This is a genomic window from Emticicia fontis (assembly GCF_054779675.1).
The window spans coordinates 422-58,092 of the sequence record NZ_BAAGXU010000046.1 but is presented as its reverse complement, the minus strand read 5'-3'; the positions used below and the strand labels follow the sequence as shown (position 1 = coordinate 58,092).

Here is a 57,671-nt window from a genome sequence, read left to right as displayed (position 1 = left end):
TCATAGGCTGTGCCTCTGATTACATTTACGCTACCTCTCAATCGATCATTGTCGGCAGCATTGGCGTAATGACAACTTACGTCAGCTGGAAAAAATACTACGAGAAAATTGGGGTGACGGTGGAAGAAGTCTATTCGGAAACCTCCCCCAAAAAGAATCACGCTCACCGACTTGCTGCCAAGGGCGATTATTCAGGATACGAAAAGGGTATTCTTTTCGACCTTGATGAGTCGTTTATGGATTTTGCTAAATCACAACGCCCGGACATTAGTCCAGATGCCCTTGAGGGTGCAGATTACACTGCCAAAAAAGCTATGGCCAATGGCCTGATAGATGCCATAGGTGACCTGAACGACGCAGTCGCGAAGGTTCAAGAACTTGCCAATTCCAAACAATCAAATAGTACAATCAACCAATCAAAAACGAGTATGAAGAAATTTTTTCAGTCGATTGCGACTGCAATTGGCTTTACAGTAGCCGAAAAGGCCGATAAAACCGAACACTCGGATGAGGAATTCGGCGCAGCTGTAGCCGGAGGAATCGCCGAGAAAATCAACGGCTTTTCTCAGGAGCTAACAACGATGAAAGCCGACTATGATGCCAAAATCGAAGCCTTTAAAAAAGACCTGGGCGAAGAAAAAGCTGCCCACGCTGAAACCAAGAAAAAGCTAGGTGACCTAGAGGCAAAAGTACCAGGTGCAACCACTACCACAACACAACAAAAAGAGACAGACAAGCCACAAGAACAGAGCAGTCAATTGACTGAAATTGTGTAACACCAGTCTTTTTTAACCTAAATCCACGCAACCTTTAAATTTTTATAAATCCACATGGCACTAACCAATGCCTTAAACGTAGCTGGCTTACTGGCTTTTGCTGGCCAGTATGCCCCTACGATAATCAAAAGTTTACTACAGGAGCTAGAAGTTAACCGTCATTTTTCGATTGACACAGCTGTAACTAATAGTAAACGTTATCCGAAAATGACCATCGGCAATTTATTAGGGCCTTACACGGGTGCTAAAGATACCAATGGTGGTGAAATCGTCTTCAGTGATCGTGAGTTAATGGTAGATGTTGGTCAGGCAACAATGGCTATTGATCCTGAAATTATGCGAAGAACATTTTTGGGTGTAAACTCAAAAATCACGGATGGCAAAGTGAAGTATGAAGAAGCCTTCATTACCTATTATCTGGAAAAAATCTTCCAGCAATTCAACTCTGAAACATTCTGGAAGGGGGACAAAGCTCTTGCGGACAATCCAGGTAATAGAAGTAAACGCATGATGGACGGTCTGGAAAAAGACCTTTTAGCTGCCATCACAGCTACTCTTATTGCACCAGTAACGACAGCCGCTTGGTCTGGCGGTTCTGGCTGGAATGCCGGCATGACAGATGGTAACGTAATTCAAGGTTTTGAAGCTGTATGGATGGCTTTACGCGCACCTTACCGCAAAAACAATTCCCGTATTTTCTGCTCTGAGGCTGTCTTCAAACTGTATTGCGATCAGTACAATCGTCGCTACAACCGTAAAGTAGAGTTCATTGACCAATCAAAAACCGAAATGGAAATGGACGGTACAAGCGGCAAGGCAATCATTACGAAGGCGTACTGGCTTGGTTCATCGTCTCGTATCCTTGCTGTGAATAACGGAGCGATTCAGGTAGGTACTGATAAGCCTGATTTTATTTCTGAACTAGATATTCAGAAAGACGGATTCAACTACTGGTATGGTAGCAAATTCGTAGCAGGGGTGCGTATTATTGATCCTGAAGCAATGTCTGTTAACTCCCTTGCATAACCTAAATCCACACAACCCGGGGAGCTAACAACTCCCCACATTTTTTAAACAATCATGACAGCAGAAGAAATTGCAGCCTTGCAGAAAGAATTAGCGGATGCCAAGGCCGAAAAAGAACAAGCTGATAAAGTAGCCGAAACTTTAGCTGAACAGCTAAAAGTTGCTACTGAAAAAGCTACCGCCGCTACACAAACTACCAAAACCCTAACCGTAGATAAAACAAAATACAAAATTGTTTACCCAGAGGTACAGGTTGAGGGCACTATTTACACAGCTGAAAAGATTTCAGAGCTTAAATCTACGGATGAAAAGCAAGCGGAATTGATTAAGCACCTGATTGATGCCCAGGTATTGATAGAGACTAAATAATTCACGCACCTTTTAACCTTTTTTATAATAAAATGGCAGATGTTAAACCGAATCCGAAGAAGCTCAAAAGAAACACCGTGAAAACAGGTGAAACGGGCTACCTGGATTTTATCTGGATTGCGCTGACTGAAGACTTATCAACTTTTCCTACAAAGACCGTATTGACCCCAACTTTAACCTATTCTGCTTATGCTACCGCCACTGGTGGTTTCGGAACAGATGCCAAGTGGACAAAAGTTGAGTGTAGGAAGAATACTGTTAAGCTTGAGTGCAAACCTACTGGTACGCTAAAAGACTCCAGCGCCGTGACTACGCGTGTAATGTTTGAATTAGACGCGTCTGATGCCTCAACAGGTTTCCGTGAGATGTACAAGCGTGCTGAGGTTCAAATTGTGCTACCAAAAGCGGATGGAAATCTGATTTGGGTAGGTCGTAAAGAATCACCAGCTGGTATGGGAGAATTTACGGATGAGGAGTCAATCGAAAAATCGTCTGATGCATTTGTATTTGAATGTAGTCCATTCTCTTACTTATATCTCCCATCGGGCACAACAATCACCCCTGTCGTAGAACCATAATAATGGCAAGAGCACTTAAACAGCTTCCTGGAGAAGCCAATGAACCAGTAGTAAAATTGATTCCTGAAGTAGCAGAGAAATACAAATTGCGCACTCAGTTAGAGTCAAACGAGATACAAATTGCAGGGGTTCCGGGTGGTGTAATTAACCTGAACACCATCTCCCTTGCAGAGATTGAAAACTTTGGAGGTCTTACCGCCATATTGGAGGAAAACACCCCCGAAGAGTTATCCTGAACAGCTTTGCTGAACGAGTACCCAAAAGCCAGATTGTAGCAATGCAACTGGCTTTTTTTGAATCACACAATTTAAAATTTAACAATCATGGCAGAAGTAAAGCCAAATCCAAAAAAATTAAAACGCGATGGTAGTAAAACCTCCGATACTGGCTGGTTAGATGCTATCTGGATTGCATTTGATGACTTCACTACTACTCCGGTTCCGTCTCCTTTGACTTCAGGTCTAAGTTATGCAGATTACGATAAGGCAACTGGTGTATTTAATCCAAATGTATTAGCTATCAATGACATTCCTAATCCGGGTGATGTGCAACTTGCACCTCTTTTTCAACCTGTGACCTGTGTAAAAAACAGCATAAAAACCAGTGCGAAGCCCCTTAATAATCTAACTGAATCGACCGCAGTAGAAACGACTCTATCGTTTACTATCGATAGTGAGGTAGAGGCATTAGGTTTCAGAGAAATGTTCAAAAGAGCTGAGGTACATATTGTTTTAGTGAAACCTGATGGTAGACACGTTTGGTTTGGCAGACAATTATCAGGCGGGCAATTAGAAGATTTTACTGATGAATCTGGAATTGAAAAGTCGGTTAATGAAATGGTGTTTAAGTTTTCAAGATATAAACCATGCTATCTTGAAACACCATTAAACCCATGGATCAATGCATTCAATTAACAACTGGATACAGCACGAGGGTAGCTATCAGGAAGGGGTACAGCTATATGAACAGCTAGGTCTGAATAAGACCTGGCTAAAAACGTTTCAGGCCCTTGGTGAAACGGAGTTTACCTATAACCAGCTACGAAAGGAGCTATCGACCTACCTTGCAGGGGTTAAGGTACCTACTCAGGTACCTGCCCAGGTAGGTAGTAAGCAGGTGGTACCCCCTTCTGACCTACCTACGGCACCCCAGCCGATACTGGATGCCGTAGCTCTCAGGAAACAACTGTATGCATTAGTAAACCGGGAGCATGAGCGTTTAGTAGCCCATGTGGAAGAGCAACCGCAATTTTACGGCAAGTTATCAGGTGAAATCAAACTTCGCGAGATGGTGAAGCTGATGGATAAACTATTTACGAATGGTGCAGCTGTACCCTTTAACCTGATTGCCATTACTGCCAATCGCCATAAAAATGAAGGGGGTGAAATACTGGATTTGAGGGAGGTATACCAGGCTAAATATCGACCTAAGTTTGAGGCCGCAGCGCATTCGAATTTTGATAGAGTACCTGTTAATACCACTGCCTCAGGCAAGTTTATCAATCCCTTAGAAAATCGGTACAGACGTATTTTTCTCCCTGAAACCTCGGAGATAAAAAACGTCGATTTAGTTCTCATTACTCACTTCAACTGGCGGAGGGTTATCTACTAATGCAACAGGAAGAAATCAAAAAAACGGCATTCAGGATAAAGGAAAACTGGGAGCAGATTGCCCATCTGTGGGAGATTACGAAGTATTACGATAATACCGGAAAGGTATTGGAAAAACAGCAGCCGGTTAAGTTAGAACTGAAAGCTGGAGAAAGCCTTTTTAAGCGTTTACAGACACTCAGGACTTATCTAACGCCTTCGTACCTTAACCGCATACCGGAACGCCGCAGGGCAATATTTGAGGCCGAAAAAAGGGCTGAATTAGTACACGTACAAAAATTGATAGATGAACAAGAGGACGAGTTTGTTCAGGTTTGATGATATAAAAGCCAAACCCGAAGAAAATAACAATGCAATTACTGAAGCTTTTGAACTCGACAGCGCTACGCCTGACGGCATAGCTGCTATTGTCAGTTTATTACACGAATCAAACCTTGTTTCCTTTATCACCGAGGGCAAATGGTCAGTTCACCAGCTCATAGTTAAAGTATTTCAGGAATACGGTAAAGGTCAATTATCATTCTGCACGTGGGGGTTATCTGAACCACCCTTAAGGGCAATTCATACACTCAAGCAAGTAGGCCTTATTACTCGTCTGGAGGCTGTGCTGGACTGGCGCATCCGGGAACGGCAGCCTAATGCCTATCAGTATTTTGAGGGCATGGCTGATGCCTATGGCTTCGCAAAATCGCACGCTAAGGGGTATATGATAGCGACTAAAACCGAAAAGTTTACCATCCTGATCACCGCGAACCTGAATCGGAATACTAAAAACGAATTCGGGTGCATCATGCGTAGTGAAAACACCTACAACCTATACCACACATGGATACAAAAACACTTACAGCAGAAGAACGAAACGAAGTAGCTGGCTTTGCAGCTGCATTTATGACCAAGGAAGAAATCTTATTAATTACAGGCCTGGACGATTGTCAGGAGATTGACGACGTGATGGTAGTAGAGCAGCTGAAGCAAATAGCCAGGATAAGAAATATTATTTTCGGTTTGGCCGAAAACAAAAGCGCTGATGCCCTTAAACAGGCGCTCAAAATCATTGATTCAGCAAACATGGCAAAAGTATGAAAGGACTAACAGCAGACGAACAGAGCAAATTCAGGGGGCTTGTGGTGAAGGTACTGGAGGGAGAAAAATTCGAAATGACACCGCAACAGACCAGGCACATAGCTATTATTAATTTCATCAAAGACCTGAAGGATAGAAGAAAGACCAGAAAGGATGTAATTGATGCATTGATAGCGGATTTTAAAAAGTTTGGCATAGCTAGCCATACAGTAGCTTATATCTATTATCATGAATTCATTAACCTGTATGACCAAACGAGCCTTTTTGAGCAAAAAGAAATGCTTATGTCCATACAGGCCGAAAACATTCTGGAAGATAGAGCCAGGGAGCTGACTAAGAAAGATCCGGACGGGAAGATCTTAGCGCAACATAACCGGAATATGAATGCCCTATTGCTACTCTATCCTAAAACACCGCCTATTGATTACAGTAAGGTTGTTTTGCCTGACCTGTTTTTCTCATTTGACCCGGCATCATTGAATACTCCAGTGGAATTGGATGAGAAAAAGCTTCAGAAGAAATTGAAGAAGTATCATGAGCATGGTAAAAAACACCTATCCACCAAACTAAATGCAATTGCCACAGATGCAGAATTTGAAGAAATTACATAATAACAAGCCACAGCAGCGGGCAAACGTTATTATAGCAAAAATTATGTTGTGCCTATTTGGCCGTAGAACAGGTAAAACATCGGGTGTTGGTGTAACAAAGCAGGTTACCTTTATGAAAGAAATGCCTAAGAGCCGTATGTTTTGGGGCAATCCTTCTTATACCAACTTATACCGAAATACGCTTCCTGAAATCCTGAATAACTTACAGAACCGTTTTAAGCTCACAGAGGGGGTACACTTCGTTTTTAGAGAGAAGCCACCGCAAGGCTTTGAACGTGCTTACAGACCATCCACAGATTATAAAAACACCCTATTCCTAGCCAATGGTAGTGAGTGCAACTTCTTTTCGTTAAACTTCAATGTGATTAACAACGGTGATGCCGTTGATGCCGGGATATTAGACGAAACCCGATTTATGAGCCAGGAAATAGTAAATAACCTTTTGCTTTGTCTATCGGGCACACACCATTCTTTTTCTAAAAATCCCTATCACAAATCTTTGTTGATGATGACCGATATGCCAACCCACGAGGACGGCGACTGGCTTTTCGATTATGAGGAGAATATGGATGAGGAAATTATTCAGGATATTATTGAATGTCACCACTTTTGGCAACAATATAGAGTTAAGTTGAAAGAAGATCTTTCTCCCTCGTATCGATACGAGATAGAGAAGAAAGTAGCCTTTTATCAGGAACATTTGTGTAAATTATCTAACCTTACCACCGCTGTGATTAAGGCATCTACCTTAGATAATATACACGTGCTGGGGTTCGATACGATTGATAACTATATGAAGTTATTCGATACAGCTGAGTTCTCCCGCTCAGTACTCAATGAGCGCCAGGGCAAGACTAAGGAGAACTTCTACTTTGATTTGAGTGAGCAGGTGCATGGCTATACAGCCCCTAAGACCAGCTTTATATCTAACCTAGCCGTACTCGATGGGGAGCAGGATTGTAGATGGGATGCTGATATAGACCCTAAGCTTAACCTTAAATTAGGCTTCGACTGGAATAGTGCTATTACTTCATTGAACATAAGTCAGCTGGATATGAAGAAGATGGAGTTTAATTTCAAGAAAAGTCTGTATGTTGAGAAGCCTTTGAAACGTAAGCACCTGATACAGAAGTTTGCTAGATATTTTGGCCCATTGAAAGGTAAGATAGAGATTGATTTCTACTATGATGCTACAGCTACCTTTACAGATGCTGATAAAACGGTTGATGAAAGTTATGCATATAAGACATTAGAAGAATTACAGGCCTTTGGGTTTAAGGTTAATATGTTTTTCATCGAAAAACAGGTATCGCATAAGTGGATATTTGAGCGTTGGGGTGAGTTATTGAGGGGTGAATTAGGTATAAGGTTTGGCTACAATCTAGACAATTGTAGTGAGTGGGCATACGCTTGTAGCCGTACCAAGACTAAGACCCGTATATTAGAGAACGGTAGACGTAAGTTAGAAAAGGATAAGGGAAGTGAGCATATTAATTCAAAGATCAAACCTATCCATGCCACACACATTACTGAAGCAGGGGACACATTGCTCAAAGGGGTGCTTCTCATAGACCTGCAATTTAGTGAGGATAACATAGAAACCGAATATATGCAGGCAATCGTTTCCTAGTAGCTGTTTGCCGCCTTATATGCCAAAAATAGACACCCATCCGTGTCTATTTTTTTTGTGCCCCTCACATATCAGCAGGTTTTTCTATGCAATTGCATACAGAGGTTAGGGCGTGCCACGTCATCAACTCTAACCCATCACAACGCACATTTGTAAAAAAAATGTGCTAATGTGCTGATTTAGAGATAATTAATTTTCAAAAAAAGTGTAAATATTTCTGATTAATATTTGGTAGTATGGAGGATTTTTCGTAATTTAATGGTGTGATAATCAAGCAGTTATCACACAAAAATAACAATATCTATAAAATTCAAATTCTTACAAAATGAATCGAAATCAGCAGATTTTCGAGGAAGTAACCGCGCGTTTTACTGCCTCGTTGGAAAAAAACATTGTACCTTGGCGTCAAAATTGGGGCTTTGTTGAACTTCCTAAAAACTACTTTAGCGGCCACACTTACAGCGGCATTAATTCTCTAATCATGTTAGGCACGGAATATGAAACCCCGTACTTTGCCACCTTTGAACAAATAGAAAAAGCAGGGGGTAGGGTAAAGAGCGGTTCTAAAGCTGATAAGGTATATTTTTCTAAAGTACTGTATTATTTGAACGGCCAGCCAATTGAATTTTCTAACATTAAAAACTTAAGCGTAATCGATCAAAATGACGTTAAAAGGGTTTTTTATTGGAAATACTTTTGTGTTTTCAATATGCAATACGTAAAAGGTATTGATATAAAACAACCTGCAAAGATTTGGGAGAAAAACGAAAGCATTCAGGAATGCGAGTTTTTTCTAAATTCTTTGAATAATAAGCCTAATTTGAAAGTAAAATTATCTGATACCGCTTCTTATAATAAGGCAAAAGATTTAATAACTATGCCTAAAATTCAGCAATTTTTATCATCAGAAGATTACTATGCAACCCTTTTTCATGAATTAGTGCATGGTACTGGGCACACATCGAGATTGAAACGCCCTACTTTGATGGAGGTTGAAAAGTTTGGAGATAAAAATTACTCTAAAGAGGAATTAGTAGCTGAAATAGGCAGTTCGTTTTTATGCAATTTCTTTGGTATTAATACGCCAGTACTGGACGAAAACCAAGAGGCATACGTAAAAGGATGGTTAAAAGCCTTGAAAGAAGATGTTAAACTGATATTTGAAGCGGCCACCGAAGCACAAAAAGCATTTAATTTTTTAATCGGGCAAGAGCCAATCTACTCAAAAAATATCCAAAAAAGTGACGAGTAAATTTTGTAAATCCAGTTAATTTTTGTATTTTTAATAGCTGATAATCAGCAACTTATCTATTTTTTAATATCTATAAAATTCAAAAAAATCATGAAAAATCAATTAAACGGCACAGGCAGAAACGGCCAATCTACAAAAGTTGTACCTCTAAATGGTGAAACAAAACCAACCCCCGAAGCATTGCAGACCCCCGAACCACAGGGGGCAACATTCGGCCCAGAGGCTTTAGAAGCCCTACGTAATGAGGAACTTTTAAAAAGTAAACTCAAAAAAATTGAAGAATTGCACAAATTGCAAAAAGGATACCAAGGTTTAGAAGGCACTTTAATGAACTTGGAAAATTTTAAATTTGGAGCAGAAAACACCAGTTACACTACTTATTCAATTGTGATTACTGACAGCGAGAGGAATAAATTTGAAACCTCTAACAAGTTTTTATGTGAAGAGTTGAGCAATCATTTATTAATTCTGATTAAGAATAAGATGAAAGAAGAAAGTAAGAAAATTGCAGATTTTGCAATTGGTAGCTTTTAAATAAGGCTGTTTTAGGTTTTACCCCTGCATTAGGTTGTAGGGGTATTTTTATGCCCGGACTACTTTCTTTTCCCCAAAAGAAAGTAGCAAAGAAAAACCCACCCCCCCACTATGGCCTTTTCAAAGGATAGTTTCTTGTTAATGAACTTTACAGATTCGGCATAAAAAAAAACGATAGAAAAGCTTTCCCATCGTTTTCCGATATTAATATCTATAAAATTCAAAACCTTACGGCCTTGAATCATTATCACAAATATACAATTAAACTAACTTAAATCAAATCTATATTGCTTCTTTTTTGTCCTTCTGTTATTATAATTACTACGATAATTTCGCTCACTGACAATTTCAAAATCCACACGTCGTGAGTAAAAAAAATGAGATATTAATAAGCGAACACGCTGAATTCGCTTACTCGTTAAATTCAGGAATGATCTTCGCCCTGAGTGATTCGGCAGCTAAGCATTTAAATAAAGCTTTCAACGTAAAGGAAGCCGATAAGGTAAAGCCGACTGGTGTCCAGGAAAAACCTTTGATGGCTACCCAGTTCGCGAAATGGGGTGATAATAACCTTTGGCCGCAGGACACAAAAGAGCTAATCAAGCAATCCTTTGTACTTAAAACAGGTTTTAAAAAACGATTCAACCAGGTGTACGCGGGTGGACTTGTTACGAAAGTATGGGAAATTGACGGCGATGGGAAAGAAGTACTGGTTAAAAAACGCGTACCTGAATTTCAGGAATTCCTGAAACGAAATAGCTACGGGCATACCTACACTATGCAGGTAATACGCGATTTATTGAGGTTCTACATCGCATTCCCTGAATTTGTAACATCGGTTGATAAGTCTCAGATCCTGATGCTTAAGGCTCAAAAAGCTACACAGTGCCGCCTTTCTCTCCAGAACACTGAGGGTATTGTAGAGAATTGTTTTGTAAATCCGGATTGGGCAAAAATCAGAAATGTGGACAGCCCGGAAGTCAAAAAAATTCCGGTTGTAGAAGATGATTATTTTGCATTTGAGCGAATGAAACAAGCTAAAGGCTTCAATTTCATCTATCCGCTTGTTCATGCAGCTGACGAAGGTTACTATCCGGATCCTGACTGGTTAAGTACTGATTTGTATGATCACATCGATATTTCAACAAGCTGGGCAAAGTTTGTGAAACACCTGATGCAAAATGCTGCCATCATTAATTATGTGGTAAATATCAAAGACTGGTATTGGGAACACCGTTTCGGCTCAGAAAACTGGAATAAGTTAAAACCAGATGAAAAGGCAGCAAAGCGTAAAGCAGAAATAGAAGGCATCAACAAAAACATTACTGGCATAGAAAAAGTCGGAAAAATGCTATTGGTTGATGTAAAGACGAAATTGGCCGGAGCGATGCGTAACGTATCAGTTGGTAATATCGAAGATAGTTCGGCTGCCTTTGAAGTAAAGGTTCTGGAGCAGCCTAAAACCGATCAGACTTTTCTCGAGGCCTACAATTCAGCTAACCGTTCCATACAGCACGCCATAGGCCTTGATTCTTCCGCATATGGCCCTTTATCAGGAGAAGGCGATAAAGGAGGCTCAGATAAACAACAGGGCTATAATATCTCTCTGATTTCTGATCAGTACATACGTGAATTAGTACTCAAAGCACCCCGGTTTATCCGCGATTACAACGGATGGAGTCAGGAGGTAGAGATAGAGTTTGATCTACCAGTGATGCAGACTTCTGCCGCCATTAGCCCAGCAAAACGTAATATCCAACCTTCAGATAAATAAAACAATGACAGATCAAAATTTAGGTTTAAAGGCTCTATTTGATTTATCAAAATCTATTGATGAATTCGCTATTGCATGCCAACATAATCCATTTATTCACCAGTTATTACATACTGTAACAAAAGAGTTAGGTGAAATACCACAAGAGTTGGGAGCAGTGCCAAGAGAGACGGGTTTCATACCCTTGATTATTGCCGATGACAAGCCATTCCCTTTAAAAAAGGAAAACACAAAAAAACTTTTGGAATCATATCCAGAAGAATTACCAACTGAGATACGACTCAAAAGGCCTGTAAGCTTCGATTGGAAACAAAAAATGAATGCAATTCAAAGAAAAGCGATAAAACATGGCTGAATTAACCTACACAGAGGAAGAACTAAAAAAGTTTTCACGCTCAAATAATAGCTTGACGATTGAAGAGCTGGAGGGATTTTTTGAAAGCGCTACCGAGCAATTTATCATACCTTTTTTATCTGAAGAGTTTACAGAAACTATCCTGGATGGTTCTGAGGATGATGCGAAGGTAGTTAAACTTTTCAAGCAGGCCGTTATCAATTTTGGCTTATATCTCTATTCTCAGGATGCCGCTATTACTATCGGCAGCAAAGGGATTTATGAGTTTTCAAATACTGATAGTGGACAGGGAAAAGCTTCCCTGGCTAACATTGCCCGGTATGAGCAAAACAAACTGAAAACCGGACACGCGAAGCTAGAGCTTCTATTATCCTATCTGGAGAAATCAGAAAGTTTTGAAGTTTGGAATGAAAATGCCGGAGACAGTTATAAAGAATTCCTGATTAAGTCGGTGCAGGAGTTTCAGAAGCACGTGAATATCCGGGAGCGTAGAACTGTGTTCCTGGCATTGCGTCCGGGCATGAGATTAGCTACTCATACAAACATTATTCCGGCCATTACTGAGGCCTTATATGAGGCTATAATAGCCAATCCGGACGAGGAAAAGTATAAGATCCTGATCAATCGTTTCCTTAATCCGGCACTAGCCAATTTCGCCCTTTCTTATACCATTTTCGAAATTGCCGTAATGATTGGCCTAGAGGATACAGTAGCCGTTTTTGATAACAGTAGTAGCACTTTTCTTACGCAAAAACACAAAACTGCCCCTGAAAGTCTGATATCAGGAATAGCTGTGCAAAAGGCTACAATCGGGCAAACATTTCTGGATCAATGCCTACAATTTATCCTGGATAATCCGGACGATTATCCTGAGTATCCACACCCCGCAGAGGCGAATAGCGAAGTCTATCAGAATGACGAAGATTCGAGGGTTTTCTATACCGGAGGATTTATTTAGTGTCCTTCTGCACTCCTAAAAAATGTAGGAATTTAGCTACCGCTTAATTATTAACGTTTGAATTTTTAACCTGAAACACAAACCACTAAATTCTTAAAACTATGTAACCGCTATGGACGAATTTAATGAGTGGATTATTGAAGACAAGTATCTAATCCGCTTCCCGGCTAACATCAATTCTTTAAGCCCTAAGCAATTCCGGAAAGTTCTTCAGCTGTACTATCAGGATCATTCTGCATTCGTATTCCGGATGTACGTCTTTTTCTCCATAGCTCAGGTGAATCTGAAAACCCGGGCCTGGTTTGTCTGGCATCTGAGTATCAAACGATTTCTGTCTTATATACTTCCCGTAAGGTATAAGGTTTTCAGAGACGGCGACATGGAGAACGTAATTATGCTTTTCACCGATTTTCTAATCGAAAAGAAAGGCGAAGAAGCGGAACTCCTGGCTAAGCAGCTGATTCCTGTAATCAAGCTTCCGGTATTCAGGTTTTTAGGCAAATACAGCCCGAAATTCACAATCAAAGGTCATTCAGATTATTACGAATCTATGACATTTGAAAACTATCGGGATTCAGAAAAAGCCTTCACTGCCTGTAATTTGAAAGAACCCGGTGCATTCGATGAGCTGATCAGGGCCCTGTACAAAAGCCGCAGGAAAATTGAGGATTGGCAATTAGCCTTTGTGCCTGAGTCTATCAAACGAGGTGTGTATTTTGAATACAACGATATCCGCGAATACTGGAAGCGCTCATACGAGGCAGTATTCGATAAGGAAGATTCAAAAGAAGCTTCACTTGATGAAATTACAAGCGATGATATTGTAGAAAATATGCAAGTCTGGATGCATTACATAGCCGATGAAAAACCGACGAACTATGAGGCAGTCAACAAGCAACCTGTTTACAATATCCTTTTCGCCTGGAACGAAATCCGCAAAAAACAGAAACTTGAAAAGGAATACTACGACAATCTGAAACGAAATTCATGAGCAAGGAAGAGGTAATAAACTATCTGGAGTTAATAGCTACCAAGCATAAAAGTATCAGGCATAACCCTGATACGGCACAGAAATTCGGCTATTTCGAAGATTTAGATACTGAAGCCATGAAAAAGCTTAAGATCCGTCAATTCTGTATGCTTCCTTATCAACAAGTAATGCAGGTTCGGATTTCTGATAACGGAAAAGAGCAATACTTTGCTAACCTGGTAGTGCATTTCGAAGTTTCAAAAGCTATCCCTAATGCTGAAGACTACAAATCCATCAAACAAGCTCAGATCGATGCCTACAAAATTTGTGAAAGCATCTGGCGCAAAATGCTACACGACGAGCGCGATATGTTACATATCTTCCAGCGCAAGCAAGTACGTTTCGACAGCGCCTGGAGCTTTAATGATGTAGAGGGAGGTTATGAGAATATGGCAGGCTGTGACATGAAATTCACGCTCAAATGGCAGGTAGCAGGTATTGACGATGAATATGATATATCTAACGATTTTGACAATTAACAACCATGCAACTATTGCTGAAAAGAGAAGTCCACCCATCCCGCACAATCGGCAAATTATATGAAGTGGTGAACGGGAAAAACATTTTCCTGATGTATACCCTAGAGCGGCCAGTAGGTTCAAATCGCACAAAGCTCGACGCTATTCCGTATGGGATTTACGAAATACAAATGACACTTTCAGCCAGTTTTTCAGGAATGAAAGCTTATAAGGCATTAGGGGGCTTAGTACCGCTTTTAATGAACGTGGTAGATCGTTCCGGTATTCGTATCCACATTGCCAATCTGGTGCAGGAATTACAGGGCTGTATTGCGGTTGGTATGAAACGAACGGCATACGGAGCAATCCTGAATAGTAAGGATGCCTACACACTTCTACACGCCAAACTTCTTAAAGCCTGGGAAGCTAAAGAACCAATTAAAATCACAATCGAATGAAACATTTGCTCAATTGCCTTGGCAGATTCATTGCCGGCATTCTATTGCTGATTTTCTTCTTTTACTCCCTTACCTCATGTAAAACAATTCAGGTAATACGGGAGATCAGAACCGATATCCGAGCCGTAAAGACTCAAATCAGCCGTTTAGACAGTACTTATCGCTACAACCAGACAATCATTATTCAATATGAAAAAGACAAAGCACAGGCTAAATTTGGCACTATGCCTACTGATAGCTTGCTTCAATACATTCGCTCAAACCCCTGACGAAATCATTGTCAAGCGCACTGATCTGGAGCGTTGTGCCTTGTACAAACGCACTAACGAGTTATTGGAGCGAGAAATCAAATTTAATGCAGTAGCTATCCAGACGGAAAAAGATTCGGCCACAGCCAGAGAAACCCGGCTGAATGAAAAAATCACCTTTCTGGAAACTAAAAAACAGGCCTTACAATCTGATTTTGACGATCTGAAGGAGGTGAAACATAACTGGCAGGTAGTAGCCTTGAGCGCAATTATTGCTTTATTACTGTTAATCGGCTTCATGATTTTCAAATCCAGATTAGCAAGGTTTCTGCCTTTCCTGATAGCGTTTGCCAGCATTGCTCAGGCACAAGGCCCGGACTATAAGCCGCCCGTTAGTATCAATAAGCAAAAGGGTGTGATACAAACGATTGTGCTGGATTCTACTGCCAACAAATTTGGTATTGAATCGGCAAACGATAAGCACACAATTAAAATCAAGCCTTATTCCTGGTCTAATATTATCAGCATACCCACTAATATTCTCTATGGTTCGGGTACTAATTATTATTTATCAAAATTTTCAGGCCCCTATTCCCAGATTCAAAGCCAGGTATATGATAATGGTACGAGTGTCGGGATAGGTACAGCTGTCCCCAGTTCTGTAAACAAACTTGAAATTGCTGGCACAACTCATTCAACCAGTATTAGGGGTGGTTCGTTGAGTTCCTATGTTCAGCTTCAGAATTATTTCGGAACTTCGCCCAGGATCAATACCAGCGGCACATCATTAGATATTGCCTTTGGTTCTAACCTGTACTTTTATAGTACTGGCGACCTTCAGCGGATGAGGCTGGATGCCACAGGCCTAAAAATTGGCACTGGTTCAGCAAGTTCTACATTAGATATAGCCGGAACAGGAAATATTTCAGGCGATTTTACTTTCGGAAGTAATGCTAATATTGCTACCGCCCCTACTTCCGGCAATCATGCTACGAATAAGACCTATGTAGACACGAAGCAATCAGGCGATGGTGATTTAACAGCTTTAGCTGCTCTTTCAGGTACAGGAGTTGCTAAACGAACAGGTACCAATACCTGGACCGTAGGTGCAATAGGTTTTAGTGATGTAACTAACTTACAAAGTACATTCGATACAAAGGCAGATACCTCGGGCATACGAGGTTTGACCAGTTATGTGCCTGTTTTCATCGGAACCCGACAAATAAGGGCTGGAAGTATATATGATAACGGTACTCGTATAGGGTTAGGAACAAATAGTCCTGGTTATAGACTTGATGTCGCTGGCGATGTAAGAGTTAATGGAGGCTCTGCAATGCGGTTTTGGCGTTCTGACAATGCTACTCAAGGTTTATTTATTGTTGCTAATTCAGCTAATAATTTTATAACGGCTAGCAATGGGGGAATAATTATCAACACTTCAACCGGAACGGGAAATAGCATAAATTTTGATTCGGGAGAACATATAGGTTTTAGAGATGCAATAGGGAATTATTTCATAAGAGTTTTATCTACGGGTAATGTTGGTATTGGGGTTTCATCTCCTACCTCTAAACTTGATGTGAATGGCACCGGGCACTTTGTGCAAAATGTTACATTCGATGCTAATGCCATAATCGCTACTGCACCAAGCGCTGGCACTCATGCCGCAAATAAAACCTACGTAGATACCAAACAGCCCCTTGACGCTGATTTAACAGCAATTTCTGCCCTTTCAGGAACAGGTGTTGCAAAACGTACCGGAACGGATACGTGGTCAGTAGGAGCTTTAATTATAAGCGATGTAACGAGCCTACAATCTTCATTAGATGCTAAACAGGCAATTGACGCTGATTTAACAGCAATTTCTGCCCTTTCAGGAACAGGTGTTCCTAGGCGCACAGGAACAGATACCTGGTCTGTAAGTCCCTTGATTATTAGCGATGTAACGAGCCTACAATCTTCTTTAGATGCTAAACAAAATGCTGATGGTGATTTAACGGCCATTTCTGGCCTTTCAGGAACAGGCGTTCCTAAACGTACTGGTGTTGATACCTGGGCATTAGGCACGGTTAATATTTCTGATGTTGCTAGCCTTCAGGCGGCTTTAGATGCAAAACTTGATACTTCGGCCACACGTGGTACTACTAATTATTTATCCAAATTTTCGGCTACCAGACAAATCCGCAATAGCCAGATTTTCGACAATGGTACCAGTGTTGGTATTAATACGAATATACCTGATTCCGGTTATAAGCTCGACGTGAATGGCACAGTAAAGTCGACCGGATTCAATATCGGTGGAGCATCTTCGTATGGATTAGATATTGCTATGTATCCGATTGCGCAAAACATGGCTCAAATTTCTACATCCGCCAATACACTTCAGACATTCGCGTTTCAAAATTTTTTATGGAATTATGTGAGTGGAATGTCTGTAGTTCAGCGGATGAAGCTTGATGCCACAGGCCTTAAAATCGGCACTGGTTCGGCCGCCTATGCGCTAGATGTGACAGGTACAGGAAACTTCTCAACCAGTGCCGCTACTCCTAAAATTTTAGGCTCAGGCAGTGCGCCTACGATCAGCGCCGGAACAGGCGCCGGAACAAGCCCAACGGTTTCGATTTCAGGTACAGATGTAGCCGGAGCAATTACGATTACGGCAGGAACTAGCCCTGTAAGCGCGGGCGATGTAGTAACAGTTACTTTTAATTCAGCCTATGCAAATGCCCCTTATATTACCTTTGTAGAGGCTTCAGACGCTAGTTATGATGTTACCAATATGGTTTCAACAACGACACCAGCTAATAGTTTTTATCTAACTGCAATAGGCACAGGTTCTTTCAAATTAAAAATGAAAACAAACCGGGCATTAATTGCAGGTCAGGCTTATGTAATTCATTATCACGTTTTAGGTCGAATTTAATTTTTTATACCACACACAATCCACACAAAATGAAAATCATTTTTTTGTTCAAAAAACTAGGGTTTGTTTTCCTGGAAGCTTTTACCAATCCAAACAACTACATTTTTTCAGGAGTCTTAGTGATCTTACAGGTATGTCTGAAATGCCTGGCACAATTCGTCCTGTCTTTTGTTGAAGCATACATTTTTTCTGACTGGAGTTATGCTGTTTCTCTGTCGGTGGCCGTCTTTCTTGACACCTTTCTGGCCATATATCTTTCGCTAACGAATAAGCCCCGGACATTTGATTTTAAGGTTCTATATAAAGGCTTATTAGATAAGATAGTGATCTATCCTATCATTATTGCAGGTCTGCATCTCATTACCAAGGCAAAGTTTGACCAGGTCCATTTTACCTTTCTTGATTTTGTATACATCGTAGGATCCGGTGTTTTGCTGAGTTACGAGGTAGGTTCTATTCTTACCAAGGCCCGGACAAAATTCCCTTTTGTAGCCGTCATTATTGAAAAATTCAACTTTGGCCGAAAGAAATTTCTGGAAGACGCTCAGGAAACCCCGATAAAATAAGCACCTACGGGTGCTTTTTTTGTCCTTCGCCCTATGTAATTCATCCTATTAATTCGTAGAATGAAAACACCTGAACAGATGCGCCGTGATCTGATAGATTACGTGCAGGAATCCGCAGACAGAGTTCCGCCCATCGTTGGAAAAAAGATTGGTAGATACGTAAAGAAATTCACAGATAATACCCGGCAGAACGTATCTGTTCAGGTTTCCGAAACGGGTGACATTATCAAAATGGATTTCAGTTACCGCGATTCGCTCCGATTTAAAGACATGGGCGCAGGTAGAGGCTTTAAAAAAGGCCGTTCGATCTCGGCTACTGCCACCATCGGCCGCAGACCTGTGAAGATGACAAACAGACCAATACACGCACAAATTAACCGCTTATTAGAAACAGTCGATGGTGCAATCGCTGATTTTGCTGTAAGCGAAACCATACCCACACAACTACAAAATTTAGATTGAGATGGCTAATAGAAGCGATAGAGCCGATGAAATTCAGCATACGGTCAATATCAATGCCAGGCAGGGACTTAATGAGTTATCTAAGCTTCAGATTGAATATGAGGAGCTGACGAAACATATAGATAAGTTAGCGGTCAAACTTCAGAAGCAAGAAATATTGTTGACGAAAGCCGCTCCCGGAAGCGCACGTGAGACAAAGGCAAAAAAGGCAATTGAAGAACTCAATAAGCAGTTAGATGCCAATATTATCAAGCAAAACGCGGTAAACAAATCTATTGCTGAACTCACTACTCAGACAGATCTTACAAGCCTTTCAAAAACACAGCTACGTCGACAGCTGAAGTATCTGGAAGATCAGTATTCAAGACTGATACCCAGCCAGGAAGGCTATATTGAATCTCAGGAAAGGCTACGCCAGAAAGCCGCTGAGGTGAATGAAGAACTGCAAAAACGAGGGCAATTAGTTGAAAAAGATAAAGCTAGTTGGCTTGAAAGCCTGAAAGATAGTATGCCATCGGCGTTTATCGGCGGTATAGCAGGCGCAGCCGTTGAACAGGTAGGCGAAGTTTTAGCGGGAGTTTTAAGCGGTATCGGTCAAAAAATAGGGCAAATGGCTGAAAAGTCTGATAAATTAGCTGATTTGCAGCTCGCTTTTCAGACAACGGCAGAAAATGCCAAGGCGATTGATAAGGAACTGGCTAGCATTGATACCCGTACCACTCCCCAGAAACTCCGTGAAATAGCTACTGCCGGAGGGCTTTTAAATGTTCCGCAGGAAGAAATCAGAGATTTTACCGATGAAGTAAACAAAGCGGTAGTAGTAATGTCTGACGATTTCCCCGGAGGTGTCGAAGAAGTTACTACTAAATTGGGTAAGCTTAAAAATGTTTATGCCGAAACTAAAGAAATGAAGTGGGGTGAAGCGGTCAGACGTGACGCTTCAGCGATCAAAGCCCTGGCCGATGATGGAACGGCTACTGCTTCATTTCTTACTACGTTTGCACAAACCATGTCACAACTTCCGGCCGTGCTACGCCCTAGCAAAACGGAAGTTCTGGGCTTAGGTGCCGCAATGGAAGAGGCGGGTATGGATGCCGGAACAGCTGCTACAAACTTAACCAAGGTACTAAGTGTTTCAGCGAATAATGTAGATAAAGTAGCCGCCTTTTTCGGGAAAACGAAGAAAGAAATCAAGGAATTGATTAATACAAAACCTAATGAATTCCTTCTGGAAATGGCAACCAGGCTAAACAAATTGAATGCAACTGATTTGGCTGCCACCCTGAACAAATTGAAACTATCTGATACGCAGACGATGGAGGTGTTGGGCGTATTAGGAGAACAGATAGATAATGTTCGAAGTAAACAGGAAGCGGCTAGCAAAAGCTTTTGGGAAGGTAGCAGAATATTAGATTCTTATAATGTCAAAAACGAAACGTTTGGCGCTAATCTGGAGAAGCTTTCGAATAATTTCAATCGGTGGTGGGGCAATAGTGCAATGTCTAAAGGTTTTAGTAAGATAGCAATGGATATTGTGAACGGCCTTGGCATTCTCTTTAAAGCTGAAGAAGATCTTAATACAAAGTTTAATCAGCAAACTGAAAATGTCAAAAATCTTGACAAAAATCTCTCTCCCTTACTGGCTAAATATGATGAATTGTCGAAAAACAAATCTGCTGAGAATCAGGCGGAATTGAGAAAGGTTATGTCTCAGATCGTTTCAATCATGCCTGATGCAAGTTATCAGGTTGACCAATACGGCCGGGTTTTATCTATCAATACAACAAAGACCAGGGAATTTATCGAACAGCAAAGGGCAATGCTTCAGGTAATCAATAAAGATCTATTAGATAAAACATTTAAGGAAAACGTAGCCCTACAAAAGAAACGGGAGGAATTAATTACTGAATTCAGACGCGTCAATGCTTTGCCGCGAAATGGCCAAGGCAAACCTTATGAGCAAATAGCCACTGGCGTAAGTTATGATGGTGTTACTACTTTTAAAACTGTAATATACGACGTAAAAACCCTACAAAAGGAAATTGATGTTACAAACGCCAAGGTGAGATCTACCGGATTGGCCTGGTATGGTTTAAGAGGTGAATTAAAATCGGGATCTGGTACAACTCAGACAACAACTACAAACGACGGAAAAGGTGACACAGGTGCAGGTGTAGATGATGAGGAAAGTAAGAAACAGAAGCAACTGGCCGAGGAACGAATTGAGAACGCCCGGAAGGTTTCGGAAGAGATTTATCGGATGAATATCGAGTCGATTACAGACGAATCCGACAAGAAAAAAGCGCAGCTGGAGGCGGATCTGGCTTTTGAGTCTGATAGGCGGGCGGGACTGGTACAACAGAATAAAATGAACCAGTCAGATTATGATCTATGGCTGAAAGCTGCCAGCCAAAAGCTTGACGATGATATTGCCAAAATTGATTCTGATGCCCTGGCTAAGAAAGAAAAAGCCGAAATGGATTCGGCCCGCGAAGTAGCCGTAATTGTGCTACAAACCAGGCTGGAGCTGGCAGAAGCTTCAGGAGATGAAGAGGCGGTTTTGGCTGCCAAAATTGCTTTGCGCAAAGGTGAATTTGAAATTGAGATTGAAAAGGCTACAGCTGACAAAAAACAGGCTATTTATGAAAAATACCTGGCTGATGTAGGGAAACTTACGGCCGATCATGCGAAGAAAAAGAATGATGCTCAGGCAAAATCTGATTTGGCATATTTTGAGGAATACACCAAAATGTCGGCCGAAAATTACGAGAAAGCTAAGAAGCAGAAACTCGATGCTGAAAAAGAGCAACGGAAGGCCCTGGGCGAATTTGCCAAGGCATCTGAAGACGCTATTTTCTCTATTCTCAGCTCGCGCCTGGAGGATGAAAATACGGCCATCAATAACCAGTATGCCCGTGAATTTGATGCCCTGGAAAAGCAGAAGGAACAAAAGCTTATTTCAGACGAAGATTATGCCGCCCGGAAAGAAGTGCTGGAGAAAGAGCAAAATAAAAAGCTGGCCGAAGTAAAACGCAAACAGGCTATCTACGACAAGGCTCAGGCATTAATTCAGGTTGCCATCAATACCGCCCTGGCTGTTTCTAAGGTATTAGCCCAAACGGGTATATTAGCCCCGGCTACCATTCCGCTGATCATAGGCGCGGGCGCAGTAGAAGCTATTGCGATCGCATCAAAACCGCTTCCTGAAGTACCTAGTTTTGACCAGGGTGGAGCAACCGACGGAAAGAAAAAATATGTTAGTGCTCCTATGTTTGATGTGATGCGAGCTGCCGGAGGTGGTGAAGGCCTGAATTTCCCTTATGCTATTGAGCCTGATCGCGGTGGAGAAACGAATGTATTCGACCGCAGACTACCCGCAAACGATGGCAAAGACGGCTTTGTATCCATCTTGCATAAAGATGAATACGTCGTTAATTCTAAGGTCAGAAATACTAAATACTGGGCTAATATTGAGCCGATCGTAGAAGGTATGCGTACCGGAAAAATCCGGAGTTTTGAAGAAGGCGGCAGCCGTACACCTACACCAACTTTCAGCGCACCAACTACCACCGCACCCGCAAGCCCGGAAAGTGCTGCGCCTGTGCAATACGTAGTGCAGTTTCCGGAAGAAATGCTGAACTGGTTTGTATCTGCACAAAGCAGCCTGGAAAGCGGCCTTAATCTGACCTTTATGCAACAGGCCGAATTCCTAGAGCAATTGCAGAAAATTCAGCAAAAACACGCTAATTCTTTAATCACCAAAAAGCCAAATCCTTAACCATGCAACCCGTATTTTTTGGAGGAAATAATATTTTTCATACCGATCAGGGCGTGCCGCCCGGGCGACATAAGGCCGATGTAGTTGTAGAAGATTACCAGGGCAATTATGATTTCAATAATCTTACATTCCCCACACTTGATGCCTCTTTTTTGAAAGGGGTTGGATATCGGTTTAACCTTTCTAATTTATTTAAAAATTATGCCGGGTATAATGTACCCTTGCCGCGGCACGATCAGCTAGTGCCGGAGGTGGCTAAGGGTAATATTGTAAAGGCAAAAGTACGTGTGCGTTCGGTAGGTCTCGCTAATCAGTATGAAAGCATTTCGGGCATATATCCTATTCTGAACGGAGGCATGAGCGAAGCTGACTTTGCTAAACTGGGTAATGAATTCTTTAACACTTGGGCGCAAGTGAAAGGGCCGTTTCTGACATGGCAGCCGAAGGTTAAAAAATTGACAAGGGATATGCCAGATCATTTGTATTGGTTGCAAAACGTCGATGCCGGAACAATTACCATAACGGTTCGCTATGTGATAAGCTATATTAATGCTTCAACCCTGGTTGAAGAAACAAAAAATATGGATAAAACCATAAGCCTAAAGGCCTACGAAATGGCGTGCATTCCGCTTAGGGTTAATGCATTAAACCCCGTAAATGGTGGGTACAGCACAGATTATATCTTAAAATTCACGGTTCAGGTATTATATGCTGCCGGAGGATATGCCTCTGAAATACGAACTTATAACCAGTTCAATAGTTCGGTTTCACAGTCTTATCAAACACCTGATGCTGCGCCTACTGATACACCTATTTATATTAAATTCCTGAATAGTTTCGGCGTATGGGATACGCTCAGACTGTACGGAAAAATCAAGCAATCGACAGAAACTGAACATATTACCGCCAGTTTTGATCGTAGATTAGGCTTAGTAGATATTGAAGGTTTCGACAAACTGGAGGTAAATACTGGAGCGCTCGACCAAAACTGGCTCAGGTATATGGAACAGCTGCTGTATTCGCGCAAGATTTACCAGATCACGCCCAAGGGGAACCGGGAGCTGATTCTACAATCGAACAACCTGGATACTTTTACCACCCTTGCGCCAAACGAAAGCGCCAATTTTGAATTCAGATACGCCGAACAGGACACCCATTTTTCAATGCTATGATTAGAGTTTTTGCGGATGACAAACAGCTAGACCTGGCTGAAAATCCTTATATACAAGCACAGCTAAATAGCCCTTATATAGGTACACAACAGCAAGGTAGTGTGGTGTATCCGTTTTCGTGCCCTTTTACGGGCAATAACGATCTAATTTTAGGATACGCCCGGCTTCCTGAATCCGCCGTAGATCGGAACAAAACCTACGTGGGTAAGATAATGGATGATAATATCCTGATACTGGAAGGTATCCTGAAAGTGAACGGCACCGATGGGAGTTATAGCATTGAAATAGAAGGACCGCCCGCAGGCGTACCGCTGACTTTCTGGAATAAGAAGCTCAACAAGATAGATTTCGGTACACATGAGTTTCAGATGGAAGCGAAGGATACTCCACTTTTTGCTATCAAAATTACACCGGAAATCAAACCTTATTTCGGTCTGGCTAACAGTACTCTGAAAATTTTTCATGGTTCAAACGTTTTTCTTACTTATACATTCCCTTCAGATACTGGAAATTATAATTACTTGTATAATACTGGCTCAAACCGGACTTTAGGCGAATTACTTTCTCCGGTAGCGTATGCGTTCAATGAAGAAGAAAATCTGAAGGCTGAAGGCTATGAACTTGTTATTTCTAAATCAGGCATTAATCTTTTTGTGCCAATTTCAGCAACAGGAGAGGCTTACAAAATTGAAATTACTGCCCTAGTTTTAGGTGAGTTCGGCCCTTTCAACCTTGTAAAAACTTTTGATTTTACTAGAATAAGGTATCTGTCACCTATTCTAAAAGGCTTGCAGAACAATGTACCTAATCGTGATCCGTTTGTATTACCTTCTGTCTATAATCCTGGATTTTATAGTGAAGAAAATAAATTCTGGTCGAGATTTGTGAACTGGTTTGATGGAACCGATTACGCAAAAAATGGTATCAGGAATCCTACAGCTTTCACAATTGTTCCGATGGTTTCGCTTAAATACTTGATTGACCATCTGCTTATTTATATGAATTATACGCCAAGTGGAAGTGCCTATAATAACGCGGATATTCAAGCCTTGATTATTGAGAATACGAGATCAATTGATTTACAGGCCGAAAATTGTGATTTTCCTTTTAATATCTATCAACCATCATTTGATTTCAAAAACCATCTTCCTGATATTACTGTGCAGGAGTTTTTCGATGAACTGAAAGAATTTTTAGGACTTGCTATTTCCTACGATTTTTTAAGTCGTAGCTGTAATATTGAATTTATCGACCCAATTTTAAAGAGTGTAGTAAATGAAAATTTTTCAAATAAAGTAGGTGAAAGAATTTCTTTTGAGAGTTCTGAAATCAAAAAAATACAGTTGAGTTATGATAACATTCCAGATGAGGATAAGACTCATGAGGTCTATTTACCTTATCCTGCTGATTCAATTGTAGAAAGTAGTCCGGTCGAATATAGTCAAATTAAAAGTAAAATTTCTTCATTACCAACTAAGGTTTATTCACCTACCAACCCGGACGGGTTTATTTTTCGGCCGAATATCGACGGGGGTAGTCATTATCAGGGTATTCCAGGTGGAACTATCATTTTAGATGAAATCCGTTTATATTCTTATTGCAATCAGCCCGGAGTTTCGCCATTTTTTGGGCAAGACAAGAATACTTTTCATTTCAGATTGTTGCTTTATATAGGCAAGGCAAAAGATTTTGTAGGCATTGATATTGTAAGAGCAGATTATAAAAATCAAAACCTTGATTTATCTCTCAATACAGCAAGCGAAAATTCACGCTATAATAGGTTTTTGAAAGGAAAAATCGAATTCTTGGAGTCTGCCGCAGAGGCTGAAACGGAGGTAGTGCTTACTGATGCTGAGGTGGCGGCGTTCGACTGGCGGAAGAAGAAGTATATCAGGGGAGTGAATTATATAGTACATCAACTATTGCCAACACTCCCCGTAAAAAAGGGCTTTAAAATGAAGATGAAACGGGCGGTTTAATGTAATTTATGGGTTATATTCTCCAATAAGCAAATCTATACCCCATGATCCAACAATTATCATTATCCGTCCGCAATAGTGACATTCATATTTGCCCGTATTTGCTGAGTTTATCATTTCGAGAGCAAACGCCTTAATTTCTTCGCCAGTGGGAGAATAAGGTTCGCGATTATCATTACTCCATTTCCATCCACAATTTTTAAACATTTCAGCCATTTTGTTAAAATCTCTCTTTTTCAAAAAGTTATTAATTTGTCTTTCTGTCTTAATTTTAAAGGGCTTTTTTCCATATTCAACTCTAGTTTTAATCTTTTCCATTTTAGTCGTTTAGTTAAAATCAGTGAAATTAAATACAAGGCCAATGCAGAAAAGTTCTTCACCTTGGTAGATGTTGAATTTTTCGAAGGGAATATTATCTACCGCAATTACTTGCCATTTGACTTTTTGGCTTGTGTCGCTATCAAACCAATTATAAAGAATCTGGATAGTGTTATACTTAAAATTGCGGTTGTGATGCGTTAAAATTGATAGTTCTTCATCGCCCAACCAGTCACCATTTTTCGTAAAATCCATTGTCATTTCGTCATCTTCTTCATCGGCGTAGCAAGGGAAGTCAGTTCTTATAGCCCCTTCAAACATAATAATACTTTCCTGGTGATCTTCTACATCTAATGCGATGTAAACTATTACAAACCCGGCTTTTTGGGCTTCCTGATGCATATCATCAGTGCTTTCCCATTCTTCTGATTGTTTGCCATCAATTTTTTTGGCAAATGTTTTTAAGTCCATATATTATACAATTGATGGTAAATGAGTTATAAAATCTGAAAATCTTGAATAATAAATCTGATGTTTAAACCTATGCTCAAAAATTTCGTTTGAATTAAACCCTGTTAAATCTAATTCCGGAATTTCTACTTTTGGCCAGAATACATCGGCCATCGTACAAACCAAAATCCTTAGATTATCAAAGGTTTCTTCAGGGGCTTCGTCTAATAATTTGAGTGTATCTTCTCGCACATAGAGTTTTTTGCCCCAAAGCATAGCCGTGTTTTCGGCTAGATATGCATTACTTACCTTAAAAATTGGGAATTCAAACGCATGACCCTCTTTGCAAAGTATCTCCCTGAATAGCTTTCCTGATTCAAAGCCAAAAAAGCCTGGTTTATTTTTTTCCATTAGTTATTAGAATAATCGTCAGGTGTAATGTTAGAATCTCCATGTTTTGCGCCTGTCTTTTTATCTACCATTTCTGATATATCAAATAGTTGTAAAGAGACTTGCCCCATAGTTTCGGCCATCATATTTAGCATATTGACCGTATAAACCATTTTTTCTTTCTCAACTGCTTTGCCTTTAATCCTGATCTTATCCCCTTCGAATTTTGCACAGGATAGTGAAGGGTCAATTTTCATAAAAAACTCTGTGAAGTTTAATCCGTGCTGTTTTGTGTGTAAGACTATGGCACCTGCCAGATCCTCTTTTTCAAGGATTTCTTTGATCTGGGCCATCACACGTTTCAATTTTGGTGAATAATTCATGTCATTTGTTTTGATTAATATCTATTCCACTGGGTACTTTTCTCTATCCATGTTTCGGCGGCTTCTGATGCAGTTTTGCCGCCTTCCATGTACCAGGCCATTGCGCCCCGGTCGGGCTTTTCGTGATAGTCCATGCTTGCTAAAGCCTTGTTTACTTCATTTAAGTAGTTTTCTAATTCTACTGATTTTTCTGTCTTATCCATTCTCTAGGTTCGTTTGGTGGTATAATTGTTATGGTTTCATCGTTATCCTGAATGAAGTATTCAGGAAACGCATTTCTGAGCCTTGCTTTGTTATCGCCGTCACTCAGATAATAAGTCATGAAAAGCGATTGCTCGAATTTTGTGAAATAGGTTATTCGGTCGTCAATCCATTTATCGTAGGTCGTCATTTTTTACATTTCAAAGAATTTTACCTGTAATAATGCTTCATCTGAAACATGCATAAAAAATAGTAGCCTAGTTTGATTATTGAGTTTATCCACTATTTCGATCAATGCTCGACAAATTGATAAATCCATATGGTCAAAGTGTACCACGTAATACTGTTCAGTATCTTCAGACCTTTCTACACTTTTATTAATAACTGGGTTGTTATTAATCATTTCCTGTATACTAGATGAGGTTTCTGCTTTCATTTTGATAATTTGTTTTTTGATAATTGAATAAGAATTTTGTTAACAGATTTTGAAATCAGGAATTTATTCCGGAGTTGATCGATTGAGTTTTTGTTAACATTTCAGGAGCTGAAACCAGGTGCAGCAGATCCCCTTGGTAATTGATTTGTTAACAAAAAGATTTTCGTTAACCTGAATCCGGAATTTTACTTAATTCGTTAAGAATATTCTGAAACTGAGTGTAATGAAACAAAGCCTTCAGTAGTTGCTCTTTCTGAGAAGTCAGGATTTTGATTTTAGTATTTAGCTCATCTTCCTTTAATTCCTTTTGTGTTTTTAGCACAATATTCTCAGCCGATACTTTATCGTAATCTCTGACGAGTGCCTTAAGTGCAGCTTCGCCAGTTAGTATTCCTTTTTTCTGCATGAAATTATTCAGGATACGAACTACATCCTGATTTTCAGAAGTGCCCAGGTTTCTTAGGGCCAGCGAATTGAAATCTTTCATTTTGTTAACAGTTTTGGTAGTAATATTTGATTGGCCACAACTGAGCAAGCGCCCATCATGGCTTTTGCGAAATTTTTTGTTAACAAATTTTCTTGCTCGAGCGAGCTGAGCTTTTGCCGGCATTGAAATTTTGTTAACAAAGTTGGTTACAGTTTATCTTTTTCGAATTCAGTTATAGCCGCATCTATTTCATCCTTAGAATATTGCTTTTCTACTTCCTTCCTTATACTAAATTCATCGGCAAGCAACATAGCCTGAGCCGAAGCAAGCTCCCATTTCAATTTTTTTATTTTTTCTTCAGCTAATGCTAACATACTTACCTGATCCCGAAAGATCCTTCTGCCTTCAGGTAGATATTGTGTCCAGTGTTTCATAATGCTTTCAGATGGTTTGTGCTGAAATGTTTATTAATTAAAAATTGGTGTAACTCGCTAAATAACCTTTGTTCAGGATAGCTTATGCCAGGTCTTTTGTTCAGATAGGCATATAAAGCCAGTAGATCATTCATGAAAAAATCGTATTTATACTTTTCCCAGTCTTGTTTTTTCTTCCACCTGACTATCGTATTAGCATCAATCCGAAAGGCTAAAGTGCTAAGTGCCCAGCTGTAATCTGGTACCATATTTGGGGTAAAAGCGTCTTCAATTTTCTTTTTTTCGCTATGAGCGATAAATACTATAGCCAAAAAAATTTCTCTGTCAATCTTCAAGGTTACTTTCATTATTTAAATCGTGTTTCGTAAGCCTGAAATTCTTCTAAAGCTTGATCTAGATCAGCGTAGGTAAGCTGAATAAACCTTCTCTGATACGACCATATGGTAAAATCCCAATGGTGTTTGAAAAGGACAATAAGAATGCGTTCGTCGTTAATTTGATAGCTTGCCTTAAGGTCTGATTCCATCGTGTTTAGCGTAGTACAGGCACGATGTAGCTTATCAATTTTTTTCAGCATTGTGCTGTCAAGTTCGAATGCTGCCATATCAGTGAATAATGACCTTTACATTCAAATCTAAATTGCCCACAATTGTAAAGATTAGACCATAGCGTCTAGTAATTCGAAGGATTTCTCGGCAATCTACATTACCAAATGAATCATAAATAAAGAATAAATCCCCGTCTGAGTCCTCTCCATGAGATTTATAGTTTTTTAAAAAAACGTTGCTATCTACTGCTTTTTTAATTGCTTCAGTGTGTTTTTTCATGTTGATTTCGAATTGAGGCATTGATTAAAAGTCTGTTTTCTGATTTTGAAAATTGCTCCAGATGCTCCAGTAATGAAGCGAAGCCCGTTTTTTCCTTTACTGAGGTTATATTAGGCCCGTAAATCAGCCCTTGTTTCCTCATAAAGCCTTTCTCGCATTCTATCTTGAACAGCGGGGGGTTTTTTACTCCTTCTATGCTTTGCCCTCTGTTTTTATTCCGGTATAGAACTGCTACCTTCATTGGGTTACCTTCGTTCAGATATTCGAGAGACATTCTTTTAGATAATAGTGAAAAGCACCTGTTAATTTCCGTTACGTTGCCGTCGTAGGTCTTGTCATTTGCATAGCGTAAGAAATACGTCATCGTATTAACAAGCCTTTCACCAGCTGGCCATTTGTATTCGTAGGCTATCCAGAGCGCGAATACAGAGTTAATCGGGTCGTAATCTTCTCTGATGAAATCTTGCATTTTTACAATTTTTGAAAATGGTTAAACATAGTTTCCCTTACCCGTGAAGCGCCGCCGCCGCCCCCCTCTTTTAGTTCATTTTTTTTATTGAACTTTTTTCCTCTTTCCCCTCGTTTTCTGACATTTTGACAGCCGAATTTGGCTGCCGGAGGTTTGGAGTACTCCCTTAAAAGACATTTCTAGAGTTCAATTGAGAGTTCAATGAACTAACTGAACTTTATAGAAAAATTTTGGCTCTTTGGCTACCTAAAAAAAGCGGCAATCGATTCCGCAAGCCCAACGGTTTCGCTTTTCCGGTCGAAAATTGAGGTTTGGCCGATGGTGTCTACCGTTTCTTTAATAGCGGCCATGAAGTTCAGGTTTGATTTTTTAGCAATGGGTAGGCGTGGTTCTTCTGCACTTAAGGCAGCTGTGTGTGAAGATTCTTTATACTGGATCACGTTCGGACTGAAGGTCAGGACGATGCAATTGGTGTTGCGATCCGGGAGCGAAAGCGTTCCCCGGTATTTATCCTGGAAAACCGAACCGAGCGCAATGGCTATCTTGTTCAGGTGGTTTTTGATGGTGTTGATGCACACCCGGTTTTTGTCTTTCCGGTGCTGGGAGTTATAGAGTTGCTGGAAGTATGAATAAGTAAAACGCAGCTGGTTATTGATCTTTACTTTGCCTTTGGCGAATTCGGCCATAAACAGGCTGATTAGTTTCTCCAGCGTAGTTTCAATTCCTCCTGAAAGTTTTGGAAGAACTCCTTCGCTCTCCAGCCAGCGCTCGTAATCCCGGCGTTTCATTTCGGAGCGTTTTTCGGCGAGGTCATACCCGGCTTTTACTAACGCTTCAATCTGTTTTTGCCTCATTTCGTTGTTTTTAAGTACGAATTCAAGGCATCCGAAAAAAGTCTTTTTGAAGTCAATAATTGGCCTTTTTGCTACAAATCGGCCAATAGGCATCTCGTTTTTTTCCATGTTTGATGAAAAAATTTAAAGTTTAAACAATATGGTTCCAGCCCTACCACTGTCGGTAGGTTTAGTTAATGCAATCCCGATCACGCTTTGCGGCGTGTCACATAGTATTCCCGGACTGCCGTAGGGTAGGTTTAGGCATAGTTTTACTGTTACACTTTTAGGGAGTGTTTAAGCAATACAAAGCCACCCAACTTTTCAGCAGGTAAAGGCAATACAAAACCAGTCCGCATTTTTTGCGAACTGACTAACCCTGAAGAATCTTAGTCTGACTAAAACAGACCCTGAACAAAGCAACCCCACCCGAAAGGGGTTTCGCGAAGCGCCCGGAATCGAACCGGGATACAGATGCTAGCCTAGGCACACCTGCGTTCTATCCCTTAAACTACGCTTCAACCATTTGGACTAAACAACGAACGCTAAGATTAAGGATTCAGTAGTCAGAAAGGCTACAATTATATATCAAGCTCGCTCACATGGACTATGTAACCCATAATCCCAATTTTGCCATATAATACTTCATCATCTGAAGGAATATTAATGAAGTGGCTTCCTGCCGATCGGACTGCGTAACCCATTGCCGCAGGATTACCATTCGAATTCTTCCAACTTCTACCGCTCACTCTATCCCACCAATCTTCAATTAGAATTTCTCCACCTGAAAGATTTGATTCAGGTTTAATTTTTACTTTTTTGTCCGCCAAAGGCGACTCTGATTTGTGTATCATAAAATAAATATTAAGGTTAAAAATGTTTGCCTGGCTCAACTGGCCGCCAGTAGCGGCCTTTGAGGTGCTAGTCTAACCCTAAACCTCTAGTCTATGAAGACTGGATGAGCCAGGCACTAAATTCTTTACAGCTGTAAGGCAAAGCCCCTGCTAAACAGCAGGGGAATGAACCAGAACTAGATTGCTGTGTCATTGCGTGACGTAGCGGGAGACGGATTCGAACCGCCAATTTTTTGGGTAATGAAGCCCATCGACTTAACCTTTAGTCTACCCCGCTTATGGCCTGACTCAGGCACTAGAAAACCGTCTAGTGTTGAGTGGCTGATTATCCTAACAACTACGGGGTTTCCCCCTTCGTTATCTGAGTCAGGCCCTAATATCTTTTAAATAAGCCCCAGTCAAAGTGCCGAGGCTTATCCCTCACCTTATAACTAAAATAAAATACTCACCTTAGACTCACAGTCCTGGCAAATGCAGGATGTGAGCGAAAAAAAACAACTTTTGGACCCCACATAATAAATATGTGAGTCTAAGGCTTTCTGGCTTTATCTCTCAGGCGATAAATAACCAGATAAATTGGGGAGCATACAGTTCCGACTATGAGGCCAAAAACTATCCCTAACAATATTTTCGATAGTATATCCATCATTTTTTGCGTTTAACAGCCCAAATCAGGAAGTTACACAGGCAGATTAACAAGCCCATGAACGGCAGAAAAAAGGGCCAGATTAATAAAATTTTTATCATATTACCTTAAGGTTTTTGGGTGTACAGCTTTTACCTTCACACTTACCTGAACCCTGATACCCACGCCAGCCATAAACGCCCTTTTGAAAAATCTTTGAGCATATATTACATTTACTTGCCTTTGACAAGTCGTTAAGCGCTTCGGCTTCTTTAGTGGATTCGGTTTGTAAATAAGGTTTTACGTCTTCAGGGATTTTTATAGAAGATGGTCGCAAATGTTGAGTTAAAGCTTCATCCAGAAGCTCAAGGGCTTTATAGTTATGGCGGTGTGCATTGTCTAGCACAGTAGCTATTCTATAATGATTCTGGCGCCCGGGGGGTTGGCTAAAAATCATAAGCAGTTCACAGAGGAATTTCTGTCTCAGCGGGTCTAAAATTGTCATTGTTAGATAAGTTAGGATAAGTTAATTTTTCTCTATACACAGCCAAAAAATCAAGGTCATTTTTCAACCTCTTTTGAATCACACTGTCACTATATATTTGCGATTCAATCATAAGCAACAGCGTGGAAATCATTCGGTTCAGGTCATTCAGGAACATGCCCGGGTCGCCCATCGGTAGGCGACCCATTTCGATCTTTCGCACTTCACTTATCTTTCTAGGCATGGGTTAAGGTTTGGTTTGCAGGTGTGAAATATTCTACTCGCTTTATCATATTAGGTATATCAAGCAGTTTTAGCACGTCCACTACTAAGTATCTTCATACCCTGAGAAAAATCCTCAGAGTTGAACTTCATAAACCAAGCATCAACCTGAACAGGACTGAACCGCAGCACCTCACTCAGCTTCGAATGTGGAAACTGATAGTCTGCCATCCACTTCCTGATAGTACCAGACTTTACCTTAAACCTTTCGGCTACCTCATCAATAGTTAGCCACACTTCAGCATTTTTTCTGCCGGAGTTTTCTTTCAGGCCCTTAGCCACAAACTCAAGCAACTCCAGTTGCTCAGGCGGCAGGCTAATAGCGATTAATTGCGGAGTAGCACCCATCATTCTATCAGTTCATGAGTTAAGACCAAACGGTCAATTAGCTTTTTATAAGGAGGTTTAATGATTTGTCGACCTTTTCGTAGGTTATAAAGTACCTGGTCAGATACCCCATTTTGTCTGAAGAATTCACGGAAATCCTCAAATTTTTTAGGGTACTTCAAAAACAGGGCTTCCAGCCTGTTAGGGGTTTCTACTTTATCCTCGAGTAAAATCCCCTTATTAGCAACAATAGGTTTTGTTACTTCCATTTTTTTACATATTTTGCTTGCAAATCTGCAAGCGATTTGGCTTGATTGAACAAAGTAAGGAAATGTCATTATTAAAAACAAGTAAAAACTTGTTTTTAATTAAATTTATTTTTCAGGTATGCATATTGGCAAGATTATCAAGCAGAAACTTGATGAAAAAAGATATTCTCAGAAAGACTTAGCGGAATATCTAAAAATCACACCACAAGCTGTGCAGTCACTATTAAATACCGAAAACCCAAGGATGGATACAGTTATAAAAGTGTCTGAATTTTTTGGGATAAGTTTAAATGAGTTGATAGGTTCTGAATCAAATCAGGTAAATGAGCAGACCCATCAATATGACCTTTTGCTGGAGAATCAAAAGCTTCAGCAAAAAATAATAGAGTTACAAGAGAAATTAATTAACACACAAGCTGCTGACCTTGAAAGATTAAAAAATGATAAGAAGTCTGTGGCTGATATCTAATTGACTATGGAATACGAAAACTGCCCATGCTGTGGTAAAAAGATTCAAACTAAAGGCTTATTTGGTCTGAATGCTCTTTATTATGATGACCTTGAATTTATAAACATATTCAATGGAAATAATTTTCCAGCCTATTGTGAAGCATGCAAATCTGTTAACTTCAATAATGCTAGCAAGAAGTTTTTAACGGAATTAAAAGAAAATCAACAAATACAAAATGAAAATATTGGTGAAGTCCCATGTATCAATATACCTTCGCCAATCACCTGGAATTATGATGTATTAGAAATCGTAACAGGACAATCTACAATGGGTACCGGATTTGTAAGTGAACTTTCATCAGGATGGAATGACTTGTTCGGTCTCGAGTCCAGAACTATGAATTCAAAAATATCAGCAGGAGAAGATAATTGCATGAAAATGCTTAGAGCAAAAGCTATTGGCTTAGGTGGCAATGCAGTTATTGGTATTGATATAGATTATGCAGAAGTAGGTTCATTAAGAGGTATGATAATGGTTTGTGCAACCGGAACTGCCGTAAGAGTTAAAAATCTGGAGGTATTTTCAGAAGCAAAAATCGAGAGCTTAAAAAAGCTTCAAACTAGTTTTGAACGTATGAAAATATTAAATAAATATAAGAATGTGGCTAATTATCTAGCATAGTTTCTGATTTTTTATCATTAACGATAATCACTTATGTTCAATTTTTTCAAAAGCAATAAAGAAAAATCTTCAGGTGTTTTCATTCCCAAGGGAGCATCATTCATTGAGGTAGAACGGGAATTTAAAATCAAATCATTTAATGAGATAGCAAAAGATTTAGGCTATCATCCTGATATGCTGAATTCATATTCTGGCGGTTATTTTGAAGACAAAGAAATCTACACAGTAGCATTCAAGCAGTTTACAAAAGACATAGCCTTTGTCTCAACTAATGAAACAGTTATTTCATTAGACAGAAAAAGGGTTGAAAGATTTTTAAAAAAAATAGACTTCGATTTTGAATATGATGCTCCTAATGTAGAAGATATATTAGAGAGAGCCATAGAGAATAAATCGCTGAGTGTAGATTATTTGCAAGAGGTTTTAGGATTAAATGACAACTCACCTGATGGTATCTTATATAGTGAAAGGTTAGGCTATTATTTACATTTTAACGATGGTTATTTATCCGATTATCAGCCAGCAGATGGTTTAAATGAATGGGCTAAAGATTGGAAGCAAATCAACCCTGGATTTATTTTTTCCTATGAAAAGGAAGCCCAATATTATTGGGGAGAAAATAATACTCAAAAAATCTTGCAGGAAATAAATACTCAAGCAGAAGCTTACGCTGACACCCCTGCATCCTTTCAAAATCCAAACATAGAACTGCATAGAAGCAAATTTGGCAATATCAATTTCTGGAACTTATTAGTGGTTCATCATGGCAAAAAAGTGAGTCTGAAAGAGTTTCTGGAAATAAATCATGGTAGATATAAATTTCTTGGTAAAAGCGATGATTTGGACAACTATCAAGTGGGTAACAACATTTTTACATTCGATGAAGATGGAAATATTATAGTTGCCTACAACTTTTAAATTCTGAAATTTTACAGGGAAACATATATGCTAGATATTTAACTAATTTATAGTCAATCCATTAGAGTGATTTCGTAAAATCCCCGGCGAGGTCACTATCACATCTTGCTTTTAGTCTTTTGTGAATTTTGCAAAAGCATTATTCCTCCTCCACCGCAAAAGCCTCCTGCAAGAGCGCCTTTAATAATTGCTCCGTAGCCGCCTGATTAGCCAGCACATGCGCCTTTAATTGTTTGGTCTTTTCTAACTGATTTTCTATTTCAGCTACTATGCGTTTTTGCTCGGATAGGGGTGGGAGAGCAATAGGGATTATATTTAAGTTCCCCTGACTTAATTTAGGTTGAAATCCACCTGTTACAAACGGTTTTAAATCTATTGAGTTAATAAAATAGCTTAAATAATCTAATGTGGTTCTATCAGTAGTTTGGAGTACATGTGCATGATTATTAACCCAAAATTTCCCTTTTGCAATAAATGCAATAGGTGTAGAACGACTGATTAAATTAGCACCATCTTCTCCAATAAGCAGTAATTCCCCTTCATGTGTGAACCCATCAATTTTGTCAATTACCCCTGAAGCTCCATAATAATCAAAGATTTTCTTTCTCTTTTCTCGGTCTGCTTGAGAAATAGGTTTTCTATCTCCATCTAAATTAATACTCATCTCCCCCAACCTACACCAAACCCAACTCTCAGGAATTTCAAAAGGGATTTCTTCCGGTTTAATGGGTGGTAAGGGTTTTTCTTTTTTGCCTGATTTCGCCTTTTCTTCTTTTATCCGTTTCAACAACTCGCTGGCAGGTTCATCTGTCGGGTCTTGTGGCACTAATTTCCCTTGAACCGCCTCCTGCAAAATAGCTTGATTCAGGTTTTCTATGAGGGTGAGTTGTTCTGATATTAAAGCAGAACTTTCTAGTGTTAATATTTGAGATTTATGAAGCTTAATTATTTTATTTTCAATCTCACTGTTAAAATAAAATCCATTGGGTTTTAAATTATTATTTTCTAAATCAGTAAGAAATTCAATTATTCTATCTTGTTCAGTCAAAGGTGCAAGAGGTATTAGAGCCATTTCTCCTTCTTTAGTGCCAAGACGCGGCATTTTCATGCCTTTTGTGACACTATTAACATACTTTAAAAAATCTAATCTTTTTAACGCAAGTCTAAAATAGAAAGGATTTATTCCACCATAACATTCTAAAGGCAATATCTCTGTCGTACAAACACCATCCTCATCTGCTACAATTACCTTATCTAAATATGGACGAAGTTTAGAATAAAGAACCTGTCCACTTTTAAAAATACTTTTTGTGCTTAATGAATTTCTTTCTTCAAATCTAATTTTGTGAATTAAATTTGATGTCCCCTTCTCAATATCTTCTAAATCTAAGACCCAAGTATTATTCGTCAAATCTGATGGTTCGGCTTTTGGACTACTACCATAATTGGTAATTTCTCCTAACCTACACCAAACCCAATTTTTAGGAATTATGTATGGTATTTCGTTCGGTTTAATTGGTTGTACCGGAATTAATTTTAATTTGGTTCTTTCCTTTTTAATATTTTGAAGTAATTCAAAAGCGTTTTCTTCTCTGAAAGAATTTAATTTCCCCAATTCTATAATAATAGTTTGAAAGTAAGCACCCGCATTCTTTTGAAAAATTTCCTGCCAATCCTGAGTAACATTTCCTGAATTAGCTTTTCTTCCTCTGCTCATATTTAGTTTTTGTCTAATTCAGCTAATATTTCCAATGATTTGTTAAAAGAATGTTGAAGCTTTTCAATAATCCCCTTCCTATCATAAACAACCTCATCCACGACCTTATTCGGGTTCTTAATATCCAGGTCATAGCCACGCTCAACAATCGTATCCATAGATACTTTCCAGGCTACTTCGCTTTCAGTCCGGTTGTTCCACCATTGTTTGATGGGGTCAAATTCTTCTACCCTTATGCTCTTGGTTTTGCTGTACGCTTTTTGTCCTTCGGGTAGTGTATGCTCATAATACCAGATTTCTTTGGTCGGCGAGCCTTTATCGAAGAAAAGTAGATTGGTGTTTACGGTGGCATACGGTGCGAAAACTGATTGGGGCAAACGGATAATGGTGTGCAGGTTACATTCTTTCAGCAAGCGTTCGCGTACCCGTTGTTTCACGCCTTCACCTGTCAGGCTGCCATCGGGTAGCACAATGCCCGCCCGTCCGTTATGTTTCAGCAGGTGTATCATCAGAATCAGAAACAAATCGGCACTCTCTTTGGTACGGAAATTCGCCGGAAAGTTCGTTTCATTATTATTGGCTACAATGCCCCCGAATGGCGGGTTAGCCAGAATCACGTTTACGCGGTCGCGTTCCGTAAAATTGCTCAAAGGCTGGTCAAGGGCATCGCCAAAGCGGATGTTCGGTACTTCAATATCGTGCAATATCAGGTTGGTGGTAGCCAGCAGAAAGGGGAGGGGTTTATACTCCCAGCCTGCTATGTTTTCGGCAATGCTCTTGTGCTGGTCTACGTTTCTGGCCTGTTTTTTCAGATGCTCAATGGCGCAGGTCAGGTAGCCGCCCGTGCCACAGGCAGGGTCAAGGATTCGTTCGCCCAGTTGCGGGTTTATGATGTCGGTAATAAACTGCGTAATAGCCCTTGGCGTATAAAATTCACCGCTTTTGCCTGCACTTTGCAGCTCTTTCAGCATCGTCTCATACAAGTCTCCGAACGCATGGCGGTCTCTGGCTATATTAAAGTCAATCTCATTGAGTTTATTCAGCACCTTGCGGATATTCGTGCCGCTTTTCATGTAGTTGTTGTTGCCCTCAAATACCTCACGCACAATCAAAGCCCGTCGGTTGCCCGCAGAAACATCAATATTGCGCAGAGCCGGAAAAAGCTCCCGGTCTACAAACTCCAATAATCTATCACCCGTAATGCCCTCATCGTCAGCCGCCCACTTGTCCCAATGGAAATGCGCGGGTATCGGGCTTGTATAAGTATCGTCTATGAGTTCGAGTTCTTTGTCTTTATCCGAGAAAATTTTAAAGAAAAGCATCCAGCCTAACTGCTCTATCCGTTGGGCATCACCGTTGAGGCCGGTATCCTGCCACATAATATCACGTATGCTTTTAAGTGTTCCTGAAATGTTGGTCATTGGGCGTTATTCTGATATTTGATTAGTGGTAATATTTGATTAAGTTTGGCAATAATGGTTTCGTTGTCTGTATCAAATGGGGATTTTTGTGATTCCCAGACGATATATCCTCTATCATTTCCTTTCGGCTGCACTCGGATTGGCTGATTATTCTTAAAATACTCAAGGCTATGCAATAAATCCCATCTATTTACATTTTTACTTCTTCTGATCCATATTTCAATATAAACATTTTTTAGTTCAAAAAAGCAGTCAACAGAAACCATAGTATTATAGTCGTCTTTTAATGATATATCATGTACCAGATCCATTTTTTCCCAAATCCATTGGGTTGTATTTTCAGGTATATTGATTGCGCCTTTAATACTGAGAATTTTTTGATATATTTCTTTTTTTACTTCTTCATATACTTTATTAATTGTCCTGATGTTATCTTCATTATCAATTACAAAGTTAATTACATTTTTATCCATAGTTTTTACGACGTTTAGGTTTTCCATAGATGCTATAAAATCAATAAAGTATGTAAGGTATTTAGTATCAGCTTTCATCGCAAATTCGCCCAGATTCGCTTTTATGCACTGAAATAATTCTGTATAGGAAACCGACCTAAAGCCGTGCTGTGGATTATCCTTAATACATTTTTTATCCCCTGCCAAAGTATCCGGCAAAGCTTCTGCATTGATTTTTTCGGGTGAAAGTAAGACATATAAAATTGTTTTATTTTTATATGAATGATTGGCGTAATTAATATAGGCCTGTAATTGATTTGTAAGATGATGATAAATTTTGTTTTCAATAATAATAACCGCTTCATCAAGGTTTATTAATAAATCTATGCGTTTGGTATCAAAAGTACCAACTTCTCTTTTTACTTCTTTCGTTTCCGTTAATCTTTCTGAAAGCGTTTGTTCTCCTATCAGAGATAATAACGATTTTATGATGAGATTCCCGAGGCCATGAGGTTGGGTGGTATCCATATAAAAACGTAAAATATTGCTACATACGTTTTCATAATGAGGATATTCTGTAATTTCCAGAAAAGTAGGATTTTGTATTTTTACAGGCGGTAGCTTCTCAAATTGCTCAATCAGGGTTTTTAATATTTCTTTTTCAGTCATACAATCATGCAGTTTTATAAATTTCAGTCTCTAATTCTTTTATCGCTTGCAGGTACTTAGGTCTGCCACTAAAGGCGGTAACTATTTCGTAGGTTGAGCCAAAATAGCTGAGCGGCTGTCTCCTTGTTTTCAATGTTTTTCTATCCTCTTTCAAAAAGGTAGTCACCGTAGCGTCTACCTTTTTGTATGCCTTTTCCTTTTCGGGCAATTGTGTTATACAAATGCCAAGACATACAGGTCAACCAATCGGGCGTTCCCAACAGGATGTCTCTGAATTTCCGATTTAGGCTGGTATTTTCAAAGTATTTCGGCAGGTTTCTGGTAAAATCATACTATTGCCTACAATTTTGCCCGATTCACGCTCACGCAGTCTTATAAATCTCAGCCTCCAGTTCTTTAATGGCCTGCATGTATTTAGGTTTGCCACCAAAGGCCGTAACGATTTCGGTGGTTGAACCAAAATAATTGAGCGGCTGTACTTTCAATACTTCCATGTTTTCAAGGTTATCTACCCCTTCTTCTCCATATTTTTCCAGCAATGCCTCCAGTATTTTTCGTGCCTGTTCGCCATATTTCGTAAAATAATTACGCTTTTTTACATTATTTACTCTATCCTTGCGGCTGAGCATAGGCTGGTCAAAAGCGATATGGCAGATGAGGTCAAATAAATCATAGTCAGTTTCTACCACTTCTTTCAGTAAGTCAGCAGAAATCCCCTGTTCTGCCAGTTCTGCAAGAATAGCCTCTTTTCTGTCAAGTGCATTCCATTTATTCAGAAAATCGTCCAGCGAGTTGTACTGTGCCTGAATAATATCTCTGGTATACTCTTTCAGGGTTTTGGTAATGGGTTTGCCGTTAGTATCAAAAAACAATTCCCTTTCGTTCAGTAAGGTTACATCAACCCCATTCACAAAAACCTTGGTGCGTTTCTGGCTTGGGCTAAAAAAATCTTTGGTTTTATAGCTCTCTTTGGTCTCATTCACCAGATTGGTTAAAACCGCTGCCTCTTCGGGCGTATATATATCCGAAACGGGTGCATCCGGGTCATTTTCTTCGGCCACTATTGCCTCAAAGTCTGTTGCATCGGTAATTACTTTTTTTCTGATGGGCTCGTCGTCAAAGTCTTTATCAGCAAACAATTCAGTCGCATTTCTGAAATCCAGAATCGTAAAATACCGTTTGCCGTATTCTTCCTTGATGCGCGTACCTCGCCCGATAATCTGTTTAAACTTGGTCATCGAGGCAATGTTGGCATCCAGCACAATCAGCTTGCAGGTCTGGGCATCCACTCCGGTAGTCATCAGTTCAGAGGTGGTGGCTATCACCGGATAAGTCTCCTGTGGATTCGTGAAATTTTCCAGTTCACGTTTACCTTCCTCATTATCGCCCGTAATGCGCATCACATATTTTTCATTGGCCCGGCAAAGGTCAGCATTCTGCCTCACCATCTCCGACCGCATTCTTTCGGCATGCTCAATGTCTTCGCAGAAGATAATCGTTTTCGAGAAGCGGTCAGTAGCTTTCAGGAATTCAGTTACCCGTTTAGCCACTTTTCGGGTGCGCTCTTCAATCACCAGATTCCGGTCAAAGTCTTTCAGGTTATAGATTCTGTCTTCAACAGCCATGCCTTGTTTATCTACCTTATCTTTTTCAGGCCGCCATTGCTCAGCGCCCGAATTCATGCCAAACTGTATTTTATAGACTTTGTAGGGCGCCAGAAAACCATCTTCTATGCCTTGTTTAAGCGAGTAGGTATATACGGGCTCTTTAAAGTATTCAATATTGCTCGTTTCTTTGGTTTCTTTAGGTGTAGCCGTTAAACCAATTTGTGTGGCGTTGTGAAAGTAAGCCAGAATCTCACGCCAGGCGCTATCTTCTTTGGCGCTTCCCCTGTGGCACTCATCAACGATAATGAGGTCGAAGAAATCGGGCGAGAAATCTTTATAAGCATCTTCTATGCCTGTTTCATTGGTAGTGAGACCCTGATAAAGTCCTAAAAAAACCTCATACGCTTTATCAGAAGAGTCGATGCCTTTTTTCTTTGAAGAAACCAACTGGTCTTTGCCATCACCGTTCGTCACCACTTTTTTTCGGATGATGGTCATTTTATCTTTAAAATGCTTGAAATCACCTTTGCGGGTCTGGTCAATCAGGGCCGTGCGGTCGGCCAGAAACAGGATTCGTTTTTTCACACCTGCTTTCCACAGTATATAGGCTATCTGAAAGGCCGTGTAAGTTTTGCCCGTACCCGTAGCCATAATCAGCAGAATCCGGTTTTCGCCTTTGGCTATGGCCTGCACCGTGCGGTTTATAGCCATTTGCTGGTAGTAGTGTGGGCGCCTGTCACTACCATCTGAATAATATTTCTGGAGGGCTACTTTTTCGGTAATGGGCGTATCAATACCTCTAAATGTTTTGTATTTGAGCCAGAGTTCTTCTGGTCTCGGAAATTCGTCCAGACCGATTTCTGTCTCTATGTTTTCATCATTGGCTGTTTTGTCATGAAACAGAAACGCATCGCCGTTACTGGCAAAAACACACGGAATATCGAGCATACGGGCATATTCCATTGCCTGTTGCATACCGGCCCCTACCGCATGATTGTTGTCTTTGGCCTCAATTACCGCAACCGGAATGTCGTTATAATAAAGAATATAATCTGCTCTTTTGTTGGCAGCTCTTGTAGCAAGCGGCCCTTTTACAATTATTTTACCAGCAGTAACTTCTTCCAGATAATGTATATGCTTGTCCCATCCGGCTTTTTCAATAGCGGGTGTAATATACTTGGTACAGATGTCTCTTTCAGAAAGTTTTTTCTTATCAAGCATTTCTTGCAAAGGTTTAGAAGAGTAGCAAAATCGTTTTAAGATTTACTTTTTTAGTCAACGCAGAGGCAGCAAATTTTTGAAACAGAATCAGCCATTTTTTAATCAACCTAACTAAGCAGTAAAACCGGATTTAAACTTAATCAAATTTTATGATTTTTTACAATGTTTGCCTTTATTAGGTTGGGATATAATGTATTTGACCTGAGCAGCGTAGTATTTATTAAGAAAAAAGGCTCTCTCATTTTATTTTTTGAGAGAGCCTTGCGAAACTAACTATTCCACTCCGAAGGATATTTGCCGAATGTTTCGAAGAACATTTTTGAGAAGTAGGATAAGTTCTCAAACCCAACCTCATACCCCACATCTGACACGCTGACTGATTTGTTTCGCAAAAGTACAGCCGCTTTTTGTAAGCGATAGTTACGTATAAACTCTATGATATTCTGGTCGGTGATGGCTTTCAGCTTTCGGCGCAATTGTCCGGCGGTCATGTTCACTGCCTCAGCCAGCAGATTGGTATTGAAATCAGTATTTTGCAGATTTCTGTCAATAATAGCATAGAGTTTTTGCAAAAACTGTTCATCCAGATTGATGGGCTTTGCTTCTTTTGCAGGCAATGGTTCAACAATAGGCTGCGCATATTTTTGTTGCAGTGTCTGCCGGATATGAATCAGATTTCGTACTCTGGTTTGTAACTCTTCTGTATTAAACGGTTTAGCCAGATAATCATCGGCTCCCAGTTCAAGCCCTTCCAGGCGGTCTTCAAGTGTGGCACGGGCTGTGAGCAAAATTACCGGAATATGATTGGTGCGGATATCAGACTTCACCAGTTTGCAGAATTCAAAACCATCCAGACGCGGCATCATCAGGTCACAAATCACTAAATCAGGGATAAACGCTACTGCTTTTTCGAACCCATCCTGCCCGTCAACAGCCTCTACAATCTGATAAGTCAGTTCAAAATGACTTCTGATATAAGCCCGTAAATCTTCGTTATCTTCAATAATCAATAAAATCGGTTGCTCTGCATCAATCGGGTTTTCAATAGATTTTGGGTGAGTGTGTGTATGAATGATGATGGTTTCAGATTCTGGTGTTTCATTCGCATTAGTCGATAGAATAAGTGGCTCCTGGCTGATGAACTCCCGCCATGTGTTTCTGTCAGTCGGGATGGTTACCGTAAACATTGTGCCCACGCCTGCTGTGCTTTCTACCTGAATTCTGCCTTTCAGCACATCTACCAGTTCTTTTACCAATGCCAGGCCAATACCCGTGCCCTCGTAATTTCGGGTATAGCTTTTGAGTGAGGTACTATCTTCTACCTGATAGAAGCGGTCGAAGATAAACGGGAGCCGTTCGGCCGCTATACCAATGCCTGAATCTTGTATGGTAAGGGTAAAATCTTTGTCTGAATAGCTGGTTTTAATGGTAATTTTGCCTTTTTCGGGGGTAAACTTAAAGGCATTTGATAATAAGTTGCTGACAATTTTTTCGAGCTTATCGGCATCAAAACAGGCTATATAGGTGTTAATAGACTTATCGTATTCAAAGCTGATGTGTTTGCTTTGCGCAAGCGATTCGAAAGAGGCTTGCAGATGCCTGATAAAGGCTGCCAGGTCTCCTTCCTGTATCTGAGGCTTCATTTTTCCGGCTTCCAGTTTCGATAAATCCAGAATCTGGTTAATCAGGTTCTGTAGCCTCACCAGATTGCGTTGCATCACACCAAACATGGGTTCGTTTGGATATTTTTTACTGAAATCAGATAAAGGCGCCGACAATAGTGTGAGAGGCGTGCGGAACTCATGCGAGATATTGGCAAAGAAGCGCGTTTTGAGCGTATCCAGTTCGCTCAGCCGCTCAGCTTCTTTCAATTCAAACGAGAGTTGCTGCGCCAGTTTGTTTCTTTTGAGCCGCTGGTAATTATAAATAAAGTAAGCACCCACAATTACCACAATAAGCAGAAGCGTAACAAATAGTATCCAGAATCGGGAGTTCCGTGCCTGTGTATTAGCCAGCTCGGCCTGAAGTTTAAATTTCTCAGATTCAAATCTGGCAGAAGCCTCATTGGTTACCACCTTTAATTCCTGCTTGTTTAACTCTGATATAACCTTGTTGTATAACCTTTCATGCAGGAATGCACTTTTATAATCTCCCAGAAGCGTATCCGCAATCATGCGGTTTTTGTAAATTACTTTCAGTGCATGATTAACCAGATAAGGGGTTTTCCCGTTTTCATAAAACTTCAGCTCATTTATGGCTTTGTTGTAATAGAGCTGTACCTTTTCACGATTGTATTTCAGACCTTCAATCAGGCAAAGGTTGCCGTATACTTTAGCAATATCATCAGCCCCATCGGGTGCATAATGTGACCTGATCTGCAATTCTTTCAGAAAATAAGGCTCTGCCTGCAACGGATTCGGCAAATGATTCAGAAATATCTCCCCGATATTGCCGCTCAATGAACCTATTCTGACACTATCTTTTTTTAGCTTTACCTGTGCTATTCCGAGTTTATTGTATTTAATGGCTTCGGCATACTGTTTTTTTTCTACAAGGCATTTGGCCAGAGTCCGGTAAAAAAGTATCCGCTGAATATCTATCGGGTCTTTATGTATATATTTTTCACCCTCTTTCAGATACCGGAGTGATAAATCATAGTCGTTGACCCTGTCGTAATAATATTGCCCCAGGTTAGATAATTTATTTGCCGCAAACAGCACATTTTCATACCCCAGTTTTCGGTTAATCAAATCAGCGGAAAGAAAATGGTTAATGGTTCTGCCGGAGTCATCCCGTTCGTAATAAGCGGCTACACCCATCATATTCTCAAGACTGGCACTGAACATTTCGGTAAGTGGGGTAGGAGGCAATTTTCTGAATTCTGACCGAACGTTTACAAAGTAGTCGTAGAGGTTTTTTCTTTTCTTCTGCTTGCCACTCAGATAATAGGCACCTTTCAGATAATTGGCAAAAATACCCAGTAGAGGGTCTTTGGTTTTCAGTGCATAATTCTTTATCTGTTTTATATCTGCAAATACTGTAATACTATCAGCTATGTCGCGAATCAGGGCTTGTCTTACTTCCAGGCTGTCAAAGCGCGCTTGTCCGCTCAAACCCAGATAATTACTAACATCTTTTTGTCCTGATGAGGGTATCGGAAGTATTAGTAACAGAGTCAGAGAAAAAAGCAGATGAGCTAAAATAACAGCAAGACGCATGAGTATAAAAAAATTACGTTTGGGTTAAATTCAGACTTTAGATTAGTACTCTTACAAAGATAATCAGAATGCAAAGTGTCTGTGCCTATACGTAACTGAATAAGTTTTATTCATCAATTCAATTATTCTTTCTGATAGTGATTCCTTCCTTTCTCTACTTCTGATAAACTATTTGGCTGCCGTAAATTCTGCTAAACTACACAAGCCCTCGAAAAAAGAAAATGCTGATCAGTATAGGTTTATCCACTTTTCAATATCAAAGTTAAGCATAGAAAAAATGAATTGAAAAAAATAAGGGCATGAGTTATTGAGTGGTAAAAACAAACAAAAATAGCTATAAAACTCCCCGGAAATGGCGGAATGTAAAAAAAGAGCTAGAGAATGACAATTTTGAGTTAGCCGCTGCAGAAGGTTTCAGACTAGTTTTGAAAGCCCAAAATAAACCCATAATACCCTCAAAATATGGAGACTCAAGAATCTCTTATTCGCCTTGGCTGGCATACCAAAATTGACCCGAATACCATCTTGTTTATGAAAGCCGACAGCAATTACACAGAAGTTCATCTCAACGACGGAAACAAGATTCTTTCAGCTACCAATCTGGGAAGTTTAGCCAAACGTCTGCCCGAGGGGCAATTTATCAGAGCCAATCGGTCGGTATTGATTAATCTTGATTTCCTGACCGACTATCAGAGAAGAGGAAAGGCCATCACGCTCAATAATAATGAAGTGATACTGGTATCAAGAAGAAGAACCAAACAGGTAACCAGAAGCATCAATACATATTAATATTAAATAAATGAAGCTGAAAAACAAACAGCTAAAAAGACCTTTCGTGGTAGAAAGAATGGATTCGGAGGGAGTTCCTGACGAGGAATTTCTCTCCGGTCTTTACATCTCCTGCCATACATTAACCCAAAAACTTTCTGCCATTATGAAAAAAAACTTTTACCATTTTATCCTGTTTTTTACAGTTATTTCTTTCGGGTTCGTAGGAAGTATCAAGACCTATGCACAAAGCTGGAAAGCTCCGACAGAAATTGCCAATTCTAACTATATTGTACCCTATATAAATGATGGTTATTTCACGAGTACTAACGAAGGGTGGATGGCCGCTAATCGTGGAAATATACTGCACACTACTGACGGAGGTGCCACCTGGAGAAATCAAACCACAGATATCACTAGAGATTTATTCGGAATACACTTTGTAAGCAGTACACAGGGCTGGGCTGTAGGAGCATCGGGTACAATTCTGACAACTAACAACGGTGGCACCACCTGGACAGCCCAAACCTCAGGCTCAACACGTGATTTGTATGGGGTTTACTTCACTTCAAGCACACAAGGTTGGGCAGTAGGGGGCTTCGGTACTATACTTACTACATCAAATGGCGGTGCTACCTGGACAGCTCAGACCTCTGGCATTACAAATGGCTTACGTAAAATAACATTTGTTTCTGGCACAAAAGGTTGGGCTGTGGGTAACAATGGTAAAATTGTTACGACCAGCGATGGCGGAAGTACCTGGAGTGCTCAGACTTCAGGTATTACCCAGCAATTAAATGGTGTTTCGTTTACTTCTGCTACCAATGGTTGTGTAGTAGGCAATGAGGGTAAGATACTTACCACTACCAATGGAGGCTCGACCTGGACGAGCCAGAACTCTGGTTCTGGTGTTAATTTATCTGGGGTTCATCTAAGCTCAACTACAGATGGCTGGACAATGGGAGACTATAATACGATACTTAAAACTACCAATGGTGGTGTAACATGGACCGAACAGCTAACTGAATACAATTTCCATAGTTTTGTAAAAGCCTTTTTTATGAGCCCTACCAAGGGTTGGGCTTTCTCTACCAATGGAAGAGTGTTAACTACTAATGACGGAAATTCCTGGACACAACTCGTCAGTGGGTCTGCCTCTTACTTATGGGAAATTTTCTTTATAAATGACTCAGTTGGTTGGGCAACAGACTCAGAGGGAGCTATTTATAAAAGTACAGACGGCGGTATTAACTGGACTGAAAAAACTTCGGGTACCACAGAGTCGCTCTTTTCGGTGCATTTTATCAATGAAACGCGTGGCTGGGCGGTTGGAGATAATGGAACAATTATTACCACCAGTGACGGTGGAGATACCTGGACTGCTCAGACCTCAGGCACAACCATTAATTTAAAAAGTGTATATTTTACAGATGCTCTCAAAGGCTGGGCAGTAGGTTACTCGGGTAATATCTTCAGAACTATTAACGGAGGGGCTACCTGGACAAGCCAGAGTGCCGGGGGTAATGTTAGTACAATTTATAAAATTGGCTTTGTTGATGCTTTAAACGGTTGGGCAGCGGCTAATTCAGGTAACATGATTATCACTAATGATGGCGGTAATACGTGGTTAATACATAATGTAGGCCTGAACGTACATTTATTTGGAAGTCATTTTGTGAGTGCAACGCATGGCTGGGCCGGAGGTGATTATTTTAGTAACGGGGTTGTATTCAAAACCACAGATGGCGGAAATACCTGGAGTAGCGGATACACGGGTTATACCCAAGGAGTTTCTAAAGTTCATTTTGCTAATACTGACGTCGGCTGGGCTTTATGTGGCCAGGGCGTGCTGCTTAATACCACTAACGGGGGCTCAAACTGGACTAGTCAGCCGATCAATGTTTTTAGTGCGAGTAATATTTTTTTCAGAAGCGCCACTAAAGGGTGGGTAATCGGGCAAGATGGGTTCCTGAATTTATATACAAATGATACGGCCACCGCAAGCGAGATAAATGTGAAAGGTAATAATACCTCTATTACAAGCGGAGATACTTCGCCTGTTACCAATGACGACACTGATTTTGGTTCGCAATCGGTGGCTTCGGGTACAATTGTCAAAACTTTTACTATCGAAAACACAGGTACAGCGGTATTAAATCTGACAGGCACACCTAAAGTAAGTATTTCAGGTACAAATGCAAGCGATTTTACAGTTAGCGTTCAACCGGCTTCATCGGTAGCGTCTAATAGTACCACAACTTTTGAGATAACATTCGACCCTTCAGCCGCCGGAGCGAGAACAGCCACAGTGAGCATCGCCAATGATGATGCCGATGAAAATCCTTATAGTTTTGCTATTCAGGGCACGGGTATTACTACCGCCAGTACCACTACAGCCCTTACCTCCAACAACAACCCGGCAAGTGTAGGGGGTAATATACAGTTTACGGCAACAGTAACACCAAATACTGCCACAGGTACTGTTACCTTTAAAGAGGGTACCACTCCATTAGGCACAGCAACCCTGAGCGTTGGAGAGGCTACATTTAATACTGATTTACTGACGGTTGGTACACATAGTATTACAGCCGAATATAGTGGTGATGCTTCCAATGCTGCCAGCACTTCAGGTGCTGTTTCGCAGGTGGTCAATGCACTGACAGCTCCTAATCTGAGTTTTATCAGACAAATAGCAGGTAAAGATAATAACTCTTCAAGTATTTCTTATGCCAATGCGACTGATGCCTCAGGGAATGTGTATATAACTGGCTATTTTACAGGTACAGTTACTTTAGGCAGTACTGTATTGACCAGTACAGGTGCACGAGATATATTTATAGCTAAATACAATGCCTCCGGTGATTTGCAATGGGCTAAAAGAGCAGGCGGAAGTGGGGATGATTCTGGTTGGGATATAGAAATATCAGGCTCAGATATGTATTTGATAGGCAGATTTACTAACACGGCCAATTTTAATACCCCCTCATCTTCAGGTAGTAATGAAATTACCAGCGCAGGGAATTCTGATATTTTTCTGGCCAAATATACTACTTCGGGAGAAATTCAGTGGATAAGAAGAGCCGGAGGAGTTGGTCTTGATGAGGCAAGAGGAATTGGCATCCTGGGCACAGATATTTACATAACAGGTATTTTTGAAGGTACAGCCAATTTTAATACTCCCTCCACAACAGGAAGCAATGAAATAACCAGTGCTGGTAGTAGCGATATTTTTCTGGCTAAATATAATAGTTCAGGAAATATCCAATGGATTAAAAGAGCCGGAGGTTCAGGAGATGATAATGGTCAGGGTCTGGCAGTTTCTTCCACAGATATCTATTTAACAGGTTATTTTTCCGGAACAGCCAATTTTAATACTCCCTCCACAACAGGAAGCAATGAAATAACCAGTGCTGGTAGTAGCGATATTTTTCTGGCTAAATATAATCCATCAGGTGATGTACAATGGCTGAAAAGAGCAGGCGGAACTGACTATGACGGAGGGATTGGTATTACCACTGCTGGTACTGATATTTATGTGACAGGTTCTTTTCATGAAACAGCCAATTTTAACACGCCCTCAGCCTCAGGGAGTAATGAAATTACAAGTATAGGAAGTTCAGATGCATTTATAGCTAAGTACAATAGTTCCGGAAACGTACAATGGCTCAAAAGAGCAGGCGGCTCTCAACCTGAAATAGGAAAAGATATCAATGTTTCAGGGACTGATATATATGTGGTAGGTCGTTTTACAGGAACAATGAATTTTAATACTCCGTCGGCTTCTGGTACTAATCAACTTACTGCCACAAATACATTTGATATTTTTCTGGCCAGATACAATCTATCAGGAGATTATATTGCAAGTAAAAGAATGAAAGGTATTTTAAGCGATTTACCTATTTCGTTTAGTTTGTTTAACAACAACGTATATATTTCCAGCGCTTTTACAACTATTGGTAACTTTAATACGCCATCGGCCTCAGGTAGCAACGAGTTGAAAGCAGTGGGTACAGTGGGTGGTGCAAACGCTTTTCTGGCCAATTACACTTTTGAGCCGCTTATAAGCCCAACCACCACCACCCTCACCTCCAACAACAACCCGGCCAGTGTAGGGGGGAATATACAGTTTACGGCAACAGTAACACCAAGCACGGCTACAGGTACGGTTATTTTCAGAGATGGTGGTAGCAATATAGGTACTGCTGAGTTGAGCAATGGTGTAGCTAAATTCAGTACCGATTTACTGACGGCTGAAACACATAGTATGACAGCCGATTATCTGGGTGATGTCTCCAACTTGCCCAGCACTTCAAGCCCGCTTTCGCAGGTTGTCAATCCACTTACTGAGCTGAATCTGGGTTTTCTCAGACAACTGACAGTTAATGCCCCTTCTTCCATAAGCAATCCTCTGGCTACAGCTACTGATGCATCAGGCAACGTGTATGTAACCGGGTATTTTAATAACAGTGTTACCATGAGAGCCACTACTCTGACCAGTAGCGGAGCTGATGACATCTTTTTAGCCAAATACGATGTTGCAGGAAATTTGCTTTGGGCCAGAAAAGCCGGAGGTACCACTAGCGATAGAGCTTATGGGATAGCAGTATCGGGTTCGGGTGTATATGTTACGGGTATATTCTCCGGAACTGCCAGTTTTAATACGCCTGCATCTGTAAGTACTTATGAAGTAACCAGCGCCGGCGGAGGTGATATCTTTGTGGCCAAGTATACTGATGCGGGAGAGATTCAGTGGGTCAGAAGAGCCGGAGGTGCAAATGATGATATTGGAAACGGAATAACTACTTTAGGAACAGATGTTTATGTTTCAGGATATTTTGAATCAACAGCCAATTTTAATACGCCTTCCAATGCAGGTAGTAATAGTATCACGAGTGATGGTGACAGAGATCTTTTTATTGCTAAATTCTCTGATTCTGGTGCCTACCAATGGGCTAAAAGAGCCGGTGGAACCAATAGTGATATAGGAAACAAAATAGTAGCCACAGCTACCGATGTCTACTTAACAGGAAGTTTTTCAGGCACAGCCAATTTTAATACGCCTTCATCAACCGGGTCTAATGTGCTGACCAGTGCCGGGTCTAACGATATATTCGTAGCAAAATACAATCCTTCAGGTACAGTTGAATGGATAAAAAGAGCAGGTGGTTTAGGTTCTGATACTGGTTATGGAATAACCACAACAGAAACTGATGTGTATGTAACAGGTTATTTTTCGGGTACTGCCAACTTTAACACGCCTTCGGCTTCAGGCGCTAATGAGCTTGTCAGTGCAGGCGATTATGACGCATTTATGGCCAGATATAATCTTTCGGGAGATGTACAATGGCTCAGAAGAATGGGGGGGACAGGGACAGATACAGGCGTGGGTATAGGGGTTTCGGCTTCAAATGTTTATCTGGCAGGTATTTTTTCAGGTAGTGCTAACTTTAATACTCCTTCGGCCGCAGGTACAAATGAAGTAGTCGGCCAAGGAACTCTAAGCCATTTTCTGGCAAAGTATACTATTACGGGTGATTATGTACTTGGTAAGATTGCAGCTGGGCCTGGTGCAGTTGCTACTAATGCTTTTTCCCTATCAGGCAATAATATGCACGTGGCTGGCACTTTTGGTGGAACAATGAATTTTAGTACGCCTTTGTCAAGCGGAAGTAATCAGCTGGTATCTATCGGCACAGCAGAGGGTTTTCTGGCCAGGTATAACTTTATCTCAACCACTACTACCCTCACTTCTAATAACAACCCATCAAGTACAGGAGCTAATGTGCTATTAACGGCTTCAGTATTGCCGTTTTCAGCCACAGGTACTATTACTTTTAAAGAAGGCTCTACCGTCTTGGGTACAGCGCCTCTGAGTTCCGGTGCAGCAAGATTGAATACTGATTTACTGACACTGGGTACACATACGATTACTGCAGAATACAGTGGTGATAATTTGCATGATGCCAGCATTTCAAATACTGTTTCGCAGGTGGTCAATGCACTTACTGAGCCTCAGCTCAGCTTTATCCGACAGTCTGCTTCTGCTGGAACACAATTTAACAAAACTGTTATGGATGCTTCCGGTAATATTTATGTTGCAGGACTATTCAGCGGAACTACTACCCTTAGCGGCACTACTCTTCAAAGTGCAGGAAGTTACGATATTCTGGTTGCCAAATTTAACTCTTCAGGTGTTTTACAATGGGCAAAAAGAGCCGGAGGAACAGGGGATGACCGGGCCTATAGCTTGGCGGTATCGGGGACTGAGGTATACGTGACAGGAAGTTTTGCAGGTACAGCTAATTTCAATACGCCATCAGCAAGTGGGAGTAACGAATTGGTAAATTCAGGAAGCGATGGTTTTATTGTGAAATATAACGTTTCGGGTGATGTTCAATGGATTAAGAGAACGGGTGGGTCTGGCAGAGGAATTACCCTATCGGGAACAGACATATACGTGACCGGAGATTTTGCAGGTACTGCCAATTTTAATAACCCATCAGCTTCTGGTAGTAATGAACTCGTAAGTGCCGGGCTAAGCGACGTGTATCTTGCCAAATATAATACATCAGGCGATATACAATGGGTTAGACGAGGCGGTGGCACCGGAACTGAAATAAGCTATGGCGCAATTGTGGCATCGGGAAGTGATATTTACATAGCAGGAGCTTTTGAAAGTACATCCAACTTTAATACACCTTCCAATGGTGCCACTAATGCGGTCACGAGTGCAGGGGTTTCGGATATTTTCTTAGCTAAATTTAACTCATCCGGCGTTTGCCAATGGGCCAGAAGAGGAGGCGGAACAAATAACGATTATGCGTATGGAGTGGCTGTCATGGGAACTGATGTATATGTTGGTGGCGTATTTTTAGGTACAGCCAACTTTAATACCCCATCAGCAAGCGGCACTTTCGAAATTGTAGATGTATTAAATGGAGATGCTTTTTTAGCAAAATATAACGCTAGTGGTGCTATTCAATGGGTTAAGAGAGCAGGAGGGTTATACCTTGAAGGCGCTACAGATATAAAAACATCTGATACAAATATATTTATGGTAGGTGCTTTTGGTGACACCGCCAATTTTAATACCCCGTCTGCCGGTGGCAGTAACGAAATTGTATCTGCCGGACAATTAGATGGCTTTCTGGCAGTATACGATGCATCCGGTAATGTAAACAGGCTCAAAAGAATGGGAGGTATAGGGATTGATAAAGCGAGTAGCGTTGCAGTATCGGGTAACAATGTTGTAGTTGTGGGCAGTTTTAGTAGTAATATTAATTTTAATAACCCTTCATCAATCGGTACCAACGAGTTGGTAGGGATAAATTCAAGTGAAGCCTATTTAGCAAAATATACGCTAACCTCCATTGGTAGCACTACTACACTCACCTCCAACAATAACCCATCGAATGTAGGCGATAACGTACAATTCACAGCTACCCTTACACCGGGCATCGCCACAGGCACAGTAACATTTAAAGAAGGTGCAACGGTTCTGGGTACTACCACCATAAGCGGTGGAACAGCTACTTTAACTATTAATACCCTCACAGCCGGAACTCATGCTATCACGGCCGAGTATAGTGGTGATGGCGTTTATGATAGTAATGTATCAAATACACTTTCGCAGGTAATCAATTGCACTGCCCCGACAGGCACTGCTAATGCAACTATTTGTAGTGGTTCAACAGCCTCATTAAGTGCGACATGTGCCGCAGGAACAGTAAGCTGGTATAATTCAAGCAGTAGTACCATACTTTCTACTGTTTCACCATTTGTTACTCCACCCTTAACCACTGCTACAACCTATAACGTTCGTTGTGAAACTGTTGGATGCAACAGCCCCTTCGTCAGCGTGAATGTAACAGTAAATGCTGCTCCTAATACAACTATTGGTTATCAGTCCCCTGCCATTTGTAAAAATGCAAGTACTACCGATATTGTGCGTTCGGGTACAACAGGAGGCACATTCAGCTCGAGTCCAAGTGGTTTATCACTCAATAACAGTACGGGCCGTATTACGCCGGGTACCAGTACAGCAGGCGCCTATACCGTTACGCTCACTATAGCTGCATCCGGAAGTTGCCCTGTATATACGGCAACAACCGCGATAACCGTTACTGCCGTACCAAGTGCAACAATCGGATATGCAAGCAATGGTTTTTGTACCACGCAGGGTGTTCAGAATGTAACCCGGACAGGGACGGCCGGAGGTACTTATTCTGCTCAGCCGTCAGGTTTGACAATTGATGCCAGCACAGGACAGATTACACCTTCTACAAGTACACCTAATAATTATGTAGTTTATTATAGTATCCCTGCAACAGGTGGCTGTGCTGCCTACCAGACAAGTACTAATGTTTCAATCGGGACACCAGCCAGCGCCACAATTGCTTATACAGGTTCACCCTTCTGTACTACCTCTTCGGTTAAAACCGTTAGTCGCACAGGTACAGCCGGGGGAACATTCAGCTCAAGCCCCTCTGGTTTAACTATCAGTTCAGGTAATGGGCAGATTACGCCTGGTACAAGTACACCTAATACCTATACAGTCACCTATACGATAGCAGCCAGTGGAGGGTGCCCGGCTTTTACTACTACCACAAGCGTAGCAGTTTCAGCAGCGCCCAGCGCCACAATCAGCTATGCGGCCAACAGTTTTTGTACGAACGAAAGCCCAAAAAGTGTTTCAAGAACCGGTACATCTGGCGGAACTTACTCCGTTCTTCCATCAGGGTTGACAATTAATGCCAGCACAGGTGAGATTACACCAGGTACCAGTACACCCAATGATTATACTGTTTACTATACTATTTCGGCTGCCAGTGGATGTGCTGAATTCCAGACTTCTTACAATGTATCAATCAGGCAGGCACCTAATGCCACGATTAGTTATAGCGGTACACCGTTCTGTAGTACTTCTGCACCGGTGACTGTAAACCTGACAGGTACAGGCGGAGGCACTTTTACGTCAAGCCCTTCGGGACTGAGTATTAATGCAGGTACAGGCCAGATTACTCCGGCAAGTAGCTCACAGGGCAATTATACCATTACTTATACTATCGCTGCCAACGGTGGCTGTGCTGCCTTTACCAGCACAGCAAATGTGGCTATTTCTACTGTACCCAATGCAACAATTGTGTATACGGGTACACCATTCTGTGGTGCTACCAGCCCTATTGAGGTCAGTCGGACAGGCACAACCGGAGGTACTTTTACCTCAAGTCCGGTGGGTTTAACAATTAATCCTGCTACCGGACAAATTACACCCGGAACCAGTACGATGGGTACTTATACTGTTACGTATTCGATTTCCGGAGCCTGTCCGCTATATACTGCTACTACGAATGTAAGCCTTAATGCATTACCAGGTGTGCCAAATAGTGTTGCTACCAATACCAATTTAATATGTGGTAGTGGAAGTGTATCCCTTTCTGCTACTTGTAGTAGTGGTACTTTAACCTGGTATAATCAGTCTACCGGAGGAACTTCTTTAGGAACAGGCTCACCTTTCAGCCAGACACCGACTGCTACCACTACTTATTACGCAGCCTGTAACAATGGTGCTTGCGAAAGTAGCCGGGTTGCAACTGCTCCAGTAGTGGTTGAGCGGGCAAACATAGGTTATGATACCCCATTTAGTGAGACCGGAGATAATTTTCCGGGATACTTAGTGCAAAATTACTTATTTGGGTACAAGGTCAGTATTACGAAGCCTATCAGGGTCGATTCTGTTTCGGCAATCTTATCGCAGAATATCAACGGTGGTGCAAGAATCCGTTTTGCTATTTACTCTGATGTCAATAATGTCCCTGCGAATCTCTTAGGCAGTTCTTCAGGCAATTCTCTGGAAACCACTCCAACTCTGAATGCCGGACTAAACAGTTTTCCTCTGGATAATCCGGTTACACTGAATTGCGGTGATTATTGGATTGCTTATATAGTGAAAGCAGGTGTAAGTAATGGTGAATCTTTTTTGCTGAATCAGCAACTGCCTAATCCGACTTTCTATATTCCATTAAATTTTGCGAATGCATTTCCTGCCACCATTAATGCGCAAAGCGTGAGTAGTAATGCCAATAATGTGCATAATATCTATCTCTCAGGAGTACCAGATTGCGGCCCTGATGCCCCAACCAATATTTCGGTTTCTACTACCTCAGCCTGTTCAGGCGCAAGTATAATTTTGTCTGCCACTTGTAGCTCAGGTGTAGTACAATGGTATAATACCCAGACCGGAACTACAGCTATCGGCACTGGCAGTGGACTTTCGGTAGTATTAACCAACAATACCACTTATTATGCCTCTTGTAAAGCTAGTGGATTGGAGGGATGTAGATTGCCTACTTCTCTGGTAAGTGTAACACCTGCTCCCGCACTAACGGCTGGAGCTGTGACTTCACCATCATTTTGTGGTGGAACAAACGGAAAAATAGCTTTTACAACAGCCTTGGCTAATGGTTCTTATACGATTACTTTTACAGGTGCAGGAAGCCCGAAAACAATTAATGTGCTGAATGGCGCATTTGAGTTAACCGGGTTATCAGCAGGCACATACAGCGATTTTGCAATCACGGCCTCAGGTTGTACAAGTAGAGATGCAACGAGTAAATCCATTGCAGACCCAAGTGCCCCAGCCGCGCCAGTTATTACTGCGCCAAGTCCAAGGGTTGTGTGTGCGCCAAATACCTTAACCTTAACCGCCAGCGGTTGTGGTGGCACAGTAAACTGGTCAACAGGAGCAACAGGTACAAGTCTGATCCTTTCAAGTGTGGGAACTTATAGCATTACAGCCACTTGTACAGTTAATAATTGTGTTTCTAATGCCAGCAGTCTAGTAACTGGTTTAGAAATTCTTGCTCTGCCAAGTGCACCAACTATTGTTGCACCCAATCCAAAAGTAGTA

Annotated in this window: 54 protein-coding genes (1 of these 54 cut by a window edge); 32 read left to right on the top strand and 22 right to left on the bottom strand. The window is 40.8% G+C overall.

The annotated features are described in order from the left end of the window. The 27 genes from ACYVFA_RS19915 to ACYVFA_RS19785 all read left to right on the top strand — a co-directional run. Positions 1–776: the 3' portion of a Clp protease/crotonase-like domain-containing protein gene (locus ACYVFA_RS19915; RefSeq protein WP_460473610.1), read on the top strand. Its footprint begins 523 nt before the window's first position; the window shows 776 of its 1,299 coding nt (coding positions 524–1,299); its start codon lies beyond the left edge, outside the window; the stop codon is at positions 774–776. A gap of 54 nt (positions 777–830) precedes the next feature. Then, positions 831–1,802: a hypothetical protein gene (locus ACYVFA_RS19910; RefSeq protein ID WP_460473609.1), complete on the top strand. Its 972-nt coding sequence runs from the start codon at positions 831–833 to the stop codon at positions 1,800–1,802. 54 nt (positions 1,803–1,856) lie between these two features. Then, a complete protein-coding gene (locus tag ACYVFA_RS19905; RefSeq protein WP_460473608.1) occupies positions 1,857–2,171 on the top strand; it encodes a hypothetical protein in 315 nt (104 codons plus the stop codon). A gap of 32 nt (positions 2,172–2,203) precedes the next feature. Next, positions 2,204–2,749, top strand: coding sequence for a hypothetical protein (locus ACYVFA_RS19900; protein ID WP_460473607.1), 546 nt, complete (start codon positions 2,204–2,206; stop codon positions 2,747–2,749). A gap of 2 nt (positions 2,750–2,751) precedes the next feature. Next, complete coding sequence (locus tag ACYVFA_RS19895) at positions 2,752–2,985, top strand: hypothetical protein (RefSeq protein WP_460473606.1); 234 nt, start codon at positions 2,752–2,754, stop codon at positions 2,983–2,985. 87 nt (positions 2,986–3,072) lie between these two features. Beyond that, a complete protein-coding gene (locus tag ACYVFA_RS19890; RefSeq protein ID WP_460473605.1) occupies positions 3,073–3,663 on the top strand; it encodes a hypothetical protein in 591 nt (196 codons plus the stop codon). Then, positions 3,650–4,360 (top strand): hypothetical protein, encoded by a 711-nt coding sequence (locus ACYVFA_RS19885; protein WP_460473604.1) that lies wholly within the window; start codon positions 3,650–3,652, stop codon positions 4,358–4,360. Before ACYVFA_RS19890 ends, ACYVFA_RS19885 begins: the two co-directional genes overlap by 14 nt. Then, positions 4,360–4,677, top strand: coding sequence for a hypothetical protein (locus ACYVFA_RS19880; RefSeq protein WP_460473603.1), 318 nt, complete (start codon positions 4,360–4,362; stop codon positions 4,675–4,677). The genes ACYVFA_RS19885 and ACYVFA_RS19880 overlap by 1 nt, the downstream gene beginning before the upstream one ends. Next, positions 4,646–5,227, top strand: a complete 582-nt coding sequence (locus ACYVFA_RS19875; protein ID WP_460473602.1) for a hypothetical protein — start codon at positions 4,646–4,648, stop codon at positions 5,225–5,227. The genes ACYVFA_RS19880 and ACYVFA_RS19875 overlap by 32 nt, the downstream gene beginning before the upstream one ends. Then, a complete protein-coding gene (locus tag ACYVFA_RS19870; RefSeq protein ID WP_460473601.1) occupies positions 5,185–5,442 on the top strand; it encodes a hypothetical protein in 258 nt (85 codons plus the stop codon). Before ACYVFA_RS19875 ends, ACYVFA_RS19870 begins: the two co-directional genes overlap by 43 nt. Further along, a complete protein-coding gene (locus tag ACYVFA_RS19865) occupies positions 5,439–6,053 on the top strand; it encodes a hypothetical protein (protein ID WP_460473600.1) in 615 nt (204 codons plus the stop codon). The genes ACYVFA_RS19870 and ACYVFA_RS19865 overlap by 4 nt, the downstream gene beginning before the upstream one ends. 43 nt (positions 6,054–6,096) lie before the next feature. Further along, on the top strand, positions 6,097–7,683 hold the full coding sequence (locus ACYVFA_RS19860; protein WP_460473599.1) for a hypothetical protein: 1,587 nt from the start codon (positions 6,097–6,099) through the stop codon (positions 7,681–7,683). Positions 7,684–8,008: 325 nt separating this feature from the next. After that, positions 8,009–8,935, top strand: coding sequence for an ArdC family protein (locus ACYVFA_RS19855; protein WP_460473598.1), 927 nt, complete (start codon positions 8,009–8,011; stop codon positions 8,933–8,935). 90 nt (positions 8,936–9,025) lie between these two features. Next, a complete protein-coding gene (locus ACYVFA_RS19850) occupies positions 9,026–9,469 on the top strand; it encodes a hypothetical protein (RefSeq protein ID WP_460473597.1) in 444 nt (147 codons plus the stop codon). Positions 9,470–9,833: 364 nt separating this feature from the next. After that, entirely contained in the window at positions 9,834–11,243 is a 1,410-nt protein-coding gene (locus ACYVFA_RS19845) for a hypothetical protein (protein ID WP_460473596.1), read from the top strand. A gap of 4 nt (positions 11,244–11,247) precedes the next feature. Continuing rightward, positions 11,248–11,598, top strand: coding sequence for a hypothetical protein (locus ACYVFA_RS19840; protein WP_460473595.1), 351 nt, complete (start codon positions 11,248–11,250; stop codon positions 11,596–11,598). Further along, complete coding sequence (locus ACYVFA_RS19835) at positions 11,591–12,556, top strand: DUF6712 family protein (RefSeq protein ID WP_460473594.1); 966 nt, start codon at positions 11,591–11,593, stop codon at positions 12,554–12,556. Before ACYVFA_RS19840 ends, ACYVFA_RS19835 begins: the two co-directional genes overlap by 8 nt. Positions 12,557–12,668: 112 nt before the next feature. Continuing rightward, complete coding sequence (locus ACYVFA_RS19830; RefSeq protein ID WP_460473593.1) at positions 12,669–13,547, top strand: hypothetical protein; 879 nt, start codon at positions 12,669–12,671, stop codon at positions 13,545–13,547. Beyond that, a complete protein-coding gene (locus ACYVFA_RS19825) occupies positions 13,544–14,065 on the top strand; it encodes a hypothetical protein (protein WP_460473592.1) in 522 nt (173 codons plus the stop codon). Before ACYVFA_RS19830 ends, ACYVFA_RS19825 begins: the two co-directional genes overlap by 4 nt. Positions 14,066–14,070: 5 nt before the next feature. After that, entirely contained in the window at positions 14,071–14,502 is a 432-nt protein-coding gene (locus tag ACYVFA_RS19820) for a DUF5675 family protein (RefSeq protein WP_460473591.1), read from the top strand. Continuing rightward, positions 14,499–14,771 carry a hypothetical protein gene (locus ACYVFA_RS19815; RefSeq protein WP_460473590.1) on the top strand — a complete coding sequence of 91 codons (273 nt, stop codon included), beginning with the start codon at positions 14,499–14,501 and terminating at the stop codon, positions 14,769–14,771. Before ACYVFA_RS19820 ends, ACYVFA_RS19815 begins: the two co-directional genes overlap by 4 nt. Beyond that, entirely contained in the window at positions 14,719–17,673 is a 2,955-nt protein-coding gene (locus ACYVFA_RS19810; RefSeq protein WP_460473589.1) for a hypothetical protein, read from the top strand. The genes ACYVFA_RS19815 and ACYVFA_RS19810 overlap by 53 nt, the downstream gene beginning before the upstream one ends. Before the next feature lie 29 nt (positions 17,674–17,702). Then, the gene (locus ACYVFA_RS19805; RefSeq protein WP_460473588.1) at positions 17,703–18,239 is read left to right on the top strand and encodes a hypothetical protein; all 537 of its coding nucleotides are present in this window, start codon (positions 17,703–17,705) and stop codon (positions 18,237–18,239) included. 60 nt (positions 18,240–18,299) lie between these two features. Beyond that, on the top strand, positions 18,300–18,701 hold the full coding sequence (locus ACYVFA_RS19800) for a hypothetical protein (protein ID WP_460473587.1): 402 nt from the start codon (positions 18,300–18,302) through the stop codon (positions 18,699–18,701). 1 nt (position 18,702) lies between these two features. Further along, entirely contained in the window at positions 18,703–22,479 is a 3,777-nt protein-coding gene (locus ACYVFA_RS19795; protein WP_460473586.1) for a phage tail tape measure protein, read from the top strand. A gap of 2 nt (positions 22,480–22,481) precedes the next feature. Next, positions 22,482–23,651, top strand: coding sequence for a hypothetical protein (locus ACYVFA_RS19790; RefSeq protein ID WP_460473585.1), 1,170 nt, complete (start codon positions 22,482–22,484; stop codon positions 23,649–23,651). Beyond that, positions 23,648–25,630, top strand: a complete 1,983-nt coding sequence (locus ACYVFA_RS19785) for a hypothetical protein (RefSeq protein WP_460473584.1) — start codon at positions 23,648–23,650, stop codon at positions 25,628–25,630. Before ACYVFA_RS19790 ends, ACYVFA_RS19785 begins: the two co-directional genes overlap by 4 nt. 6 nt (positions 25,631–25,636) lie before the next feature. Here ACYVFA_RS19785 and ACYVFA_RS19780 read toward each other — a convergent pair whose 3' ends face one another. From ACYVFA_RS19780 to ACYVFA_RS19705, 16 genes are all read right to left on the bottom strand, one after another. After that, a complete protein-coding gene (locus ACYVFA_RS19780) occupies positions 25,637–25,948 on the bottom strand; it encodes a hypothetical protein (RefSeq protein WP_460473583.1) in 312 nt (103 codons plus the stop codon). A 9-nt stretch (positions 25,949–25,957) separates the two neighbouring features. Then, positions 25,958–26,419 carry a hypothetical protein gene (locus ACYVFA_RS19775; RefSeq protein WP_460473582.1) on the bottom strand — a complete coding sequence of 154 codons (462 nt, stop codon included), beginning with the start codon at positions 26,417–26,419 and terminating at the stop codon, positions 25,958–25,960. 3 nt (positions 26,420–26,422) lie between these two features. Then, complete coding sequence (locus ACYVFA_RS19770) at positions 26,423–26,809, bottom strand: hypothetical protein (RefSeq protein WP_460473581.1); 387 nt, start codon at positions 26,807–26,809, stop codon at positions 26,423–26,425. Beyond that, positions 26,809–27,171, bottom strand: coding sequence for a hypothetical protein (locus tag ACYVFA_RS19765; protein ID WP_460473580.1), 363 nt, complete (start codon positions 27,169–27,171; stop codon positions 26,809–26,811). Before ACYVFA_RS19765 ends, ACYVFA_RS19770 begins: the two co-directional genes overlap by 1 nt. 14 nt (positions 27,172–27,185) lie before the next feature. Further along, positions 27,186–27,374: a hypothetical protein gene (locus ACYVFA_RS19760; RefSeq protein WP_460473579.1), complete on the bottom strand. Its 189-nt coding sequence runs from the start codon at positions 27,372–27,374 to the stop codon at positions 27,186–27,188. Further along, complete coding sequence (locus ACYVFA_RS19755) at positions 27,350–27,562, bottom strand: hypothetical protein (RefSeq protein WP_460473578.1); 213 nt, start codon at positions 27,560–27,562, stop codon at positions 27,350–27,352. Before ACYVFA_RS19755 ends, ACYVFA_RS19760 begins: the two co-directional genes overlap by 25 nt. A 3-nt stretch (positions 27,563–27,565) precedes the next feature. Further along, positions 27,566–27,808 (bottom strand): hypothetical protein, encoded by a 243-nt coding sequence (locus tag ACYVFA_RS19750; RefSeq protein WP_460473577.1) that lies wholly within the window; start codon positions 27,806–27,808, stop codon positions 27,566–27,568. Positions 27,809–27,974: 166 nt separating this feature from the next. Continuing rightward, positions 27,975–28,295 (bottom strand): hypothetical protein, encoded by a 321-nt coding sequence (locus ACYVFA_RS19745; RefSeq protein ID WP_460473576.1) that lies wholly within the window; start codon positions 28,293–28,295, stop codon positions 27,975–27,977. A gap of 146 nt (positions 28,296–28,441) precedes the next feature. Next, entirely contained in the window at positions 28,442–28,669 is a 228-nt protein-coding gene (locus tag ACYVFA_RS19740) for a hypothetical protein (RefSeq protein WP_460473575.1), read from the bottom strand. Then, positions 28,666–29,016, bottom strand: a complete 351-nt coding sequence (locus ACYVFA_RS19735; protein ID WP_460473574.1) for a hypothetical protein — start codon at positions 29,014–29,016, stop codon at positions 28,666–28,668. The genes ACYVFA_RS19740 and ACYVFA_RS19735 overlap by 4 nt, the downstream gene beginning before the upstream one ends. Positions 29,017–29,479: 463 nt before the next feature. Further along, on the bottom strand, positions 29,480–29,965 hold the full coding sequence (locus ACYVFA_RS19730; RefSeq protein WP_460473573.1) for a hypothetical protein: 486 nt from the start codon (positions 29,963–29,965) through the stop codon (positions 29,480–29,482). A 242-nt stretch (positions 29,966–30,207) separates the two neighbouring features. Continuing rightward, positions 30,208–30,927, bottom strand: coding sequence for a hypothetical protein (locus ACYVFA_RS19725; RefSeq protein ID WP_460473572.1), 720 nt, complete (start codon positions 30,925–30,927; stop codon positions 30,208–30,210). Positions 30,928–31,379: 452 nt separating this feature from the next. Then, a complete protein-coding gene (locus ACYVFA_RS19720) occupies positions 31,380–31,652 on the bottom strand; it encodes a hypothetical protein (protein ID WP_460473571.1) in 273 nt (90 codons plus the stop codon). A 743-nt stretch (positions 31,653–32,395) separates the two neighbouring features. Then, positions 32,396–32,782 (bottom strand): hypothetical protein, encoded by a 387-nt coding sequence (locus ACYVFA_RS19715; RefSeq protein WP_460473570.1) that lies wholly within the window; start codon positions 32,780–32,782, stop codon positions 32,396–32,398. Positions 32,783–33,064: 282 nt separating this feature from the next. Then, positions 33,065–33,394: a helix-turn-helix domain-containing protein gene (locus ACYVFA_RS19710; protein WP_460473569.1), complete on the bottom strand. Its 330-nt coding sequence runs from the start codon at positions 33,392–33,394 to the stop codon at positions 33,065–33,067. Next, positions 33,391–33,639, bottom strand: coding sequence for a hypothetical protein (locus ACYVFA_RS19705; RefSeq protein WP_460473568.1), 249 nt, complete (start codon positions 33,637–33,639; stop codon positions 33,391–33,393). The genes ACYVFA_RS19710 and ACYVFA_RS19705 overlap by 4 nt, the downstream gene beginning before the upstream one ends. A 118-nt stretch (positions 33,640–33,757) precedes the next feature. On the opposite strand from ACYVFA_RS19705, the gene ACYVFA_RS19700 reads away from it, so the two are divergent. The 3 genes from ACYVFA_RS19700 to ACYVFA_RS19690 are packed head-to-tail and all read left to right on the top strand — an operon-like array spanning position 33,758 to position 35,689. Further along, complete coding sequence (locus tag ACYVFA_RS19700) at positions 33,758–34,108, top strand: helix-turn-helix domain-containing protein (RefSeq protein WP_460473567.1); 351 nt, start codon at positions 33,758–33,760, stop codon at positions 34,106–34,108. 6 nt (positions 34,109–34,114) lie between these two features. Further along, positions 34,115–34,771 (top strand): YbjQ family protein, encoded by a 657-nt coding sequence (locus ACYVFA_RS19695; RefSeq protein ID WP_460473566.1) that lies wholly within the window; start codon positions 34,115–34,117, stop codon positions 34,769–34,771. A 33-nt stretch (positions 34,772–34,804) separates the two neighbouring features. Beyond that, entirely contained in the window at positions 34,805–35,689 is an 885-nt protein-coding gene (locus ACYVFA_RS19690) for a 4a-hydroxytetrahydrobiopterin dehydratase family protein (protein WP_460473565.1), read from the top strand. Between the two features lie 139 nt (positions 35,690–35,828). On the opposite strand, the gene ACYVFA_RS19685 is transcribed toward ACYVFA_RS19690, so the two are convergent. From ACYVFA_RS19685 to ACYVFA_RS19660, 6 genes are all read right to left on the bottom strand, one after another. Beyond that, positions 35,829–37,406 (bottom strand): restriction endonuclease subunit S, encoded by a 1,578-nt coding sequence (locus tag ACYVFA_RS19685; protein ID WP_460473564.1) that lies wholly within the window; start codon positions 37,404–37,406, stop codon positions 35,829–35,831. 2 nt (positions 37,407–37,408) lie between these two features. Next, positions 37,409–38,827 carry a class I SAM-dependent DNA methyltransferase gene (locus ACYVFA_RS19680; protein WP_460473563.1) on the bottom strand — a complete coding sequence of 473 codons (1,419 nt, stop codon included), beginning with the start codon at positions 38,825–38,827 and terminating at the stop codon, positions 37,409–37,411. Continuing rightward, complete coding sequence (locus tag ACYVFA_RS19675; protein ID WP_460473562.1) at positions 38,824–39,948, bottom strand: PDDEXK-like family protein; 1,125 nt, start codon at positions 39,946–39,948, stop codon at positions 38,824–38,826. The genes ACYVFA_RS19680 and ACYVFA_RS19675 overlap by 4 nt, the downstream gene beginning before the upstream one ends. Before the next feature lie 4 nt (positions 39,949–39,952). Then, a complete protein-coding gene (locus ACYVFA_RS19670; protein WP_460473840.1) occupies positions 39,953–40,081 on the bottom strand; it encodes a hypothetical protein in 129 nt (42 codons plus the stop codon). A gap of 229 nt (positions 40,082–40,310) precedes the next feature. Beyond that, the gene (hsdR, locus tag ACYVFA_RS19665) at positions 40,311–42,776 is read right to left on the bottom strand and encodes a type I restriction endonuclease subunit R (protein WP_460473561.1); all 2,466 of its coding nucleotides are present in this window, start codon (positions 42,774–42,776) and stop codon (positions 40,311–40,313) included. 269 nt (positions 42,777–43,045) lie between these two features. Further along, on the bottom strand, positions 43,046–45,994 hold the full coding sequence (locus ACYVFA_RS19660; protein WP_460473560.1) for a hybrid sensor histidine kinase/response regulator transcription factor: 2,949 nt from the start codon (positions 45,992–45,994) through the stop codon (positions 43,046–43,048). A 462-nt stretch (positions 45,995–46,456) separates the two neighbouring features. Between ACYVFA_RS19660 and ACYVFA_RS19655 the strand changes: the two genes are divergently transcribed. Continuing rightward, entirely contained in the window at positions 46,457–46,783 is a 327-nt protein-coding gene (locus ACYVFA_RS19655) for a LytR/AlgR family response regulator transcription factor (RefSeq protein ID WP_460473559.1), read from the top strand. 10 nt (positions 46,784–46,793) lie between these two features. Then, positions 46,794–57,671, top strand: a 10,878-nt coding sequence (locus ACYVFA_RS19650) for an Ig-like domain repeat protein (protein ID WP_460473558.1), incomplete at its 3' end; no start/stop codon positions are given.

Bases quoted from the DNA above. Each gene is read 5' to 3' on its own strand.
- ACYVFA_RS19875 (WP_460473602.1), top strand. From the start codon at position 4,646: ATGAACAAGAGGACGAGTTTGTTCAGGTTTGATGATATAAAAGCCAAA.
- ACYVFA_RS19795 (WP_460473586.1), top strand. From the start codon at position 18,703: ATGGCTAATAGAAGCGATAGAGCCGATGAAATTCAGCATACGGTCAAT.
- ACYVFA_RS19760 (WP_460473579.1), bottom strand. From the start codon at position 27,374: ATGGATAAGACAGAAAAATCAGTAGAATTAGAAAACTACTTAAATGAA.
- ACYVFA_RS19870 (WP_460473601.1), top strand. From the start codon at position 5,185: ATGGATACAAAAACACTTACAGCAGAAGAACGAAACGAAGTAGCTGGC.
- ACYVFA_RS19655 (WP_460473559.1), top strand. From the start codon at position 46,457: ATGGAGACTCAAGAATCTCTTATTCGCCTTGGCTGGCATACCAAAATT.
- ACYVFA_RS19835 (WP_460473594.1), top strand. From the start codon at position 11,591: ATGGCTGAATTAACCTACACAGAGGAAGAACTAAAAAAGTTTTCACGC.
- ACYVFA_RS19765 (WP_460473580.1), bottom strand. From the start codon at position 27,171: ATGAATTATTCACCAAAATTGAAACGTGTGATGGCCCAGATCAAAGAA.
- ACYVFA_RS19800 (WP_460473587.1), top strand. From the start codon at position 18,300: ATGAAAACACCTGAACAGATGCGCCGTGATCTGATAGATTACGTGCAG.
- ACYVFA_RS19730 (WP_460473573.1), bottom strand. From the start codon at position 29,965: ATGCAAGATTTCATCAGAGAAGATTACGACCCGATTAACTCTGTATTC.
- hsdR (WP_460473561.1), bottom strand. From the start codon at position 42,776: ATGCTTGATAAGAAAAAACTTTCTGAAAGAGACATCTGTACCAAGTAT.
- ACYVFA_RS19880 (WP_460473603.1), top strand. From the start codon at position 4,360: ATGCAACAGGAAGAAATCAAAAAAACGGCATTCAGGATAAAGGAAAAC.
- ACYVFA_RS19850 (WP_460473597.1), top strand. From the start codon at position 9,026: ATGAAAAATCAATTAAACGGCACAGGCAGAAACGGCCAATCTACAAAA.
- ACYVFA_RS19785 (WP_460473584.1), top strand. From the start codon at position 23,648: ATGATTAGAGTTTTTGCGGATGACAAACAGCTAGACCTGGCTGAAAAT.
- ACYVFA_RS19885 (WP_460473604.1), top strand. From the start codon at position 3,650: ATGCATTCAATTAACAACTGGATACAGCACGAGGGTAGCTATCAGGAA.
- ACYVFA_RS19745 (WP_460473576.1), bottom strand. From the start codon at position 28,295: ATGAAAGATTTCAATTCGCTGGCCCTAAGAAACCTGGGCACTTCTGAA.
- ACYVFA_RS19710 (WP_460473569.1), bottom strand. From the start codon at position 33,394: ATGATGGGTGCTACTCCGCAATTAATCGCTATTAGCCTGCCGCCTGAG.
- ACYVFA_RS19910 (WP_460473609.1), top strand. From the start codon at position 831: ATGGCACTAACCAATGCCTTAAACGTAGCTGGCTTACTGGCTTTTGCT.
- ACYVFA_RS19680 (WP_460473563.1), bottom strand. From the start codon at position 38,827: ATGACCAACATTTCAGGAACACTTAAAAGCATACGTGATATTATGTGG.
- ACYVFA_RS19740 (WP_460473575.1), bottom strand. From the start codon at position 28,669: ATGAAACACTGGACACAATATCTACCTGAAGGCAGAAGGATCTTTCGG.
- ACYVFA_RS19820 (WP_460473591.1), top strand. From the start codon at position 14,071: ATGCAACTATTGCTGAAAAGAGAAGTCCACCCATCCCGCACAATCGGC.
- ACYVFA_RS19775 (WP_460473582.1), bottom strand. From the start codon at position 26,419: ATGGACTTAAAAACATTTGCCAAAAAAATTGATGGCAAACAATCAGAA.
- ACYVFA_RS19895 (WP_460473606.1), top strand. From the start codon at position 2,752: ATGGCAAGAGCACTTAAACAGCTTCCTGGAGAAGCCAATGAACCAGTA.
- ACYVFA_RS19900 (WP_460473607.1), top strand. From the start codon at position 2,204: ATGGCAGATGTTAAACCGAATCCGAAGAAGCTCAAAAGAAACACCGTG.
- ACYVFA_RS19750 (WP_460473577.1), bottom strand. From the start codon at position 27,808: ATGAAAGCAGAAACCTCATCTAGTATACAGGAAATGATTAATAACAAC.
- ACYVFA_RS19905 (WP_460473608.1), top strand. From the start codon at position 1,857: ATGACAGCAGAAGAAATTGCAGCCTTGCAGAAAGAATTAGCGGATGCC.
- ACYVFA_RS19860 (WP_460473599.1), top strand. From the start codon at position 6,097: ATGTTGTGCCTATTTGGCCGTAGAACAGGTAAAACATCGGGTGTTGGT.
- ACYVFA_RS19715 (WP_460473570.1), bottom strand. From the start codon at position 32,782: ATGACAATTTTAGACCCGCTGAGACAGAAATTCCTCTGTGAACTGCTT.
- ACYVFA_RS19865 (WP_460473600.1), top strand. From the start codon at position 5,439: ATGAAAGGACTAACAGCAGACGAACAGAGCAAATTCAGGGGGCTTGTG.
- ACYVFA_RS19755 (WP_460473578.1), bottom strand. From the start codon at position 27,562: ATGACGACCTACGATAAATGGATTGACGACCGAATAACCTATTTCACA.
- ACYVFA_RS19705 (WP_460473568.1), bottom strand. From the start codon at position 33,639: ATGGAAGTAACAAAACCTATTGTTGCTAATAAGGGGATTTTACTCGAG.
- ACYVFA_RS19790 (WP_460473585.1), top strand. From the start codon at position 22,482: ATGCAACCCGTATTTTTTGGAGGAAATAATATTTTTCATACCGATCAG.
- ACYVFA_RS19855 (WP_460473598.1), top strand. From the start codon at position 8,009: ATGAATCGAAATCAGCAGATTTTCGAGGAAGTAACCGCGCGTTTTACT.
- ACYVFA_RS19815 (WP_460473590.1), top strand. From the start codon at position 14,499: ATGAAACATTTGCTCAATTGCCTTGGCAGATTCATTGCCGGCATTCTA.
- ACYVFA_RS19690 (WP_460473565.1), top strand. From the start codon at position 34,805: ATGTTCAATTTTTTCAAAAGCAATAAAGAAAAATCTTCAGGTGTTTTC.
- ACYVFA_RS19830 (WP_460473593.1), top strand. From the start codon at position 12,669: ATGGACGAATTTAATGAGTGGATTATTGAAGACAAGTATCTAATCCGC.
- ACYVFA_RS19805 (WP_460473588.1), top strand. From the start codon at position 17,703: ATGAAAATCATTTTTTTGTTCAAAAAACTAGGGTTTGTTTTCCTGGAA.
- ACYVFA_RS19770 (WP_460473581.1), bottom strand. From the start codon at position 26,809: ATGGAAAAAAATAAACCAGGCTTTTTTGGCTTTGAATCAGGAAAGCTA.
- ACYVFA_RS19720 (WP_460473571.1), bottom strand. From the start codon at position 31,652: ATGATACACAAATCAGAGTCGCCTTTGGCGGACAAAAAAGTAAAAATT.
- ACYVFA_RS19780 (WP_460473583.1), bottom strand. From the start codon at position 25,948: ATGGAAAAGATTAAAACTAGAGTTGAATATGGAAAAAAGCCCTTTAAA.
- ACYVFA_RS19890 (WP_460473605.1), top strand. From the start codon at position 3,073: ATGGCAGAAGTAAAGCCAAATCCAAAAAAATTAAAACGCGATGGTAGT.
- ACYVFA_RS19725 (WP_460473572.1), bottom strand. From the start codon at position 30,927: ATGGAAAAAAACGAGATGCCTATTGGCCGATTTGTAGCAAAAAGGCCA.
- ACYVFA_RS19685 (WP_460473564.1), bottom strand. From the start codon at position 37,406: ATGAGCAGAGGAAGAAAAGCTAATTCAGGAAATGTTACTCAGGATTGG.
- ACYVFA_RS19695 (WP_460473566.1), top strand. From the start codon at position 34,115: ATGGAATACGAAAACTGCCCATGCTGTGGTAAAAAGATTCAAACTAAA.
- ACYVFA_RS19840 (WP_460473595.1), top strand. From the start codon at position 11,248: ATGACAGATCAAAATTTAGGTTTAAAGGCTCTATTTGATTTATCAAAA.
- ACYVFA_RS19660 (WP_460473560.1), bottom strand. From the start codon at position 45,994: ATGCGTCTTGCTGTTATTTTAGCTCATCTGCTTTTTTCTCTGACTCTG.
- ACYVFA_RS19675 (WP_460473562.1), bottom strand. From the start codon at position 39,948: ATGACTGAAAAAGAAATATTAAAAACCCTGATTGAGCAATTTGAGAAG.
- ACYVFA_RS19825 (WP_460473592.1), top strand. From the start codon at position 13,544: ATGAGCAAGGAAGAGGTAATAAACTATCTGGAGTTAATAGCTACCAAG.
- ACYVFA_RS19735 (WP_460473574.1), bottom strand. From the start codon at position 29,016: ATGAAAGTAACCTTGAAGATTGACAGAGAAATTTTTTTGGCTATAGTA.
- ACYVFA_RS19700 (WP_460473567.1), top strand. From the start codon at position 33,758: ATGCATATTGGCAAGATTATCAAGCAGAAACTTGATGAAAAAAGATAT.